Below are 56,195 nucleotides of genomic sequence, written 5' to 3'. Positions count from 1 at the left end.
TCCTATTCATCGAGGTGAGCGGGTGCCTGCCCATGTGTGGGGCTGGAACGATCGGTGTCGTGACGGCCGCGATCGAGGAGGGGCTGGTGAAGCCTCGCACACCGGGGCAAGTTTCCATCGAAACGCCGGCGGGACGGGTCGACGTCTCCTATGAGGAAAAGAATGGATATGTGGACTCGGTGCGCCTCTATAATGTGCCGAGTTATCTGCACGAAGCGGATGTTGCCGTCGACGTGCCTGGGATAGGGCGCCTGGTTGTCGACATTTCCTATGGCGGCAACTACTACGCCGTCGTCGAGCCACAGGAGAACTGGGCAGGACTTGACGGTATGACCACAGCCGAGATCGTCGGATTCAGCCGGGGGCTGAGAGAAACCCTCGCTCACATATGCGACCCGATCCATCCGGAGGATGGGAGAATTCGCGGCGTTCATCATGCGATCTGGTGCGATCGTCCGGTCAATGACCAGTCGGATGGCCGATGCGCGGTATTTTACGGAGACAAGGCGATAGACCGGTCACCTGGCGGAACCGGCACCTCGGCGCGAATGGCGCAGTTGCACGCGAAGGGACGGCTTGCCACCGGCTCTTCTTATCGACATGAGAGTCTCATCGGGACAGTGTTTCAGGGCAAGGTTGAAGGGGATGTTGCCATTGGTATGTATAAGGGCATCCTTCCAAGCATCGGCGGCTGGGCTCGCCTTGTCGGTCACAATACAATCTTCGTCGATGATCGCGATCCGCTTGCACATGGCTTTCAGTTAAGGTGAATGTCGGTCGAACGCCGCCCCGTATCAAGGAGATCGAGATGCAACCAGAAGACCATCGGCAAGGAAACGCCGTCGGCAAATCCGCCGGCCGTCTAAAGGTTGGATTTGTGCTTGCTCGATCCTTTACGCTTTCAGCCTTCGCGCTTTTCGTGGATACGCTGCGGCTTGCCAGCGACGAACATGATCGTTCCGGACGCGTGCTGGCGGACTGGCAAGTGCTTGGAAGCACGCGGCATCTGATTACATCAAGCTGCGGGGTCCAGGTGGCGCCGACCTCCGATTTCGTAGATCCGACGAGGTTCGACTGCATTGTCGTTGTCGGAGGTCTCCTCACAGCGGAAAACCCGGTCGATCAGGACACGATCACATTTCTGAAGCGCGCGGATGCCGCCAGGGTACCCTTGATCGGCCTATGTACCGGCACCTTCATCCTTGCCGATGCTGGCCTGATGAGGAACCACGAGACATGCGTTAGCTGGCTCCACTACAAGGAGTTTAGAGAGCGCTTTCCTAATCTTCCTGTACGATCGGACAGAATTTTCAACCTGGACCGACAACGCGGCTCATGCGCCGGCGGCAGTAGTGCAGCCGACGTCGCAGCCGTCCTTGTCCGGCGTTATATCAGCCGCGAGGCTGAACGACATGCGCTGGAAATTCTACAAATCGAAAAGGCGCGGTCTGCGGGCGACATTCAGCCTCGGCGCCCGCTGCACGACGAGTACGAAGACAATCGCGTCAAGGCCGCGATGATCCTTATGGAGCAACATGTCGAGGGAGGCATGACCATTCTCAAGCTTGCGGCTTCGGTTCGCCTGTCGCGGCGTCAGCTCGAACGATTGTTTTTGGAAAAGGCGGGCATGTCTCCTGCAAAGGCTTACACGCGCGTGCGAATGGAAAGGGCAAAGGCCCTGCTTCTGCAATCAAAGGCGTCCCTGATCGAAGTCGCTCTTGATGTCGGCTACGAGAACGCATCTCACTTCACGCGCACCTTCAAGCGCATATTCGGCCAAACGCCCACTCAACTTCGAGCCTCTGGACTACGGCTTCACTAGACAGCGCAATCGTCGATGCTGTGCGGGAACGACGAGATTTTAGAAGTTGCCGCGCTGCGAAAGGATCTCTCTGGAACATTGTCGCTCATCGAGACCATCCAAGAGAAGTTCCCGACTTTCGTGCAGGACGGGCGCGCCTGCCTTCGGTCTACGTATACGTACCGGAACAGGCGCAAGCTGCCAGTGACCAACGGCTGACAGCGATGACGAGCCTCGTCTCCTGCGATGTCTATCCTCAAGCCACAGCGGGACTGCGACATGCGATTTCCGCAGCATTCTGACTTGACTTAGTCGATCAGGCGCTGGGCGGTGAACTTGTCCGTCACCAGCGTGTCAATCACGCCCACTCGAAGTGCGCCGGCAATAGCGGCGGTCTTTTTCGAGCCGCCTGCCAGGGCAATCACTCTATCGACACGCTCAAGCTCTTCGAGCGGGAGGCCGATGACGCGCTCGTCCAATGGCGTTTTGACGGGTTTACCGTCCTTGTCGAAGAAGCGCAGCGAGATGTCGCCCACAGCACCGGCTTCCGCAAGGTCGGCGAGTTCGCGCGACGAAAAGATGTTTCCCGAGCGCGCGAGTAGCTCGGACGGCTCAACGGCGCCGATACCGACGATCGCCAGCGAAATGCTTCCGAACAAGTCCATTGTCTCGCGAACAAACGGATCGGCCTGCATCAGAAGTTTTGCCTCGCGCGACGAGGTGACGCCCTGGACCGGAAGAAGCTTCGGCTCAGCGCCCGTTAACCGTGCCAGTCGTGTGGTGAGCTGCGTTGCGTGGGTCTGCACCGAGGGATCGCCCATGCCGCCGAGCGTCTGAACGACATACTTCGCCTGCGCACTCTTTTGAGGATGAATGTTTTCCACCATCTTGAAGATGGTCTGGCTCCAGCTCGAAACGCCGATGATCTCACCGGGCGCCATCGTGACTTCGAGTAGATGAGCGGCCGCCTCGCCAATCCTGGCCATGATCGCTCCGTCGCGATCTTCGGTGCATTCGACGACGATGGCTTCCGGTAGGTCGTATGTCTCGCGAAGCGCGCCCTCGAGCTCGCTATAAGTCCCCACGGGAGGGATGACGCTCGTGCGGACGATGTCTTCGGCCTCGGCGCGCTTCAACATCCGGGAGACTGTCGCCTGAGACAGCCTCAGGTGCTCGGCGATTTCCGCCTGGCGTCGGCCCTCGATATGATACATCTGGGCCACTCTTGAGATGAGGCGGAGTTCGTTCAGGCGAGTCATCGTGAATCCCAGAGTGAATTTTTATTCACTTTTAGCCGGTGTTCGGCGCGCTTGTCGAGCGGGCGATAGCGTCCTTCCAGATATCGAGTTGGGCCTGGCGATCAATCGGCTTCGGAGTGATAATCTGGGTGCTTCGGGGCAACCGCTCGATAACCTCGAGGTCGCTCCAGAACCCGAGCGAAAGGCCGGCCAGATAGGCGGCTCCCAACGCCGACGCCTCAGGGGCCTTGCACTGGATGACGGACTGCTCGACAAGGTTCGAGACGCATTGCATCAAGAACAGGTTCTGGCTGGGCCCACCATCGACATAGAGGGCACCGAGTTCACCGCCGCTCTGGCCGCGCATCGCCGTGATCACATCGTGAACCTGGAAGGCTATCGAATCCGTCACGGAACGGGCCATCTGTGCGCGGGTCGTACCGAAGTTGATTTGGGAAAACAGCGCGCGAGCGTCGGAGCTCCAATACGGAGCGCCCAATCCTACGAAGGCGGGCACGAATCCTGGCCCGCCAGGCTCAGCAGTAGCGGCGAGATCGATGAGCGCGGCGACGTCGGGTAGCCCTAGAATTCCGGCCATCCAAGGCAGGCTGGCAGCCGAAACCAAGATGTTGCCTTCGAAGGCGAAAGTCGGCTTGCCGGCGATGCGCCAGGCGAGCGTTGTCGTGATGCCGTTTTGCGGAGCGATGAAATGGGGAAGCGTCGTCATCACGGACGAGCCGGTTCCGAACGTCACCTTTGCGTCGCCAGGCTGAAAAGCGCCATGGCCGAAGAGCGCGGCGTGGCTGTCGCCGATCGCCGCCCTGATGGGGGTGCCATCAGGTACGCCGGGCAGCCCAATCGTTGCTCCGAACCCGCCCGCACTGTCGAGCACCTCTGGAAGCAATGCGATGTCGACACCGAAGACTTCACCAAGTTCCTTGCTCCACGTCTGGTCTCGCAGGTCGAACAACTGGCTTCTTGCCGCATTCGAAGCGTCGCAGACATGGCGTCGCCCACCAGTCAGGCAATGGACGAGCCAACTGTCGATCGTCCCCAGCCGCACACGGCGGCCGGCCGGTGCGCGCTCGAGGAGCCAGCGAAGCTTGGACCCGGGAAACATGGGATCGAGTGGAAGACCGGTAAGCGCCTGCACGTGGTTCTGGTAGCCTTCGGCGATGAGGCGTTCGCAAGCGGGCGCAGTTCGTCTGCACTGCCAGCTTACGACTGGCCCGAGTGGTTCTCCCGTTTCGGCATCCCACATCGTCACCGATTCGCGCTGGTTTGAAATCGCGACGGCTTCGATGGCTGCCGTCGGCGCCACCGCGAGGCACGCCTCGATTGCTTCGCACACTGACGCGTAGATACGGCAAGGCTCCTGCTCGACCCAGCCCGGCTTCGGATAGGTGATGCCGACAGAGGCCGAACCCCTGGCGACGACATGTCCCTCCTCAGAAACGAGGACGGCCTTGGAATTGGTCGTGCCTTGGTCGATCGCCAGAATGGCCCGCATTTTATCCTCCCAAAATTGCGAGTCGGAGCGAGATCCGCGCCCCGGCTCGATCATGTGCTACATCACTTGCGCAAGATGAGTGACTGTGCGGCGTCGGCGATCGCGAGGGGCGCCATGCCGAATTCGTCGAGCAGGAACTCGGCCGATCCGGTTGGCGCGTAGATTCCCGGAACGCCAAGCCGCTTCATTGGCACGGGTGCGTTGTCGACGACTACTTCGGCAACGGCGGAGCCGAGCCCGCCGAAGATCGAATGCTCCTCTGCCGTGACGATCGCGCCGGTCTCCTTGGCGGCGGCGATGATCGCGGCCTCGTCGATCGGGCGGACCGTCGCAAGATTCAGAACCCTGGCGCTGACGCCACGTTCGGCGAGGATTTCAGCGGCCTTCATGATTCGATGCGTCAGGGTGCCGTTTGCGACAAGCGTCACGTCCGTGCCTTCGCGCAGAAGATTGGCCTTGCCAAGCTCGAACTTATGACCTTCCGGAAGAAGATCGGGAACGCCGACGCGCGACAGGCGCAGGAAGCAGGGGCCATTGTAGGTGGCCGCCCATTCGACGGCCGCCGCAGTCTCGATCCGGTCGCATGGGGCAATCACCGGAAGATTGGGCAGGACGCGGGTCCAGGCGAAGTCCTCGATCGAGTGGTGGGTGGGACCCAGCTCTCCATAGGCCATGCCAGACGAGATGCCGACGAGCTTGACGTTCGCGTTCGAGTAGGAGATGTCGGCCTTGATCTGTTCGAGAGACCGTCCCGTGAGGAAGGGAGAAGCGCCGCAGACGTAGGGGAGGCGGCCGCCATTGGCGAGACCGGCGCCGACGCCGACCATGTTCTGCTCGGCAATGCCGACATTCACGAGCCGCTCGGGGAACTTAGACTTGAACCCGCCGAGCTTGGAAGAGCCGACAGAGTCGTTGCAGACCGCCACGATGGTCTCGTTCCCAGCTGCGAGACGCTCGAGGGTCGCTGCGAATGCATCGCGGCAATCGTAGAGCTTGGATGCATTTATTGGCGCGTTCATCACAGTGCCTCCGACAGTTCTGCAATTGCGATTTCGTACTGTTCCTTGCTCGGAACCCTGTGATGCCAGTCGACACGGTCCTGCATGAACGAAATTCCATGCCCCTTGTTGGTGTGGGCCACGATGCAATGCGGCCGTGAGCCGCGATGTTCGAGAGCGGGCACAACCTCGTTCATTGCGTTCCCATTGATCTCGGTCACCTCCCAGTTGAAAGCCTCGAGCTTGGGACGGAGAGGTGCAAGATCGTTGGTGTCGTAAAGAGACGCACCCTGCTGGAACCTGTTGTGGTCGATGATCAGGGTGAGGTTGTCCAACTTGAACTGGGCGGCGGCCATGATAGCTTCCCAGTTGGAACCCTCCTGCATCTCCCCGTCGCCGGTGACGACGTAGGTATGGTACTTCGCTCCTGAGAGCTTGGCGGCTTTCGCCATCCCGACCGACACAGGGAGACCATGTCCGAGCGGGCCGGTGTTCGTTTCGACGCCGGGAACCTTGTTGCAGTTGGGATGCCCGTTCAATCGAGAATGCGGCCGCAGGAAGGTGGAGATTTCCTCCTCCGGTATGAAGCCCCGCTTGGCCAGGGTGACATAGAGCGCGCAAGCTGTGTGTCCCTTGGAAAGGACGAAGCGGTCGCGCTCCGGGTTCTTCGGCTGATCGGGCCAGATCTTGAGTACGCGGAAGTAGAGAGCCGTCAGGATGTCAATGACCGACATCTCGCCGCCGATGTGTCCAGCGCCCGCCTCGAAGACTGCCTGAAGATCACGCAATCGGATCTCGCGAGCCAGGCGCTCAAGTTCCTTGATATCCATGGTTCCTCTCTCATGCATATTTATTCATCTATCAATATTTTTGCACAAGTTCCCCTTTAGTCAAGCCCTCGCGGCGAAGATGGGCGAAATTCGAAGGCGGCAATTCCTATTGACACTAGCATCGCAACTTGTTAATGAATTTTCCAGCAAGCGTGAATAAATATTCTAGCCTGAACGATTATTGGCTGCCAGCCTAGCCTTGGGAGGAATGATGGTGGCGATCGACGTCAATGAACAGAAACTCTCGTCCGGTAATTGGCTCAGCAAGCTCAAGGGCGCCACAGGGCCACTCGTGGGGCTCGTCGCGCTTTGCATCTTCCTGAGCTTCAGCACCGACGCTTTTCTTTCGGTTCGCAACGGTCTCAACATTCTCGATCAGATCACCGTTCTCGGCATCATGGCGGTCGGGATGACCTTCGTCATTCTGATCGGTGGCATCGACCTGTCGGTCGGCTCGGTACTCGCACTTGCCATGATGGTCATGGGCTGGACGGCCAACGTCGCAGGCCTTCCACTCGCAGCAGGCATCGTCTTCGGCCTGATCGCCGCCGCCATTTCCGGATTGATCGTCGGACTTCTCGTGACGCAGTTCAGAGTGCCTGCATTCATTGCGACACTTGCAATGATGTCCGCAGCTCGCGGTGTCGCGAACATGATCACTGACGGGCAGCAGATCGTCGGCTTCCCGGATTGGTTCATGATGCTCGCAATCGACCGCCACTTCGGCGTCCTGACGGCAACCGTTTTCCTTATGCTCGCCGTCGTCCTGGTCGCCTGGCTCTTCCTTCACTTTCGCTCCGAAGGCCGAATGCTTTACGCTGTGGGCGGCAACCCCGAAGTGGCCCGACTTGCTGGCATCAACGTCAATCTGGTGACCATCGGGGTCTACATTGCGAGCGCTGTCCTCGCGGGCCTTGCCGGGATCGTGCTCGCCGCCCGTCTCGACTCCGTCCAGCCTTCCAGTGGCTTCGGCTACGAACTGGACACGATCGCAGCCGTCGTCATTGGCGGCACATCGCTCTCGGGCGGTGCGGGCGGCATCGGCGGCACGCTCATCGGCGTTCTCATCATCGGTGTCCTGCGCAACGGCCTCAATCTGCTCAACGTCTCGCCGTTCCTGCAGCAAGTCATCATCGGCATCGTGATCGTGCTTGCGGTCGGTGCTGAAACCATTCGTCGGCGTCGCGCCTGACGATCAGGCCTGCTGTCTGGCGGGCCCCGCGAAATTCCGCTCCCGAGACTCGGAGCGGAGCAATACCCCGAGGGGGAGGACTTACCCGAGGGCTTCATCTTAACAACGGAGGAATGACTATGAAAATTGCACGCACCATGCTCGCGTCTGCAACCCTGCTTGGTCTCACGCTTGGACCGGTCCATGCCGCGGAACTGAAGAAGGTCGGCCTCGCGGTCGCCAATCTTCAGGCGAACTTCTTCAACCAGATCAAGCAGTCCGTCGAGGCCGAAGCCAAGAAGCGCGGCATCGAGGTCGTCACCGTCGATGCAAAGGGCGACGGCCCAACGCAGGTCAACCAGATCCAGGACCTTCTCACACAGAACATTGATGCCCTGATCTACATTCCGGCCGGCGCAGCCGCCGCGACCGTTCCAGTCAAGCTTGCCAAGAGCGCCGGAATTCCGGTGGTCAACGTCGACCGCAACGCCGATGGCGCTCCCGGCGACACCTTCCTCGCCACGGACTCGGTTACCTCTGCAAAGAACGTCTGCGACTACATCCTCAAGCAGGCAGGCGGCAAGGGCAAGATGGTCATCATCCACGGCCAGAAGGGCACCACTCCGGAAGTCGACCGCTCGAAGGGTTGCGCCGAGTCGCTGAAGGCGAATCCGGACGTGAAGGTGGTAGCCGAGCAGTACTCCAACATCTGGAGCCAGGATGAAGGCTTCCAGATCATGCAGAACATGCTGCAGGCGAACCCGGATGTCTCAATCGTCTTCGCCCAGGCCGACGCGCTTGCGCTCGGCGCCGCCCAGGCAATCAAGGTCGCCAATCCGTCACAGAAAATCGTCGTTGGCGGCTTCGACGGCGACACCGCCGCCCTCGAGGCGCTCAGCAAGGGCGTGTTCAACGTGACGGCAACGCAGCAGACGCAGAAGATGGGCCGTGATGCGGTCGAGAACGCTGCCAAGCTCGTCGCCGGCGAGAAGGTTCCGCCTGTCCAGCTTATGGACGCGACGCTGACGACGAAGGAAAACGTAGCAGGCTTCATCGCCAACCATCCGTAACAACGTCAATGTTTGAGGAGGTGTGCCGTGACTGAACCAGTTCTCTCCCTGAGGGGCATATCGAAGCGGTATGGACCGCTCCAGGTTGTCAAGAATGTCAGCTTGGACGTCTATCCGGGCGAAGTGGTCGCACTTCTCGGTGAAAACGGTGCAGGAAAGTCAACGCTCTCCGGCATCATCGCCGGGTCGCGCACACCCTCCGAAGGCTCGATGACATGGCTGGGGCAGCCTTATGCCCCGGCCACTCCGAGAGAGGCTATAGACAAGGGCGTGGTCCTGATCCATCAGGAACTGCAGCTTCTGCCGCAGCTCTCAATTGCCGAGAACGTCTTCATCGGACGTTGGCCCGTGAAGAACGGCGCCGTGGATCGTGCGCAGATGGTCCAGCGCGCGCAGGAACAACTCGCACGCCTGAACCTGCACATCCCCGCGACCCGGAAGGTCGAGGGTCTTTCGACTGCCAACCAGCAGCTCATCGAGATTGCAAAGGCACTGGCACTGAACGCCAAGCTCCTTATCCTCGACGAACCGACTGCGGCTCTCGGGGGAGCGGAAACCGAGGCTCTGTTCGAACAGGTCCGGAAGCTTCGGTCAGAGGGGGTCGGCATCATCTACATTTCCCACCGCATGGAAGAGATAAAGAAGATCACCGACCGCATCGTCGTCCTTCGTGACGGTGAACGTGTCCAGGAATTCGCGGACAGCTCGACGCCTGTTCGCACCGTTGTTGAAAGCATGGTGGGACGTTCGCTTGAACGTATGTTTCCAACCCTGCCCGTTCCGAGCGACCGCCCCGTGCTGGAGGTTTGCGGACTGACTTCACCAGCCAATTCGTTCCGTGACGTCACGTTCGACGTCAAGGCTGGGGAGATCCTTGGAATAGCCGGACTTGTGGGCGCCGGGCGCACCGAGCTGGTCCGCGCCATTTCCGGTGCAGATCCGATAAGCGTCGGCTCGGTCAAGCTGGACGGACAGGAACTTCAGCTCCGCAACCCGGCCGATGCCATTGCCAAGGGTATCGTTATGGTCCCGGAAGACCGCAAGGATCAGGGGCTGGTCGTCGGCCACCGCATCGGCGAGAACATCATCTACGCGAACCTCGACAAGCTCGGGGGCAAGTGGATCTCGCCGAAAGTGAAGCGCGCCTTCGCGGCGAAGGCAGTGGCGAAGTTCGGCGTCAAAGGCCGTGCAGATCAGCTGGCGTCCGACCTCTCGGGTGGTAACCAGCAGAAGGTTGTCATCGCCAAGTGGCTGATGCGCGATCCAAAGGTTGTCGTGCTCGACGAGCCGACACGAGGCATCGATGTCGGCGCGAGGGCTGGCATCTACGAGATCATCGTCAACCTCGCCAAGCAGGGGGTGGCGGTTATCGTCGTGAGCTCCGATCTCGAAGAGGTCCTCGGAGTGTCAAATCGAATTATGGTTCTGGCTCAAGGAAACCAGGCAGGCATCCTCAGCCGTGACGAGGCGAACGATGTCTCCGTCATGGAGCTGGCGACAATCTAAGCAACAATGAAAAGGAGGAGAGCGATGTCCGACATCACTCTGAACGCACCGAAGCTTTTCGATCTCGGCGGCCAGGTCGCCATCGTCACTGGTGCCGGTAGCGGAATTGGGCAGCGCATCGCGATCGGTCTCGCACAATGCGGCGCGGACGTCGCGCTCCTGGACCGTCGTACCGATGACGGACTTGCCAACACCGAAAAACACATCGAGGCCGCTGGTCGCCGTTCGATCCAGATCGCAGCCGATGTCACCAGCAAGTCTTCGCTTGCCGATGCCGTAGCGCAAACCGAGAGCGAACTCGGCGCTCTGACGCTTGCCGTGAACGCCGCCGGCATCGCCAACGCCAATCCGGCCGAGGAGATGGAAGAGGATCAGTATCAGACGTTGATGGACATCAACCTGAAGGGCGTTTTCCTCTCCTGCCAGGCGGAAGCGCGTGCCATGCTGAAGAACGGCCGCGGCGCCATCGTCAATATCGCCTCCATGTCGGGCGTGATCGTTAACCGAGGCCTCAGGCAGGCGCACTACAACGCCTCCAAGGCTGGCGTGATCCATATGTCGAAGTCGATGGCCATGGAGTGGGTCGACCGCGGCATCCGTGTGAATACTATCTCTCCCGGTTACACCGCGACGCCGATGAACACTCGCCCGGAAATGGTTCATCAGACCAAGCTGTTCGAAGAGCAGACGCCGATGCAGCGCATGGCAAACGTCAATGAGATGGTCGGCCCTGCTGTTTTCCTGCTGTCGGATGCCGCGAGTTTCGTGACTGGTGTCGACTTGCTCGTCGACGGCGGCTTTTGCTGCTGGTGATGTCATGCGCAAGCTGATCGCCGGAAATTGGAAGATGAACGGTCTCGCCTCCTCCCTGGCAGAGACCGAGGCGCTGAAGGGACTAACGGGCACGGCGACGTGCGATATCGTCGTCTGCCCGCCCTTCACGCTGATCGAAAAGGCAGTGGCCGCATCCAAGGATTCGGTCATCTTCGTCGGCGCACAGGATTGCCGTGCGCAGTCCACGGGTGCCTACACCGGAGATGTGCCGGCCGAGATGCTCGCCGAGATCGATGCGCGGTTCGTGATCATCGGACACTCCGAGCGGCGGTCCGCCTATCGTGAAGCGGATACATCCGTTGCCGCAAAGGCCGCGGCCGCGCACAAGGCAGGCCTGACGAGCATCATCTGCGTCGGCGAGACGCGAGAGGAGCACGACGATCGAGAGGCGATCGGCACCGGACCGCTTCCGACAGTCGAACAGATCGAAGAGGTCGACGCCGCGGTTCGCCAAGTGCTCAAGGAGCCGAGGGGCGACGATGGGAGGCGCGTCAGAATCCTTGACGGCGGCTCGCTGAAGGCATCGAACGCTGCGGCGATCTTCGATGTCCCCAACGTTGACGGAGCCCTCGTCGGAGGCGCGTCGCTGAAGGCTTCAGAATTCGCCGGAATCATTTCTGCCGCCGTTTGAAATCCAGTCGGCAGCAATCAGATCCGTCATGTGGATCGGCATTCCAGTCCCGACAGACGTGACAAGGAGGAAACAATGCAACGTTTCGAAAACAAGACCGTCGTGATCACCGGAGCAAGTCGCGGCATTGGAGCGGCTATCGCCAGGCGCTTTGCTCGCGAAGGCGCCAATCTGGTGGTCTGCGCCAACGAGGACAGCGTGCACGCGGTGGCCGAGCAGATCAACGCCGATGGCGGAAAGGCAATTTCCTTCATTGGCGACGTCACCGACAAGGCAAGCGTCAAGGCGCTCTTTGACGCCGCCGAAGAGGCCTTCGACGCCATTGCTGTTTCCATCCAGAATGCGGGCGTCATCACCATCGCCCGCATCGAGGACATGACCGAAGCCGAATGGGACAAGGTCCTGGCGGTCAACACCAAGGGCGTCTTCCTCTGCGCGCAGGAAGCGATCCTGCGCATGCGCAAGCACGGACGCGGCGGACGGATCATCAACACGGCCTCCGGTCAGGCCCGCGACGGCTTCATCTTCACGCCCCACTATGCCGCATCGAAGATGGGCGTGGTCGGCATCACCCAAAGCCTCGCCAAGGAAGTCGCGACAGAGAACATCACCGTCAATGCCTTCTGCCCCGGCATCATCGAGACAGACATGTGGGCCTACAATGACCAGGCGTGGGGAAAGCTTCTTGGAAATTACGGCCCCGGTGAGTTGATGAAGGAATGGGTGGAAGGCATTCCGATGAGGCGAGCCGGGTCGGGGGAAGATGTCGCGGGCCTGGTTACGTTCCTGGCAAGCGATGACGCGGCCTACATCACCGGTCAGACGATCAATGTCGACGGTGGTTTGATCATGTCCTAGCCTTGCTGTGCATCTGTGAAACGGTGCGTTCGCTTGAAGAACAAGATTTGACGCCCTTCGCACTTGCACAGCTGGGCATCCAATGTCTATGTTACGTTTGTTCTCAGGGCGGGGTGCAATTCCCCACCGGCGGTATCGAGGCAACTCGGAGCCCGCGAGCGCCTTCCGAAAGGAAGGGTCAGCAGATCCGGTGCGATGCCGGAGCCGACGGTATAGTCCGGATGGAAGAGAACAATGCTGTGGACGCCACTTAAGCGGCGTTTCCTATGCTTGTTCGCCCAAGGGAAAATTGTGGCTTTAACCGGCCATGCTCGCCGCTCCGGTGGCTAACCCTTGAAAGGCAAGAAAGTGGCAATTTCAAAGATTGAAGAAGCTGCGGCCGCGATTGCTCGCGGCGAGATTGTCGTGGTCGTTGATGACCGTGATCGGGAAAACGAAGGCGATCTGGTCATCGCCTCCGACGCGATTACTCCCGAGGCGATCGCGTTCATGATGAACCACGCCAGAGGCCTGATCTGCGTCGCCATGGAAGGCGACCGGCTCGACGAGCTAGAGATTCCGCTGATGGTTCCGCGCAACACCGAGATGCTCAAGACCGCGTTCACTGTCTCCGTGGACTTTATCCCAGAAACGACCACCGGCATTTCGGCGGCTGACCGGGCGGCAACAGTTCGGGCGCTGGTCAGACAGGATACTCGCCCGAATGACTTCGCACGGCCTGGCCACATCTTTCCGCTGCGGGCACATCCGGGCGGCGTGCTGTCTCGGCCCGGCCATACCGAGGCCGCTGTCGATCTGGCGAAGCTTGCAGGGCTTTCCCCATCCGGCGTGATCTGCGAGGTGGCCAATGACGACGGCACCATGGCGCGACTGCCGGAACTGGAAAAATTTGCAGAGAAACACGGCCTGCATTTGATCACGATCGAGGACCTCATCGCCTACCGGACGCTTGCCCTGTCCGAGAAGGCCGCCTGAAATGCGACGACTTGCGGCATTCGCTGCAAGTCGTCGCGTACGATCAGTCGATGACCGCCGCTCTAGATGTGAGCTTTCGATAGTTGTCCATTCGGGCCGACCGAGGAGACCGGAGTTACCACGCTTCCGATTCGTCGGAGGGACCCGAATGAACATCCATAAGAATGCCCGTCTGACGCCGCTGCGTTGAGGGGAAATGGCGCTCGCGGTCATCGAAGGCCGTGCCCGGCATGCGCGACCGCTCGCCGCGGCCCAGGCACAGTCCCAATGCACCGTCATGCAGCGGTCGACCCGATCGTTGCGTTACGGCGCCAGCGCCTCACGGGCGAGCACATTGCACGTATGGTCGCCGTCCAGCAGGCGACGGGAGCCGGATGCTGGCGGGCCGGACTGTCGCTGCTGAAGGATCTGAACCCGCAGAGCCGGTGCGTCGATATGAGCATGACGCGCCGGGGGGACAAGATCCACATCGATATCAAGAAGCGGCCGTTTCGACCGCATCGGCCATCGCATCGATCGCACCGGCCAAAGTAATGGCCGTACGTCCCGTAAAGGCGGCGCCGGCTGGGAGTTCGTCCACGTCTGCGTTGACAAGGCCTCCCGCGTCGCCTTTGGCCAGATCCTGGCGAACGAGAAAAAGCAAAGCGCCGCCGCCTTCCTGAATGCCGCCGTGCCCCGGAATCCGCACTTTTCCCGCGATCAAACTGCTTCACAGCCAGCGCATGGTCACCTCCCTTGAGGAGGCCTGGCTCGATGCCGACGAGGTCGGAAATCGGAACCAGTTCGAATCCGGTACCGTTACGCCAACCGACTTCGCCAGCATCGTGGAGAAGAACTCGACTTCAAGGCAGCTTGACGCCGAGAGATCTTTGCGAAATGCTAAGATGTCAGACCAATTTAAAGGTCAGCTGCCTAATAATAATCTGGGGAACCATGAAGGCATCAGGCAACGAGAGGCCGATTATCCGGCCGCTTCCGGCGATCGATCGGGCGCGTCAGGTAACAGATGCGCTGGCCGACTATGTTCAAAGCGCGCAACTAAAGGCCGGCGATCGGCTGCCGGCGGAGCGCGAACTGATGGCAGCGCTGATGGTGGGCCGTTCAACGATCCGCGAAGCGATCCGTCACTTCCAGGCACTCGGCGTTATCGAAACCCGCAAGGGTAGCGGCACTTATTTGCTGAAACCGGTTTCGAAGGCGACAATTCATATGCCGCTTTCCCTCGACACAGGTCATCTGCGCGACGTGCTGCTGCAAACGCTGGAGGTGCGCCGCGGAATCGAATGCGAGGCGTGCATGGTTGCCGCAAGAAAGCGGACCGACAAGGATCTCGTTCTCATCGAGCAGAACCTCAACGAGATGGAGCGCGTCCATATCGAGAAAGGCACATCAGGCCCGGAAGACCTCGCCTTCCACCTTGCCATCTACGACGCGACCCATAACCCGCTCTTTCGCCAGCTTCTCGAGCAGATGCGCGAGACCTTCTGGCAATTCTGGGAGCACCCGTTCGAGCGCGAGGATTTCGCTCGCCGCTCTTTTCCCTTTCACCGTACGCTCTTCAACGCGATCGCCGCCAGCAACCCCGACGCCGCGCGGGAAGAGACATTGAAAATCCTCGAGGTTGTCGAGGAAGACATCAAGGAAATGTCCAAATGAATAACGGCGCAGACGCGTTCGATCTTGCATCGCTCATCACCGCACACGACGAAGGAAACTTCGCCGAAGCGGTTGTGCCGCCGATTTTCCAGACTTCGCTTTTCACCTTTTCCGACTACGACGACATGATCTCCTCCTATCGCGGAGAGAAGGTGCGCCCGATCTATACGCGCGGCCTCAACCCGACCGTTCGCATGTTCGAGGAAATGCTGGCAAAGCTCGAGGGAGCCGAAGATGCGCTCGGCTTTGCAAGCGGCATGGCTGCAATCTCCTCGGCGGTGCTGTCTTTCGTCGAGCCGGGCGACCGGATCGTTGCGGTCAAGCACGTCTATCCCGATGCCTTCCGACTGTTCGGCACCATTCTGAAGCGGATGAAGGTCGAGGTGACCTATGTCGATGGTCGCGACGAGGAAGGCGTCGCAAAGGCACTGCCTGGCGCCAAGGTCTTCTACATGGAAAGCCCAACGAGCTGGGTTATGGAAGCCCATGACGTCGGCGCGCTTGCCGCACTCGCCCGCAAGCATGGCATCGTCACCATGATCGACAACAGCTGGGCAAGCCCCTACTTCCAGCAGCCGATCTCGCTCGGTGTCGATATTGTCATCCATTCGGCTTCCAAATATCTCGGCGGTCACAGCGACGTCGTTGCTGGCGTCGTCGCCGGCTCGAAGGAGATGATCGCGCGCATCAAGGCGGAGGCCTATCCCTATCTCGGCGGCAAGCTGTCACCGTTCGATGCATGGCTTTTGATCCGCGGCCTGCGTACCTTGCCGATCCGCATGCGGGCGCATGAGGCAGCCGCGATGACGATCGCCAAGCGTCTGCAGGAGCTCGACATGGTGGAGACTGTCTGCCATCCGGGCCTTGCCAACCGCCTGCCTGCCGGCCTCAACGGCACGTCAGGCCTGTTTTCCTTCATATTCCGCGAAGGCATCGATATTCGCGCCTTCGCCGATCACCTCAAGCTCTTCAAGCTGGGCGTGAGCTGGGGTGGGCATGAAAGCCTGATCGTACCAGGCGAGGTCGTGCTTCAGCAGAAGGCACAGCCGAATTCCGCGCATACCTTCGGGATCCATGCGCGGTCCGTACGCCTTCACGTCGGCCTCGAAGGAACCGAGGCCTTGTGGAAGGACATCGAGGCGGCACTGAAGGTCGCGTCGTAACGTTCGAAACCTGAAAAACCTGAAAAAAGGGGAGCAAGCATGAAAACACTGATCACCGCAACTCTACTCGCCACGATGATGGCCGGTACGGCGCTTGCCGATACCACGCTGAAACTGGTCGAGGTCATCACCAGCCCCGAACGCACCGAGACGCTGAAGTCGATCGTCGGCAAGTTCGAAGCCGCAAATCCCGGCACCAAGGTCGACATCATCTCGCTGCCCTGGAACGAAGCCTTCCAGAAGTTCGCGACAATGGTTTCTGCCGGCGACACGCCAGACGTGATGGAAATGCCCGACACCTGGCTGTCGCTCTATGCCAACAATGGCATGCTTGAAAGCCTCGAGCCCTACCTTGCCAAGTGGGAGCACACCAAGGGCCTGACGCCGCGCGCGCTTGAACTCGGCCGCGACGTTAAGAACACCGCCTACATGCTGCCCTACGGCTTCTACCTGCGCGCGCTGTTCTACAACAAGAAGCTCTTCCAGGAAGCAGGCGTTGCCGAACCGCCGAAGACGCTCGACGATTTTGTCGCCGCCTCGCAAAAGGTCTCCAAGCTCCCAGGCAAATCCGGCTACTGCCTTCGCGGTGGTCCAGGCGGCCTGAACGGCTGGGTGATGTTCGGCGCGACGATGGCCGGTTCCAACAAGTTCTTCAACGAGGACGGCACCTCGACGATGAACAGCGAAGGCTGGGTCAAGGGTCTCGAATGGGTCGTCGACCTCTATAAGAAGGGCCTGACGCCGAAGGACAGCGTCAACTGGGGCTTCAATGAAACCGTCGCAGGCTTCTATTCGGGCACCTGCGCCATGCTCGACCAGGATCCCGACGCTCTGATCGCCATCGCCCAGCGCATGAAGCCGGATGATTTCGGCGTGACGAAGATGCCGACCGGCCCAGCAGGCAAGGCGTTCACGACAATCGGCTTTGCCGGGTGGTCGATGTTTACGACGAGCCAGAACAAGGACCTTTCCTGGAAGCTCATCGAAACGCTTGAGGGTCCGGAAGGCAATATCGAGTGGAACAAGCGGACGGGTGCGCTCCCGGTCCACACATCGGCCGAGAAGGATCCCTTCTATGCCGGCGAGCAGTTCAAGGGCTGGTTCGAGGAACTGGCCGATCCGAACGTCGTTCCGACGGTGATGCCGACCTACCTCGAGGAGTTCGCCTTCTTCAAGGACTCGCTCGCCATCAAGACGACGCAGCAGGCGCTTCTCGGCGACATCACGCCGAAGGAGCTCGCTGACCAGTGGGCAGACTATCTGACCAAGGCACAGCAGAAGTTCCTCGCCAAGAAGTAACGGACCACCGGCGGCGGACCTGTCCGCCGCCTCTTTCATGTCATGCGGCGGCGCAAAGCGCGCCGCGAAACGGATTTTTGCCTGATGACCATGACTGCCGATACGCTGGACAGGCGCCAGGACAGACGCCCTTGGCTGAAGCGCGTCGCCGATGCCTGCGAACCCTATCTTTACAGCGCGCCATCGCTGATCCTGATCATTGCGGTCATGCTGGTGCCGCTGGTGATCGGGGTATCTTACGCGTTTCGCGACATCCAGCTGCTCAATCCGTTTTCGGGCGGCTTTGTCGGGGTTGAGCATTTTCGAGCACTTTCGAAAGACGCAGCCTTCTATGGTGCATTAAAAAATACGCTCTGGTGGACAGGCGCCTCCGTCCTGCTGCAATTCGTCTTCGGCCTCATTCTCGCGCTTTTGCTCGACAAGCCGTTCTGGGGCAGGGGCGTCGTGCAGGCGCTCGTCTTCCTGCCCTGGGCTGTTCCGTCCTTTCTTGCCGGCCTCAACTGGGCGTGGCTCTTCAATCCGGTAATCGGGCCAATCCCGCACTGGCTGTTTGCGCTCGGCCTGATGAGCGAGGCCGGCAACATCCTCTCCGATCCGCAACATGCCATGTGGGGACCAATTATCGCCAATGTCTGGTGGGGCATCCCCTTCTTCGCAATCACGCTGCTTGCCGCACTCCAGGCAATCCCGCGCGATCTTTACGAGGCAGCCTCCATCGACGGCGCTGGCTGGTTCCAGCGTTTCCGTTCGATCACCTTGCCCTTTCTCGCACCAACCATTGCCATCACCGTGCTCTTGCGCACGGTCTGGGTGTCCAACTTCGCCGACCTGATCGTTGTCATGACCGGCGGCGGGCCGGCCGACCGCACACAGATCGTCGCAAGCTACATCTTCACGCAGGCCTTCAAGCGCCTGGACTTCGGTTACGCCTCGGCGATCGCGCTAGTGCTGCTGGTGCTGCTGCTTGCCTATTCGATGCTGATCATCCTGCTGCGGCAGACCCTGCTGAACAAGGACTGACGCCATGAAGCGATCCATTCTCCCCACCATCGCCCATCGCCTGGCCATTTTCTGCTACATCGTTTTTGCGCTGTTTCCGCTGTACTGGCTTCTCAAGGTGTCGGTGACGCCGAACGACCTTCTCTATACCGAGGGGGTCCGGATGTGGCCTTCGCGGACGACCTGGGAACACTATTCCTTCGTCATCCAGCACAGTGCCTTTCCGACCTTCTTCAAGAACAGTCTGGTCGTGTCGGCCTCGACAGCCGTTGTCGTGACGATCTGCGCTTCGCTCTCCGGCTACGCGCTGTCGCGGTTCAATTTCCGGGCCAAGTACTGGATCGTCGCGCTGATGCTGCTGACCCAGATGTTTCCGCTTGTCATGCTGGTTGCGCCAATCTTCAAAATCCTGACGCCACTGCACCTGACGAACAGCCTCACCGGCCTTGTCGTCGTCTACACTGCCTTCAACGTGCCCTTCGCCACCTTCCTGATGCAGTCGTTCTTCGATGGCATCCCGAAGGATCTCGAGGAAGCGGCGATGATCGACGGCGCAACGCAGTTTACCGCCTTCCGGCAGATCATCCTGCCGCTGACGCTGCCTGGTATTGCGGCAACGCTCGGCTTCGTCTTTACCGCCGCGTGGAGCGAACTGCTCTTTGCCCTCATGCTGATCAACGGCAACGACGCAGCAACCTTCCCGGTCGGGCTTTTGACCTTCGTTTCGAAGTTCTCCGTGGACTTCGGGCAGATGATGGCGGCGGGCGTGCTCGCGCTCATCCCGGCCGGTCTCTTCTTCCTGCTCATCCAGCGTTATCTCGTCCAGGGCCTGACGGCCGGCGCGGTCAAGGGTTAATCAAATGGCATCGATCGATATCCAGAACGTCAAGAAGGCCTACGGCCCCGTCAAGGTGCTGCACGACGTCGACCTGAGGATCAAGGACGGCGAGTTCGTCGTGCTCGTCGGTCCATCCGGCTGCGGCAAGTCCACCTTGCTGCGCATGATCGCAGGCCTTGAGGACGTCACCGGCGGCGAGATCCGCATAGCCGGTAATCGCGTCAACGAACTGCATCCGAAGGATCGTGACATCGCCATGGTGTTCCAGTCCTACGCGCTCTATCCGCACATGAATGTCGCCGGCAACATGAGCTATAGCCTGAAGCTGCGAAAAACGGCGAAAGAAAAGATCGCAAGCGCCGTCGGGGCTGCAGCCTCCAAGCTCGGCCTCGACCCGCTGCTCGAACGCCGTCCAAAGGCGCTTTCGGGCGGCCAGCGCCAGCGCGTCGCCATGGGACGCGCCATCGTGCGCCAGCCGAAGGCCTTCCTTTTTGATGAGCCGCTGTCGAACCTCGACGCCCGCCTGCGCGAACAGATGCGCGCGGAGATCAAGAAACTGCATGGCGATCTCAAGGCGACGTCGATCTACGTCACCCACGACCAGATCGAGGCGATGACGCTGGCCGACCGGATCGTCGCCATGCATGGCGGCGTCGTCCAGCAGGTCGGCAGCCCGCTCGAACTTTACGATCGTCCTGCCAACCTTTTCGTTGCCGGCTTCATCGGCTCGCCGGGCATGAATTTCCTCGACGCAACCTATGAAAACGGCGGTGTCCGCCTGAAGGACGGGACGGTCGTGCCGCTGGCTACGCCGCTGTCGCTGCCAAACGGTACCAAGGTCACGTTGGGGATTCGGCCGGAGCATGTGGTCATTACCGATCGGGACGGTTTGAACGCGAACGTCGAACTGGTCGAGCCGACCGGATTTGGCCTCATCCTGCATCTGTCGCTGCACGGCCTGCCGTTCAAGATCTTCACGCTGGATCGGGCCGCGCTGACATCAGGTCCGACGGTCAACGTGTCGTTCCCCGCGCAACACCTGCACGTCTTCGACACGGATGGAAACAGGGCAAAATAGGAAGCAGCCTCAGCCGTGGGCGAGGCTGCCGCGCAACACGGCACTATTCAGGTCTGGTCTCGGCGTCGGAATGGCGACCGGGATCACCGCCTCCGTACTGACGGGCACCACTGCTTCCGTCGGTGCTGGAACGGCCGGTTCCGTTCCCAAGGTCGCCACAGGGCCTGGCATGGGGATCGGCACCGGGACGGTCGTTGGAACAAGCGCCGAAAACTGCGCCGGCATCATGCTCTGGCCAGGCAGATAGTTCATTGCAACCTCATATGAGGGCAGCGGTGCCGGCGTTTGCAGCTCGCCATCCCGGCCGCGCTTCTCGTAGAACGCATTGCCGCCGGCAATCGTCACATAATGCATATTTCGATACGGGAACGTCAGGCCGTCCGTGTGAAAGAACATCGCGTCCTTGACGCCTGGATGTCGTTCGCCACGCAAGATTGCGTCGGCAGCATCGGTCAGTTCGATCTCGGCCATCGGCTCGACTTCGCGCGTCATCACGCCAGGCGCAAACTGCCTCTGTTGAGCAACGACACCACAGATTGAATCGGGATAGGCCCCCGAGGTCAGGCGGTTCATGACCACCGTTCCGACCGCCATGTAGCCGTCGCGATCCGAATGCTCGGATTCAAAGTACATTGCCCGCTTCAGGCAATCGCGATCCTTGGCGGTGTAATTGAAGGTGACTTTGGTCGACTGCGCCGCTTGCGCCGCATTCTTGGACTTGGTGGCTTGGCTCACCACCTTTGGAGCCGGTTGTTGTGCGGTCGTGCAGCCTGCAGCCGCCACGCCCGCAATCAAGATCCCGGCGAGAGATTTTCCCAACGCTAGATGCGCCCTCAATGGCAGGTGCCCCCTATTTGGTGTAGTAAGCCCTTCTCGATTAAGTGGTCGCTTTTCTAACTGCGTTTCTGGTAAATTTCAAACCCAATTAGTATCACAATTTGATTTGGCCGCCTTTTACCCGCCTAGGCAGGCCGATTCGCGCTTCCACCACCACTGAAATCGACGGTATTTCTGACCAGCTGCGGGGATGCCAAGCGCGCATTACGGGCGAATCAGCGAGCCATCGCGAGCTGATTCGGAGCGCAGAAGACGCGAGCGTTGACTTGTCGCACTGCTATCGGAACAATTTCCATCGTGTCGGTCGAAAGGCGATCCTGCTGCGATCGAGGGTCCCGGCCTGCCCCGGCGACAGTTCCAGCTCGATCGGCGGATGCCCTTTGCCGATATCAACCTCGATGTGGCGCGTGCCGGCAACGCGCCGGCTCGTCGTCAGCAAGCCGGCGATGCAGCCGCCACAGCCATCGCGCAATTCGATGTCATGCGGTCGGAAATAGATCTGCGAGTCCCCATCCGCTTCGCCTGCGGCAATCAGCCCGAGCGGCCGGTCCTCGAACCAGATCTCGCCGCCATTGACCCTCACGTCGAGACAATTGGACTGTCCGACAAAGCCGAAGACGAAAGGCGAGTTCGGGCTGTCATAAACGTCATCGGGTGTTCCGACCTGCTCGATCGCGCCCTGGCTCATGACAACGACGCGGTCGGCCAATTCCATTGCCTCGTCCTGGTCATGGGTGACGAAAACTGTCGTATGACCGGTGCGATCATGGATTTCGCGCAGCCATTTGCGCAGGTCCCTGCGCACCTGGGCGTCGAGCGCGCCGAAAGGCTCGTCGAGCAGGAGCACGTTCGGTTCGACTGCCATGGCGCGCGCGAGCGCAACGCGCTGGCGCTGGCCACCGGAAAGCTGGGCCGGATAGCGCTTCTCGAGACCCGAGAGCTGAACAAGGTCGAGAAGTTCCAGTGCTCGCCTGCGGATTTCCGCCTTGGGCGGGCGTCGCGCGCCATGGCGTACGTTGAGGCCAAAGGCGACGTTATCGAGCACGGTCATATGCCGGAAGAGGGCATAGTGCTGGAACACGAAGCCGATGTTGCGCTGCTGCACGGTCTTCTTCGACGCGTCCTCGTCGCCGAAAAAGATCGATCCTTCCGTCGGGCTCTCGAGACCCGCGATAAGGCGTAGCAGAGTCGTCTTGCCGGATCCGGACGGCCCCAGCAGCGCAATCAGCTCACCGGAGCGGATGTCGAGCGAGACGTCGTGAAGCGCCGGAAAGCGGTCGAACTCCTTGCGCAGGTTTTGTACGCGAACTTCCATTCTTATTCCTTCAGTGCCGCCGGCTGGCGGCGATTTCTTCGCTGTATCGCATCTCGAGCAGCGTCTTCAAGACAAGGGTTACGAGCGCAAGCAAGGCAAGCAGGGTGGCAACGGCGAACGCGCCGGTGAAATTGTACTCGTTATAGAGAATTTCCACCTGCAACGGCATGGTGTTCGTCTGTCCCCTGATATGACCGGAGACGACCGACACGGCGCCGAACTCGCCCATGGCGCGGGCGTTGCAGAGCAGTACGCCGTAAAGCAGACCCCACTTGATATTCGGCAAAGTCACATGCCAGAAGGTTTGCCACCCGCTGGCACCGAGCGAAAGTGCTGCCTCTTCGTCACCGGTTCCCTGTTCCTGCATGAGCGGGATCAGTTCGCGTGCCACGAAAGGAAAGGTGACGAACATCGTGGCCAGGATCAGGCCGGGCACGGCGAACAGAATCTTGATGTCGTGGGCGCTGAGCCAATGGCCAAGGTAGGTATTGGCACCCAGCAAGAGGACGAAGACCAGACCCGAAATGACGGGCGAGACCGAAAAGGGCAGGTCGATCAACGTTGTCAGCAGAGCCTTTCCCTTGAATTCGAACTTGGCGATCGCCCAGGCAGCCGCCACGCCGAAGATCAGGTTGAGAGGCACGCTGACGCCAGCAACGATAAGGGTCAATCGTATGGCCGAAAAAGTCTCCGCGTCCTGCAATGCCTCGAGGAACGGTCCCGCACCCTTTCGAAACGCCTCGACGAAGACCGCCGATAACGGCAAAAGCAGGATCAGCGTCAGGAAGATCATGGAAGCAAGGATCAGCGTCCAACGTGCGAACCGGTGTTCGGTAACGGCGGAGCGCACCTTTTTCGACTGAACACTCGTATCAAGCGCCATAACCATACCTCCGTCTGCTCCAGCTCTGGATGACGTTGATGATCAGCAGCATGGCAAACGAGATCACCAGCATCACAGCCGCGATGCCTGTCGCGGCCGCGTAATTATATTCCTCAAGTTTGATGACGATCAGCAACGGCGCGATCTCCGACTTGAACGGAAGATTACCGGCTATGAAGATCACCGACCCATATTCGCCGACGCCGCGGGCAAAGGCGAGCGCGAAGCCGGTCAGGACAGGAGGCGCCAACCCCGGCAGTAGCACACGAAAGATCGTCTGGAGACGAGTGGCGCCGAGCGTTGCTGCGGCCTCCTCGACTTCCTTGTCGATCTCTTCCATAACCGGCTGCACAGTGCGCACCACGAATGGCAAGCCAACAAAGACGAGCGCGATAACGATACCGACTGGCGTGAAAGCGATCTTGATGCCGAGTGGCGTCAGAAACTGGCCGATCCAGCCGTTCGGGGCATAAAGCGTCGCCAGCGCGATACCAGCGACGGCGGTCGGCAGCGCAAACGGCAGATCGACCATGGCATCGATGATGCGCTTGCCTGGGAAGCGATATCGCACGAGTACCCAGGCCAGCACGACGCCGAAGGCCGCATTGACGCATGCCGCCGCAAAGGCGGCGCCAAAGCTGATGCGAAGAGCGCTAAGCGTGCGAGGATCGAAAGCAATGGCCAGGAACTTTGACCAGCCAAGCTCGCTCGACCGCCAGGCCAGGCCAGAAAGCGGTATCAGGATGAGAAGGGTGAGCCAGGTCAAGGTAAGGCCGAGCGCCATTCCAAAGCCTGGAATGACGCTCGGCCGTCTGAACCGCCACCGCGTGGGGCTATGTACTCTCATGCGACCTATTATTGTGCCGGCTTGTAGATTTGGTCAAATACGCCGCCATCGCCGAAGAATTTCGGCTGCGCAACCTTCCAGCCGCCGAAGTCGTCGATCGTCGCCAGTTTCAGGTCCGGGAAGCGCGCAATGTCTGCCTTGTCGGCCACTTCGGGCTTGGTTGGCCGGTAAAAGTGCTTCGCTGCAATCTTCTGACCCTCGTCCGAGTAGAGATAATTCAAATAGGCTTCGGCGAGTTTGCGGGTGCCCTTCTTGTCGACATTGCCGTCGACGACGGCGACCGGCGGGTCAGCGCGGATCGAAAAGGTCGGCGTGATGATCTCGAACTGGTCGGGGCCAAGTTCTTCGAGCGAGAGATAAGCTTCGTTTTCCCACGCAAGAAGAACGTCGCCGAGGCCGCGCTGGACGAACGTCGTCGTTGCGCCGCGCGCGCCGGTATCGAGAACCGGAACATGCTGCAGCAGCTTCGTCACGTATTCCTGTGCCTTGGCGTCATCGCCGCCATTGGCCTGCTTTGCCCAGGCCCAGGCCGCAAGGAAGTTCCAGCGGGCGCCGCCCGACGTCTTTGGGTTGGGGGTGATGACCTGGACGTCGTCCTTGACAAGATCGGCCCAGTCCTTGATGGCCTTTGGATTGCCCTTGCGAACAAGGAAGACGATCGTCGACGTATAGGGCGTCGAATTATTCGGGAACTTCGTTTTCCAATCGGCGGGAATCTTGCCTGTCTTGGAGGCGATCGCGTCGATATCGCCCTCCAGCGCAAGGGTGACGACATCGGCATCAAGCCCGTCGATCACCGACCGCGCTTGCGCCCCGGATCCACCATGCGAAGCCTTGATGGTCACAGCTTCACCAGTGTCCTTCTGCCACTTCGCAGCGAAGGCGGCATTGAAGTCCTTATAGAGTTCTCTGGTCGGATCGTAGGATACGTTGAGAAGCGTCTGATCCGCGAGTGCGGGGGCGACAGCGCCGATTGCGACGCTGCCTGCCAGCGCCACAGCCGCGAGAAGCCTTGTGATCCTTATAGACTGCATGGAAACCTCCTTCGTTGCGGCCGAAACTCTACCAAGTTGGTCGTATAATGAAACGAAGAATGTTTCTGTTCCAGCCTGGAAGCTGGAATGGCATCCCATTTGAAGCCCCCTTTCGAAATCGGCTTGCTCCTTTGACGCAGCTAAACTTTAGAAATGAGCCCGGCAAGCCCACATCTGTTAGGCCTCGCCCCTAAGATTTCTCGGGAGCCGAAGCATTTGGTTTGGCGCCAATTCCGGGGCCGTCGGCGCCCAATACAAATAAAAGATGACTGACAAGCTATCGCAATCAGCGACATGGTTGTCGCGGATCTCAGGACCGCTTGAGCCGGCATATCACGACGAAGAGGAAAGCGATGACCTGGGTCGAAGGTTTCATCCGGTTGCACCGCGACGTCTAGGCAGCTCAACCGCCTCGTTGATCGTCAAAGGCGCGAGTCCGCCAGGAAATCCGAATAGAGCTCTTCTGCCGTTCTTGCCTTACGCATGGCCGCAAGAACGCCCGGCGTCTGCAGCTTTCGTGCGATCGCCGCGAGCACGTTCAGATACTCGCCGCGGTTGGCCTCGCCAAACAACAGCGCGAAGGCAATGTCGGTTGGCACATCGTCAACGGCCTCGAAATCAAGCGGCCGCGCAAAGCGTAGGAGCAGGCCACGGGGATGCGTCATCCCTTCGACCACGGCATGCGGAACGGCGACGCCACTACCGATGCCGGTCGAGCCGAGGCTTTCGCGGCTTTCCAGGGCTTGCAATATCTTCTTTTCTTCGATGCCGAAGGCGGCAGAGGCCTTTTCCGCAATCGTCTGCAGCCCCCTCCATTTCGTCGCAACCGACACGCCGATAAAGGTGTGCTCGGGACGGATGATCAACGAAAGGTCCATGAAGTCTCTCTTGTCGTTTGTGCAGGAACGTGCCGGCGGCGCGCCGTCTTCGAACACGAGCACCGCTACGGTTGCTGCAACGCTACCACCGTACCTTTGCGTTCATATGCCTGGATCAGATAAAAATTCGAGTGTAACACGCCATGACAAATATAAGCGTCGCATAAAGATCATCCAAATTCTGCGGCAAATGCCCGAAACTGCATCTACGCCGTCCATCACCGATGGACGCAGCGATGAAGACTTGCTCGCGGTCAAGCTTGAAGAGAATGAGCAAATCATCAATTCATGAGCAAAAGCCTTGAATTGCAATTGAATTGCGGAGGCTTCGGGTCTTATAGTCCTTCTCCAAGCCCGCGCCGCGCGGGGGCCAAACGGGAAGGAAACAGGCATGGCAAAAGTCCGCGCGCTGGTGCTCGAGCGCCAGCATGAACTTGTTCTCCGTGACATCGACCTACCGATGGACACAGGTCCAGGACAGGTGAAGATCAAGATCCACACGGTCGGCGTTTGTGGGTCCGATGTCCACTATTACACCCACGGCAAGATCGGCCCCTTCCTGGTCAAAGAACCGATGGTACTCGGTCACGAAGCCGCCGGTACGATCGTCAAAATCGGCCCCGGCGTCACCCATCTGAAGGTTGGCGACCGCGTCTGCATGGAGCCTGGCATTCCCGATCCCAATTCCAAGGCAAGCCGGCTTGGCATGTACAATATCGATCCAGCCGTCACCTTCTGGGCAACGCCGCCAATCCACGGCGTGCTGACGCCTGAAGTCGTCCATCCTGCCAACTATACCTACAAGCTTCCTGACAATGTCAGCTTCGCCGAAGGCGCCATGGTCGAGCCCTTCGCCGTCGGCATGCAGGCTGCAGCTAAGGCAAAGATCGTCCCCGGTGATACCGCCGTCGTGCTTGGCGCGGGCCCAATCGGCACGATGGTGGCGATCGCTGCTCTTGCCGGCGGCTGCGCCCGCGCGGTTGTCGCCGACCTTGCCCAGCCGAAACTCGACATCGCCGCCCAATATCAGGGCGTGATTCCGATCAATATCCGCGAAAACAACCTCGTCGAAGAAGTCGCGCGTCTGACGGATGGCTGGGGTGCTGATGTGATCTTCGAATGCTCCGGCTCGCCGAAGGCCTGGGAAAGCATCATGGAACTGCCGAGACCGGGCGGCGTGATCGTTGCTGTCGGCCTGCCGGTCAATCCGATCGGCTTCGACGTTTCGACCGCCTCGACAAAGGAAATCCGCATCGAGACCGTGTTTCGCTACGCGCACCAATACGAGCGCTCGATTGCGCTGCTCGGCTCGGGCCGTGTCGATCTGAAGCCTCTGATTTCAGAGACGTTCAGCTTCGAGGACGCAATCACGGCCTTCGATCGCGCTGTCGAGGCGCGTCCGAGCGATGTGAAGCTGCAGATCGCGATGGGGTAGCCCTCGGTCGGTGGCGTTTTGAAACAACGAAAACACCGTCAGCGGGAAAGAAGATTTCCGTGTCACTGACCGCGTCTGGGATCTTTCAGCCGGCTGGCGCTCCGTTCCAGCTCGCAATGAACTTGCCATGTGTTGCATCCCATCCGCCAGGCACCAGGCAGTGGCCCGCGCAGGTCTTAAAGTCCTTCAGTGTTGCTGCGGGGGGTATCGAGATCGTCTTGCACCCGTCCACGAGATCATCCCGAAGTTGGTCGGTTGGCATCGACACTGAAATCTAATTATGTGGACCGCGCCGCTTCGGCATCAACCCAATCGCACTCGAATGCCAGCACCGGTTTCGTAAACCCCTTGAGGCGCCGGCGCGTGGCATTGGCGAAAAGATCAGCCGCTCCGTGCTCTCTAAAGATGTTTTCCGATACGAGGATCTGATCAGTCCCGGCTGCCGCACAGAGCCGGGCGGCCAGTTGCACGGTCGAGCCGAAGAGATCGTGGCTGTCCTCGATTGGCTCGCCGCAATCGAGCCCGATGCGTACATGAATCGGTTCCGGCGTGCCGCCGTTATAGGTTTTGAACTCGCGCTGGATGCTCATCGCGCAGCTGACGGCGGCGTGAGTAGAAACGAACGACGCCATGATGCCATCACCGGTGTGCTTGACTTCCCTGCCTGCGCATTGCGCCAGACAGCGGCGCACGATTGCATCATGCGCCCGCACGAGCTCGGCGGCCATCCGATCACCGAGCCGCGATGTCATCTCCGTCGAACCGACGATATCGGTAAACAGGATCGCCCGATGCCCGGCGTCCCGTTCGACACCGGTCTGGCCGGCCTTCTGTTCGGGTTCGTGAATGCGTCCAAGGAAGGCCTCGACCGCCGACAGCGCCACCTCGACCACTTCACCCGCGACAAACCCATGTGCTTCGCGATGCACGCACTGGGCGGTTTCGGCGTCCGGTGCATCGATCAGACAGAACGCGGTTCCGCGCCGCTGGTCATACCAGTAGGTGAGGAACTTCACCCCATACCGATCCTCAACGGCCAGATCCCTGCGATGCGCCTCGGCGATGTCTTCAGCGGATGTCCCCGCAAGATCATGCCGGTCCATGAAGATAGCCACGTGCGTGCGTCCTTCGGAGAGCCCCTCAGCATTAGCGGCATCTTACGCTGTTGGCACTGCTCGGTCCACAGCAGGCAATAGTAGGCACGTCAGGCGGACGCTTGTGAGCTTGTCCCGTCACGGATAAATCGACCGCTAAATCGCCTGCAGATCGCCCAGCAGGGTCGGGATCAGCTCAGAGACCGTCGGATGGATCGGCACGGCCCACCTCAGCACCGGGTAGGGGGCTTTGGCGTTCATCGCGTCGATGAAACCGTGGATCGCCTCGTCGCCTTCGATCCCGAGAATCGCGGCGCCCAGGATCTGCTGCGTCTCGACGTCGGCGATCACCTTCATGAAACCCTTGGTCTCGGCGCGCTCGCTGGCGCGGCCAACCCGGCTCATCGGGCGGGTCGAAACCATGATCTTGCGGCCGGTGGCACGCGCTTCCTTCTCGCTCATGCCGACGCGCCCGAGCGGCGGGTCGATGTAGAGCGCGTAGGCGAGGATGCGATCACTGAGCTTGCGGTCTTCGCCGTCAAGGAGGTTGGCGGCAGCGATCTCGAAATCATTGTAGGATGTGTGCGTAAAGGCTCCCCGGCCATTGCAATCGCCGAGCGCAAAGATGCCCTCGACGTTGGTGGCAAGCTTGTCGTCGACGGTGATATAGCCGCGCCGGTCGATGGCGACGCCAGCCTTATCGAGGCCAAGATCATCGGTATTCGGCGTGCGTCCGGTGGCAACAAGCACGTGGCTTGCCTCGATGGCCGGATGACCATTGCCGATGCTGACCTCGATGCCGCCGGACGTCTTCGAGAATCCGATCCCATCGGCATTCGTATGCACTGCAATGTCTTCCGAACGCAGGATATCGGCGATCGCATCCGAGATATCCACGTCCTCGCGCGAAGCAAGCTTCGGGCCGCGCTCGATCACCGTCACGTCTGCCCCGAAACGGCGATACATCTGCGCGAACTCAAGGCCGATATAGCTGCCGCCGATGATCGCCAAATGCCTAGGCAGCCGGTCAAGATGGATGATCGAGGTGCTCGTCAGATACTCGATATCGGCGATGCCGTGCATGTCGGGAATGGTCGGCCGCGCGCCGACATTCAGGAAGATCTTCGGGGCAGTCAGGGTCTCGCCATTGACGGTCACGGTATGAGGGTCTTCGAAGCGGGCGTGGCCATAAATGACGGTCATGCCGTCCATGCCGGCAAACCAGTTGGTGAGGCCGTTGCGGGCGTCCATCGTCACTGTTTCGGCACGCTTGCGCACCGCCGCCATGTCAACGCCGACGGCACCTTGGATCATCACGCCAAAGTCTGCACCGCGTCGAGCTATATGGGCTGCGCGGGCGCTTGCCACCAGCGTCTTCGTCGGCATGCAGCCGGCGTTGACACAGGTGCCGCCAAGGAACTTGCGCTCGATCAACGCCACTTTCATGCCCTTGGCGGCCATTCGGGCGGCGAGGAAGGGACCCGATTGGCCGGCGCCGATGACGATGGCATCGAAACTAGGCATCACACTGCTCCCACGATGATGAGCGCGCCGATGATGGCAATCGCATCCTCGATCAGCGCAGCCGGTGTATCCTTGCCGAAGGCGGCAGCGAGCTTACCACGAGCCGCCGCTCCTCCGAACGTGCCAACCGCGGCGCCGACGACACCGGCAATGAGCCCGCCGACAAGCGAGCCGCCGGCGGCGCCGATCGTGGCACCGGTCAGCGCGCCCATGACCAGGCGTGCGGCAAATTGAAGGGGGACCTTGCGGGATGGCGTGGAGGGCAGTTGGTCGGTAATCAACTCGACGACGGCAAGCAGGCTGAACACCCACGGCGTCCAGCGATATCCCATGAAGGCAAGCGGTGATTGGGAAACGTCAAGCCAGCCGAGAGCAGCCCCCCAGGCAACGGCGGCTGGCGCCGTCATGGCTCTGAGCCCTGCGATAATTCCGATCAGAAATCCAAGAAACAAAAACATGTGCAATCCCCCATGCCACGCAACAATCCAATCGCGGTTACGGTAGGCTGGCACATTGTCGCGCAGGTTTCAATTTGCGCGATAGTTTACGTCAGTCAATTGGCAAAGGCGGCAATGCCGGTGACGGCGCGGCCGAGGATAAGGGCGTGGACGTCATGCGTCCCCTCATAGGTGTTGACCACCTCGAGATTGACGAGGTGGCGGGCTATGCCGAACTCGTCGGAAATACCGTTGCCGCCGAGCATGTCGCGCGCGAGTCTAGCGATATCGAGCGCCTTGCCGCATGAATTGCGCTTGACGATCGAGGTCAACTCCACCGGCGGGTGTCCATCTTCCTTCATGCGACCAAGCCTGATGCAGCCCTGCAGGCCGAGCGAGATCTCCGTTATCATGTCGGCAAGCTTCTTCTGGATCAACTGGTTGGCCGCAAGCGGCCGGCCGAACTGCTTGCGATCGAGAGCATATTGGCGGGCCCTGGCATAGCAGTCCTCGGCAGCGCCAAGCGCCCCCCAGGCGATACCGAAGCGGGCCGAGTTCAGGCAGGTGAAGGGACCCTTAAGACCCGATACGTTGGGCAGCAGGTTCTCTTCTGGCACAAAGACCTCGTCCATCACCACCTCGCCGGTGATGGAGGCGCGCAGACCGACCTTGCCGTGGATCGCCGGCGCCGACAGGCCCTTCCAGCCCTTCTCCAGGATGAAGCCGCGGATAGTGCCGTCCTCGGTTTTGGCCCAGACGACAAAAACGTCGGCGATCGGGGCATTGGAAATCCAGGTCTTGGCGCCGGTCAGGCTATAGCCGCCATCGACCTTGCGCGCCCGAGAGATCATCGAGCCCGGATCCGAGCCGTGGTTTGGTTCGGTGAGGCCGAAGCAGCCGATCCACTCGCCGGAACTAAGCTTCGGCAGGTATTTCTGCTTCTGTGCCTGCGAACCGAAGGCATCGATCGGCACCATGACGAGTGAGGACTGCACGCTCATCATCGAGCGGTAGCCGCTGTCGACGCGTTCGATCTCGCGGGCGATCAGGCCATAGGCGACGTAACCCAAGCCGGCGCCGCCATATTCCGGGGGGATTGTCGCTCCAAGCAGCCCAAGTTCGCCCATCTCGCGGAAGATATCAGGATCCGTCTTTTCGTGGCGGAAGGCGTCGAGCACACGCGGGGCCAGCTTGTCCTGCGCATAGGCGTGCGCCGTTTCCTGCACCATGCGCTCCTCATCCGTCAGCTGCTCAACGAGCCTGAACGGATCGGCCCAGTCGAAGATCTCGCGGGTATGCTGCATGGTCATTCCTCCTCATTCAACTGCCGGTGCAAACGTGCTTCGGGCATAGACCCGCTAATTAGAAGGGTCAACTCGCCAGGAGATTTCGACTTCATTCTATCGTTTCACCCAGGGTGGAATGAACCTGACCTCCTCGCCGGTCACTGCCTCGCTCAGAAAATCGATGACCGCGCGCACCCGTGGCGACTGACGAAGGTCGCGATGACAGGTAATCCAGTAATGCCGCCGGAGATCGACCTCGTCGGGAAGAACCCGTTCGAGTTCGGGGTAACGGCTGGCGAAGAAATAGGGAAGAACACAGAGCCCAAGGCCATTTCGCGTTGCCGTCAGCTGCGCAAAAATGCTTGAGCTTTGAAACTGCGGCTTGATGCGCGGATGGACGTCGCCGAGATAATCGAGCCCGGGCGCAAAGATCATCTCCTCGATATAGCTGATGAAGGGGTGCTCCAGGAGGTCGTTGCGGCAGGTGATCGGCGCGCTTCGTTGCAGGTACTCCTTAGAACCGTAGACCTGGAGATGATAGTCGGTGAGCTTGTCGCAGAAATAAGGTCCACCCTTCGGCTCGTCGAGGACGACGGCGATATCCGCCTCCTTGCGCGACAGCGACATGATCTGCTGGATGGTCACGAGCTCGAGCGACAGAGTGGGATGGCTTGCTACGAACCGCGGCAACACACGCGCAAAAAAGAAGTTGGAGAAGCCCTCCGGTGCGCTGAGGCGCACGACCCCGCGCTGCATCGTTGCGCCGTCGGTGAGGTCAGCACGCAGCCGCTCCGTTTCCTGCTCCATTTTCTCGGCGGTCTCGACGAAGCGCGCGCCCATTGCCGTCATCACATATCCACGCGGATTGCGCTCGAAGAGCTTGACCTTGAGCGCAAACTCCAATCGGTCGATGCGGCGCGAGACAGTCGCATGGCTGGTGCGCAATTGTCGCGCGGCGGTCGACAGCTGGCCGGTGCGAGCAACCGCCAGAAAGAACTGCAGGTCATCCCAGGTAAATTGCGGCGAATTGTTCATTCAAGCCCCGTATCGGCCGAACGCTTAGCCGGCCGCTTGATATTGGTCTTTCGTCTAATGTGGCACAGCCTCCACCTCGCCTGCGTCCGCCCTATCTTCCAAAGAAAGCACCCTAACGATCTGCATTCATTGCACCATGACCGCGGCACAGCAAAAGTTCTGTTCAAAAACGAACAGATACTGTTTGCAATTAGTTGTAAAGCGGCCTTGCCTGATTGGTGCAATTCCATGATCGTAAGGCATTGGGTTGGCGGCCTTGAGGAGGGCGGTTGGCCAAATTTGAACAGATGCGCATTCTTGCCAATCTCTGGGAGGAGAGACATATGCGAAAGAATCTCATTGCGTCGCTGGCCATTCTACTTGCAAGCAGCACCGCCGTACTCGCCGATGGTGCATCCGACGGCAAGGTGAAAATCGGCATCTTGAACGATCAGTCCGGTGTCTACGCCGATTTCGGCGGCAAGTCCTCGGTGGAGGCCGCCAAGATGGCGGTCGAGGATTTCGGCGGAAAGGTGCTCGGCGTCCCGGTCGAGATCGTCGATGCCGACCATCAGAACAAGGCCGACATTGCCTCGAACATTGCCCGTCAGTGGTACGATACCGAACAGGTCGACGCGATCATGGAATTGACCACTTCTTCCGTGGCACTCGCTGTCCAGGCGATCGCGAAGGAGAAGAAGAAGATCGACATCGTCACCGGTGCGGCAACAACCGACCTGACTGGCAAGGCCTGCTCTCCCTACGGCTTCCACTGGGCCTATGACACGCATGCACTGGCCGTCGGCACAGGCGGCGCGCTCGTCAAGCAGGGCGGCGACAGCTGGTTCTTCCTGACGGCCGACTACGCATTCGGTTACTCCCTGGAGCAGCAGACAAGCGATTTCGTCAAGTCCGCCGGGGGCAAGGTCGTCGGCGCCGTTCGCCATCCCCTGTCGAACCAGGATTTCTCGTCCTTCCTGCTGCAGGCTCAATCGTCCGGCGCCAAGGTGATCGGCCTTGCCAATGCCGGTCTCGATACCTCCAACGCCATCAAGCAGGCAGCCGAGTTCGGCATCACCCAGAGTGGCCAGCACCTGGCGGCACTGCTCTTCACGCTGGCCGAGGTACATGGCCTGGGGCTCGAGGCGGCGCAGGGCCTGACTCTGACGGAAGGCTACTACTGGAACCTCGATGACAAGAGCCGCGAATTCGGCAAGAAGTTCTTTGCCCGCACCGGCAAGATGCCGAACATGATCCACGCAGGCACCTATTCGGCCGTCCTTCAGTATCTCAAGGCGATCGACAAGGCCGGTACCGACGACACCGACGCTGTGGCCAAGCAACTGCATGACCTGCCTGTCGACGACTTCTTTGCCCGCGGTGGCACCGTCGGCCCGAACGGCCGGATGATCCACGACATGTACCTGTTGCAGGTCAAGAAGCCGGCTGACAGCAAGGAACCGTGGGACTACTTCAACGTTCTTGCGACCATTCCCGGCAAGGAAGCCTATATCGATCCCGCCAAGAGCGGCTGCGCCCTGGTGAACTAGGTGATGGCGGTTTCCGCAACCCAATCGAACGCTGCGCCGCGGGTGGTCCTTTCGGCCCGCGGCCTGCGCCGTGACTTCGGCGGCTTCACTGCCGTCAAAAATGTTGATCTCGACGTTCATGATGCAAGCGTTCATGCACTGATCGGGCCCAACGGCGCCGGCAAGACGACAGTCTTCAACTTGTTGACGAAGTTCCTTCAGCCGACCGCCGGCACCATCACCTTGATGGGTACCGACATCACCAAAACCGCGCCGGACAAGGTAGCGCGCATGGGATTGGTGCGATCGTTCCAGATCTCCGCGGTCTTCCCCCATCTCAGCGTTCTCGACAATGTGCGCGTGGCGTTGCAGCGGCCCAACAGTCTGTCGACGCAATTCTGGCGTCCGCTTTCAGCACTCGACGCTTTGAACAACCGCGCCGAACAGCTGCTTGCGAAGGTCGGCCTCTCCAAGGAGCGCAACGCGATCGCAGCTGATCTTTCCTACGGCCGCAAGCGCGTTCTGGAAATTGCAACGACGCTTGCGCTCGATCCACGGGTTCTCCTGCTCGACGAACCGATGGCAGGCATGGGCCACGAGGATGTCGGCATCGTCTCGGCGCTGATCCGGGAAGTGGCGCGTGACCGCGCCGTCTTGATGGTCGAGCACAATTTGTCTGTCGTCGCCGATATCTGCCAGCATGTGACCGTGCTCCAGCGCGGAGAAATTCTTGCCGAAGGCGATTATGCCACCGTCAGCGCCGATGCGCGGGTGCGCCAGGCCTACATGGGCTCGGAGGAGGGTTGATGACCACACTTCTGGACGTCCAGGGGCTGAACGCCTGGTATGGCGAAAGCCACATCCTGCACGGCGTCGACATGCGGGTCGGCGAGGGTGAGACAATTACCATTCTTGGCCGTAATGGCGTCGGAAAGACCACGACCCTGCGTACCATCATAGGCATCGTCCGCGCTCGCAAGGGCAAACTTACCTTTGCCGGCGAAGACATGATGCAGGTGCCGCTGCACAAGACGGCGCAGCGCGGCATCGGTTTCGTGCCAGAAGAGCGTGGCATATTCTCGACACTGACGGTGTTTGAAAATCTGATGCTGCCGCCAGTCGTTGCCTCCGGCGGCATGACGGTTGACGAGATCTACGAGCTGTTTCCGAACCTCTACGAGCGCCGCAACAGTCCGGGCACGAAACTGTCGGGCGGCGAGCAGCAGATGCTGGCGATCGCCCGCATTCTGCGCACCGGTGTTCGCATGCTGTTGCTCGATGAACCCACAGAGGGGCTGGCGCCTGTCATCGTCCAGCGCATCGGCGAAGTTCTGAAGCAATTGAAGAAGCGCGGCATGACTATTCTGCTCGTCGAGCAGAATTTCCGTTTCGCTAGCCGGATCGCCGATCGCTTCTATCTTATGGATCACGGGCAGATGGTTTTTGAGTTCCCGGTCAGCGAGTTGCCCCAGCGGATGGATACGCTGCACAAGGTTCTGGGAGTGTGACCTGATGACGATGATCTTCGGCATTCCCCTGCAGGCGTTCATGGGCCAGTTGCTGATCGGCCTGATCAACGGCTCTTTTTATGCCCTTTTGAGCCTCGGGCTCGCCATCATCTTCGGCTTGTTGCGCGTCATCAATTTCGCGCATGGCGCGCAGTATATGCTCGGCGCCTTCGTTGCCTATCTTCTGCTTGCCTATGCCGGCATCGGTTACTGGCCGTCGCTGATCCTGGCGCCCGTCATCGTCGGACTGGCCGGCGCGGTCATCGAGCGACTGTTCCTTCGCCGGCTCTATGATCTCGATCCGCTCTATGGGCTGCTCTTCACCTTCGGCCTTGCCCTGGCGGTCGAAGGCACGTTCCGCTACCTCTACGGCTCATCAGGCCAGCCCTATGCGCAGCCCGCAGCACTCGCCGGCGCCCTCAATCTCGGCTTCATGTTCCTGCCAATCTATCGCGGCTGGGTCGTCGTCGTCTCGCTTGTGGTCTGTCTTGGCACCTGGCTGCTGATCGAGAGGACGAAGCTTGGCGCCTATCTGAGGGCCGCCACCGAAAATGCGACCCTTGTCCAGGTATTCGGCGTCAACGTGCCGATTCTACTGACATTGACTTATGCGCTTGGAGCCGGTCTTGCGGCTTTCGCGGGCGTGCTTGCCGCACCGATCTATCAAGTGTCGCCGCTGATGGGCTCCAGCATGATCATCGTCGTCTTTGCCGTCGTCGTGGTTGGCGGGATGGGCTCGATCATGGGGGCGATCATCACCGGCTATGTCCTCGGTATCGCCGAAGGTCTGACCAAGGTCTTCTATCCGGAGGCATCCAACATCGTGATCTTCGTCATCATGGCAATTGTGCTTCTCATCAGGCCCGCGGGCCTCTTTGGCCGGGATGCGTGACGATGACAGAGATCACCGAAACCATCAGGACAGAAAAAAGCCGAACCGCCATCTCGGTGCAGGCGGCCTTCCTCGTGATCGGCCTGCTGCTTTTGCTGCTGGCGCCGTTCTTCTTCTACCCGATTTTTCTCATGAAGCTCTTATGCTTCGCGCTGTTTGCCTGCGCCTTTAATCTGTTGCTCGGCTATACTGGCCTTCTATCCTTCGGCCATGCGACGTTCTTCGGCGGTGCCGCCTATTTTACCGCCCATGTCGTGAAGGAATGGGGACTTTCCCCTGAGCTTGGCATCCTGGTCGGCGTTGCGGGTGCTGCCATCCTCGGTCTCGTCATGGGTTTCTTCGCGATCCGCCGGCAGGGCATCTATTTCGCGATGATTACGCTCGCTTTGTCTCAGATGTTTTTCTTCTTCTGCCTGCAAGCTGAGTTCACGCATGGAGAGGACGGTATCCAGTCCGTGCCGCGCGGCCAGCTGTTCGGGATCCTCGATCTCAATAACTCGACCAGCATGTATTATTTCGTGCTGGCAGTTTTCGTCATCGGCATCCTGATCATCTGGCGCTTCATCAATTCGCCGTTCGGAATGATCCTGAAATCGATCCGCGAAAACGAGCAGCGGGCGATATCGCTTGGCTACTCCGTTGCCCGCTACAAGCTCGGCGCGTTCGTAATGTCGGCAGCACTCGCCGGGTTGGCAGGGGCGGTGAAAGCGCTCGTCTTCCAGTTCGCGACCTTGACCGACGTTGCCTGGCAGATGTCCGGCGAAGTGATCCTGATGACGCTGCTTGGCGGTATCGGCACGCTGATTGGTCCGCTCTTTGGTGCAGGCCTCGTCGTTACGCTGGAAAACTACCTTGCAACATCGGAATTCCCGGTGACGATCATCACCGGCATCGTATTCATGATTTGCGTGTTGATATTCCGCCGCGGCATCATTGGCGAGTTCTACGCGTCGCGCCTCGGCCGGAAACTCGGCTTCGTCTACCGCCGCTAACTCGCCGGGCATTCGCATGGATCGCTTCGACTACATCATCATTGGTGCCGGCAGCGCCGGCTGCGTGCTCGCCAATCGGTTGTCCGAGGACAGGGACGCGCGCGTTCTCTTGCTGGAAGCCGGCGGAAGCGACAATTATCACTGGATTCATATTCCCGTCGGCTATCTCTACTGCATCAACAACCCGCGCACCGATTGGTGCTTCACGACCGCGCCGCAGGACGGATTGAACGGACGCGCGCTCAACTATCCGCGCGGCAAGGTGCTTGGCGGCTGCTCCTCGATCAACGGCATGATCTACATGCGCGGTCAGGCGCGCGACTTTGATCTCTGGCGGCAAATGGGATGCGCCGGCTGGAGCTGGGAGGACGTGCTGCCATTCTTCCGCAAGTCGGAGGATTTCTATCGCGGCGAGAGTGATGTGCATGGCTCGGGCGGGGAATGGCGCGTGGAGAAAGCCCGTGTTCGCTGGGCGGTGCTCGATGCTTTTCAGGCGGCCGCGAGGGAAGCAGGCATTCCCGAAAGCGCGGATTTCAACACGGGCAATAATGAAGGATCGGGCTATTTCGACGTCAATCAACGATCTGGCATTCGCTGGAACACCGCCAAGGCTTTCCTGCGTCCGGCCATGCGACGTGGCAATCTGACGGTTCTGACGAAAGCACAGGTATCCCGGCTGCTGATCGAGGAAGGTGCGGTCAGTGGCGTCGACTATCATCATGGCGGCAACACCAGACGCGCTTACGCAGCACGGGAAACCATCCTTGCGGCAGGCGCGATCGGTTCACCACATATTCTGGAACTGTCAGGCATCGGCCGCGGTGAGGTGCTCAAAAATGCGGGCATCGAGGTCGCCGCGGAGGTGAAGGCCATTGGCGAGAACTTGCAGGACCACCTGCAGCTTCGGATGGCCTACAAGGTCACCGGCGTTCCGACACTGAACGAGAAGGCGACAAGCCTCATCGGCAAGGCCACGATCGGTCTGGAATATCTCGTCAGGCGCTCAGGACCGATGGCTATGGCCCCGAGCCAACTCGGCATCTTTACCCGCTCCGGTCCAGACAAGGAGACACCTGATCTTCAATATCATGTGCAGCCGGTGTCGCTCGAGAAGTTTGGCGATCCAGTTCATCCATTCCCTGCCATCACGGCGAGCGTCTGCAATCTCAGACCCGAAAGCCGCGGTTCAGTCCATGTAGTGAGCCCCGATTTTGCCGCCCAACCGACAATCAGCCCGAACTATCTCTCGACCGAACGCGATCGCGACATAGCTATCCGTTCGATACGCCTGACACGGAAAATCATCGCGCAACCGTCATTCGCGCGATTTAATCCCGAGGAGTTCAAGCCGGGCCCCAGCTATCATACAGATGCAGAACTGGCGCAGGCGGCCGGCGATATCGGGACGACGATCTTTCATCCCGTCGGAACCTGTCGAATGGGGTCCGATCGCGACAGTGTCGTTGACCCGCGCCTGAAATTCAGGGTGCTGGCGAAGCTTCGCATTGCCGACGCCTCCGTGATGCCGACGATCACCTCGGGCAACACCAATTCACCGACCATCATGATCGCCGAAAAGGCGGCGACCATGATTCTGGAAGACAACAGATAGGAGAATGCCATGGCAAGGATCGCCTTCATCGGGCTCGGCAATATGGGCGGACCTATGGCCGCCAACCTCGTCAAGGCCGGGCACGAGGTCACCGGGTTCGACCTGGCAGCCCCGGTCCTGCAAGCGGCAGAAGCACACGGCGTGACCGCAGCAAGCCATATCAGCCAGGCGGTCTCGGACGCGGAAATCGTCGTGACCATGCTGCCACAGGGCAGGCACGTTCTCAGCGCCTGGACCGATATCCTCCGCTCGATCTGCGCCGGTACGCTTGTGATCGACAGTTCCACGATCGACGTCGACAGCGCCCGCAAGGCGCACGACATGGCGAGCAGCGCCGGTTGCCTTTCCCTTGACGCCCCGGTTTCGGGCGGCACCGGCGGGGCGGCGGCTGGCACGCTGACTTTTATGGCCGGAGGTTCCGACGAGGCCTTTGCGAAGGCCAAGCCGATCCTGGAAGCTATGGGCAAGAAGATCGTTCATTGCGGGGATGCAGGCGCCGGACAAGCGGCCAAGATCTGCAATAACATGATCCTCGGCATATCGATGATCGGCGTCTGCGAGGCCTTCGCGCTCGGTGAGAAACTCGGCCTTTCCCATCAGGCCCTGTTCGACGTTGCCTCGACATCGTCGGGTCAATGCTGGTCAATCAGCACCTATTGCCCTGTCCCGGGGCCAGTTCCGACATCGCCCGCGAACAACGACTACAAGCCGGGGTTTGCGGCCGCGCTGATGCTGAAGGACCTGCGGCTGTCACAGGAGGCGGCTCTATCCACCGGTGCGTCGACGCCGCTTGGAGCCGAAGCCTCGCAGCTTTACGCTCTCTTCGAGAAACAGGGGAATGGCGGGCGCGATTTCTCGGCGATCATCGAAATGCTCCGCGGCAAGTCGCAATAGCTTCCGTAACGACTTGACACTCTGTTCTATATGCGCGACGCCCGCCTGCCGCAACGAGGCGGTGGCTGGCTACAGGAATTTTGACATGCTACCGCAGCCCACCGCGTCTGTGCTCAAGAACGTCGCAGCGATGGGCGTTGCTCTGATGCTGCTCGGGGACTTTCTCTTCGCCCTCAACGACGCGATGGGTAAGTGGCTGGTGACAGACTTTTCTGTCGGGCAGGTGCTTCTCATCCGCTCGCTCGGAAGTTTCGCCATCCTGGGGCCGCTCATCGCGCGGCAGGGTCCTGTCCAACTCGTCAGGCTGGAGCAGAAAGGGCTGCAGTTTCTGCGCGTGCTCTTCGCCACGTTCGATGTCGGCCTGTTCTACGCCGCGGTCGCCTACCTGCCGCTCGCTGACGTCATGACCTTCTACATGGCAGGCCCGATTTACGTTGCCGCGCTCTCGCACTTCTTCCTCAACGAGCGGATCGGCCGGCGCAGATGGCTAGCGGTCTTCGTGGGCTTCTGCGGGGTGGTGATCGCACTGCGTCCATCATCCGCAATGCTGTCGCTGCCCTCGCTCTTCGGCATTGTCGGCAGCCTGTCCTTTGCGATGACGCTGGTTCTCAACCGGCATCTCCGCAACACCAGCGACACGACGCTCGTGACGTGGCAGATGGTCGCGGCGCTGGTCGTCGGGGCAGTGCTCTCGATCGGCACGTGGCAGCCGACCACGACAGTCGAGCTCGCCGGCATGCTTGCGCTTGGCGTCATTGCCTCCTGCGCCCACCTTTTGATCACACGTTCGCTGAAGCTCGCCCCAGCGTCACTGCTGGCACCGCTGCAATACAGCCTGTTGATCTGGGCAATTGCGCTTGGATACGTCTTCTTCGGCGACGTTCCGGATCTCTACGTGATCACGGGCGGCACGATCATCGTCGTCGCCGGCCTGTTTATCTTCCACCGCAAGAACCTGCTCGAAACAGTGCCGCCAGAGGCCGTTGCCCTCGACGGCCATTGATCGCGCACTTAGGTCGACTGCTAGGCGGCGGGCTTGATCACGCCGCGGCGTATCTGATCGGCTTCGATGGATTCGAAAAGTGCCCGGAAGTTGCCCTCGCCGAAACCTTCATCGCCCTTGCGCTGGATGAACTCAAAGAAAATCGGACCGATCACCGTCTTCGAGAAAATCTGCAACAGGATCTTTGTCGTGCCGCCATCGAGTACGCCTTCGCCGTCGATGAGAATGCCGTGCCTGGCCATTCTGTCGAGCGGTTCGTCATGTTCATGGACGCGCTCGCGTGACATATCATAGTAGGTCTGCGGTGGGCCTGGCATGAAGCGTAGGCCGTTTTCAGCAAGCTTATCGGTCGCCTCGTAGATGGCATTGGTTCCGACAGCAATGTGCTGGATGCCTTCGCCTTTGTACTTCTTTAGATACTCTTCGATCTGACTGGTCTCGTCCTTCGATTCATTCAACGGGATACGGATCTTGCCGCAAGGCGAGGTGATAGCACGGCTCATCAGCCCGGTGATGCGGCCGTCGATGTTGAAGAAGTGAATCTGCTTGAAATTGAAGAGCTTGCGGTAAAAGTCCCACCACTTGTCCATGTTGCCGCGATAAACGTTATGGGTCAGGTGATCGAGATAGAAGAACCCGACACCCTCGGGCCTCGGATCACCCTCGCCGAGCCAATCGAATTCGAGATCGTAAGCCGAACCTTTCGCACCGTAGCGCTCGATGAAGTAGAGAAGAGACCCGCCAATGCCGACAATCGCCGGCACATCAAGGGTCTTGTCGTTACCCTCGTAGGGCGTCGCGCCCTTGGCAACGGCGTGATCGAACGCATGCTTGGCATCGACGACGCGCCATGCCATCGAGGGCGCGCAGGGACCGTGATCCTCGACGAAGCGCATGGCATGGCTGCCCGGCTCGGCATTGACGATGTAGTTGATGTCACCTTGACGCCAGACCCTAATGTTCTTGGACTTATGCTCGGCGACGACCCGATAGCCCATACGCTCGAACAATTCCGCCAGCTTCTCGGGCGCGGGGTGGGCGAATTCGACAAACTCGAACCCGTCCGTACCGGCAGGATTGTCCACTGTGATCTGAGACGGCGGTGCATCGTGCGGATACGGGCCCATCTGTTCCTCCTTTGACTGGAATGTCGAATGCAAATTATGGACCTGTTTCCATGCAATGTGCTTGCATTGTAGGCGTCGATGGCAAAATATCTGCACGGAACATGCAAAAGAGCGGGTGATCGTACAATGTCTGAGCAATTGGATGGTTTTGATCTGAAGATCCTGGCCGAACTCCAAGGCGATGGGAGATTGAGCAATATCGAACTGTCCGAGCGCATCAGCCTTTCGGCCTCCCAATGCTCGCGACGGCGAACGCGACTGGAAGCAGAGGGTTTCATTCGCGGCTATCAGGCACAGCTCGATCCCGACAGGCTGGGGCTCAGTCTGCTGGTCGTCATCTCGGTCACGCTGGCAACCCACAATCGCGACAATGCCCGCCGCTTTGCGCAATTGGTCAACGGCCTTCCGGAGGTTCTGGAAGCCTATGCGCTGACCGGCGAGATGGACTATCACCTGAAAGTCGCGACCCGCGGCCTGTCCGGCCTTTCGCGGTTCGTCAACGACGTTTTGTTGCCGCACGAATCCGTGCAGCACGTGAAAACCTCGATCGTGCTCGATACGTTGAAGAACTTCGAAGGCTACCCGCTCAGCGGATCATAGGTTCATTTCAGTTTGCGCCGCAGTCCTGCGGATGCCTCGATCGCCGCAAGCGCCAGGTCGAGATGGCGTATCGCCTCTTCGCCAAGTTTCAGGCGTACCGTCTCCTGGTACTGGTGGGCAAGAACCGTGATTTTGCGATAGTATTCACGTCCGAGCGCGGTGAGTTCGATCTGCTCGAAACGTCGATCGGTGTAGCTTGGAATTCTCTTCAGCCAATGGCGCTGCTCGAGCGCATGGACGGCCCGACTCACCTTTGTCTTATGCATATGTGAATGGGCCGCGATGTCCTTTGCCGTCATCACGCCGACACTGCCGAGTGCGGCAAGCGTGCGCCATTCGGGACGAGTGAGATCGAACTCCTGCTTGTACTGCCGCGCGAATGATTGGCTGATGAGTTCCGATGCCCGATTGAGCCGGTAGGGAATAAAGCCGTCGAGCTCGAATCCACTTTCCATGGCTGCTCCTTGATAGTTACAAAATCGACGGTTACATTTGTAACTATATAAATGGAGGAGACGCAAGCATGGACACCACCGAAGCACTGAGTTCTCGTGCGCGGGCGGGAACCAGGGAGCCGGCCTACATGCCAGGTTTCGGCAATGACTTCGAGACCGAGGCGCTCCCGCAAGCATTGCCGCAGGGCCAGAACAGCCCGCAAAAATGCAACTATGGCCTTTATGCCGAACAGCTGTCCGGATCGCCGTTCACGGCTCCGAGAGGAACAAACGAGCGTTCCTGGCTTTATCGTATCAGGCCAAGCGTCCGCCACACGCGCCGGTTTGCCACTTCGAGCTACCCTTTCTGGAAATCCGCGCCATGTCTCGACGATCACTCGCTGCCGCTCGGTCAATTGCGCTGGGATCCGATTCCGGCTCCCACCGGGAACGCTGACCTTCTTGCCGGAATCCGAACGATGACGGCAGCCGGCGACGTCCTGACCCAGGTCGGAATGGCCGCACATGCCTATGTCTTCAATGCGGATATGGTCGATGACTATTTCTTCAATGCCGACGGCGAACTGCTCATCGTTCCGCAACTCGGCGCCATCAGCGTCTTCACCGAGATGGGCATCATGCAGGTCGAGCCGGCGGAAATCTGCCTGATCCCCCGCGGAATGATGTTCAAGGTTTCACGTCTCGGCGACGGACCCGAATGGCGCGGCTACATCTGCGAAAACTACGGAGCGAAGTTCACCATGCCGGATCGTGGACCGATCGGCGCCAACTGCCTGGCAAACGCCCGCGACTTCAAGACGCCGGTCGCTGCCTTCGAGGACAAGGAAACAGCGTGCCGTGTCCATGTGAAATGGTGCGGCAAGTTCTATGTGACGCAGATCGATCACTCACCGCTCGACGTCGTCGCCTGGCACGGAAACTACACTCCCTTCAAATATGATCTAAGGACGTTCTCCCCGGTCGGGGCCATTCTCTTCGATCACCCCGACCCGTCGATCTTTACGGTCCTGACCGCGCCGAGTGGCGAAGAGGGCACGGCAAATGTCGACTTCGTGATTTTTCCGCCGCGCTGGCTTGTTGCCGAGCACACCTTCCGACCGCCGTGGTATCATCGCAACATCATGAGCGAGTTCATGGGGCTAATCCATGGACAGTACGACGCCAAGGAAAAGGGCTTCGTTCCAGGCGGGATGAGCCTGCACAACATGATGCTGCCGCATGGACCGGACGCGCCAGGATTCGAAAAGGCGTCCAACATGGACCTGAAGCCGGTCAAGCTCGATCATACAATGGCCTTCATGTTCGAGACCCGTTTCCCGCAACAATTGACGAAATACGCCGCTGAGCTGGAAACACTGCAGGACGATTACATCGATTGCTGGGATGGCCTCGAAAGGCGCTTCGATGGAAGCCCAGGCGTGAGATGATCTGTTCGACTGAGGACATAACCCATGAAGCTCGCCACACTCAAAGATGCCACTCGAGATGGCCAACTGATCGTCGTCTCCCGAGACCTGACGCGCTTTGCCCATGCAGGCAAGGTCGCCCGTACCCTGCAGGCAGCACTGGACACATGGGCGCAAACGGCGCCGAAACTTTCTCTTATCGGTGAGCGGCTGGAAGCCGGCTTGGAACCGTCTCAGCCCTTTGAGCCACGGCTTGTGCATTCGCCGCTGCCGCGTGCCTACCAATGGGCAGATGGATCGGCCTACGTCAATCATGTCGAATTGGTGCGCAAGGCGCGCAACGCCGAAATGCCGCGGTCGTTTTGGACCGATCCGCTCATGTACCAGGGCGGTTCCGACAGCTTCCTTGCACCGCGCGATCCGATCCTTGCTGCCGACGATGCGTATGGCATCGACATGGAAGGCGAGATCGCGGTTATTGTCGATGACGTCCCGATGGGCGCCACATCCGAGCAGGCATACGATGCAATCCGGCTGGTAATGCTGGTGAATGACGTGTCGCTTCGAGGCCTCATTCCCGACGAACTCGCCAAGGGATTCGGCTTCTTCCAATCGAAGCCATCATCGGCCTTTTCGCCGGTTGCGGTGACGCCTGACGAGCTGGGCGATAGCTGGAAAGACGGCAAGATCCATCTTCCCTTGCTGGTAAGCCTGAACGGCATTGCGTTTGGCCGCGCCAATGCGGGCAAGGACATGACATTCGACTTCGGACAGCTGATCTCGCATGCAGCAAGGACACGCGCGCTGGCGGCAGGTTCTATCATCGGTTCCGGCACGGTCTCCAACAAGCTCGACAGCGGCCCTGGCAAGCCGATCGCTGAAGGCGGCAACGGATATTCCTGCATCGCCGAGATCCGGATGATCGAGACAATCGAGCAGGGCGGACCAACGACGCCTTACCTGCATTTTGGCGATACCGTTCGTATCGAGATGAACGATGGGCGTGGTGCGTCGATCTTCGGAGCGATCGAACAGACAGTGCAGCGGTTCGTCAGCGAGGAGCGGCAATGACAGAGACCGTGCTCTACGACTACTGGCGCTCCTCGGCGAGTTATCGGGTTCGCATCGCGCTGCAAATGTTAGGGCTTGCCTATAGGACGGTTCCGGTGGACCTGCTGCTTTCCGCACATAAGGACCGAGCTTACCTGGAGCTCAACCCCCAGGGTCTTGTCCCGTGTTTGCGTATCGATGGGCAAACCCTCACGCAATCGCTGGCCATCATCGAATATCTTGCCGAGACAAGGCCGGAAAGTGGGTTCCTGCCTGATACCGTCATGGGGCGCCAACGGGCAAGGGCGCTGTCCTATGCCGTCGCGATGGACATCCATCCGATCTGTAATCTCAACGTCGCTTCCCACGTCGTGCGCCTTGCCGGCGATGAGGGCGCGCGAACAGAATGGATGATCACATTTATCAGCAGTGGATTGCAGGCCCTGGAGCGGCTGCTCGACGGTCCGACAACAGGTCGCTTTTGCCTTGGCGACGCACCGACCATGGCCGATTTCTGCCTCGTGCCGCAGGTCTATAACGCCCACCGCTGGGGCATTGAAATGTCGCCGTTCCCTCGTGTCACGCGTATTGCTGATGCCTGCAATGCGCTGCCGGCCTTCACTGCAGCCCATCCGGATGCAGTGAAGCCGGTGTAAATTCGACCTGCCGCAAAGCTTCGCTCGCGCATAGCCTTCAGAGCCACCCCATACCGGCTTCGCCCGCTTAGTTAGGCTTAATCACACCCTCGCGGCGCTTCCACAAAGATTTCTCCGCACCGGGGCTTCCGCCTTCAAAAGCTCGGACCCTTCCAGTTCTTCGATGATATTGGATAGGCTTTGCGTGCTGAGCGCCGTCAACCTGGCCAGGGCCGCCCGCGACAACGGCCCGTTCGCTCGGGATGCCTCGATCACGACCCGTCGATCGAGCGATTTCGCCCGCTCTAGGTTGGTGCCTGAAATTGCCTTCGTTGACTCCACTTAGCGGGAATTCAATCCCTTACCACATAAGGGGTTCGCCGCGGATATCCAGCGGTTTGCATTGGTCACCGTGAGCGAAACTGATGGAGTGCGGTGCTGAATTGGCGCAGCGACGCTCCCAGAGTTCTTGGCCCCATCCACTGCGTATGTCGGGTTGACAGTATGGCAAGCGCATGTCACTTATGTAACTAACTGGTTATTTATTTGGGAGGAAGACGGAAATGGCGACGATATCGCTCGGCATTATCATGCATGGGATCACCGGCCGCATGGGTTACAACCAGCATCTGGTGCGGTCCATTCTGGCGATCCGGGAGCAAGGGGGGCTTCCGCTTTCCAACGGCGACCGTCTGATGCCCGATCCGATCCTCGTCGGACGCAATGCCGACAAGATCGAAGCGGTCGCCCGCAGGCACGGCCTGACGCGCACGACGACCGATCTCGACGGTGCGCTTGCCGATCCGAGCAACAAGATCTTCTTCGACGCGGGTTCCACGCAAATGCGCGTCTCATTGCTGAAAAAGGCAATCGAAGCGGGCAAGCACGTTTATTGCGAAAAGCCGATCTCCGAGACGCTTGAGGAGGCGCTTTCCGTGGCGACGCTCGCCGAACAGCGCGGTGTGAAGAACGGTGTCGTTCAAGACAAGCTCTACTTGCCGGGACTGCAAAAGATCGCACTTTTGAAGGACAGCGGCTTCTTCGGCAAAATACTCTCGGTGCGCGGCGAATTCGGCTACTGGGTATTCGAAGGCGATTGGGGCGTGAAGGCGCAGCGCCCCTCCTGGAACTATCGGCTAGCCGACGGAGGCGGCATGATCCTCGATATGCTGCCGCACTGGCGCTACGTGCTTGACAACCTCTTCGGTGAGGTCAAGGCCGTCAGTTGCTATGCCTCCACCCATATTCGAAACCGTGTCGACGAGAATGGAAAGACATATCTGGCCGACGCCGACGACGCAGCCTATTCGACGTTCGAGCTTGAGGGCGGGATAGTCGCCCACATCAATTCCTCTTGGGCAGTGCGCGTGCGTCGCGACGACCTCGTGACCTTCCAGGTCGACGGCACACATGGTTCAGCCGTTTGCGGTCTGACGAAGTGCTGGACCCAGCATCGCGTCAATACGCCAAAACCGGTCTGGAATCCGGACCAGCCGCAGACGATCGACTTCTACAAGACCTGGGACGAGGTGCCCGAAACCCAGGTGTTCGACAACGGCTTCAAGGCACAGTGGGAAGACTACCTGCGCTACGTCGTTGAGGACGCACCTTGGAAGTTCACGCTGCGCGAGGGCGCCAAGGGCGTTCAGCTTGCCGAACTGGCACACAAGAGCTGGAAGGAACGCCGCTGGGTGGATGTTCCCTCGCTCGCCGACACGTCCGTTCGCAAGGTTGCCTGACGACCATGGCGGCGACACTTCGTCTTCCCATTCCCGGCGGCACCCTGCAGGACTACACCGTCGCCAACACACCGCTTTGCGCACCGGAACGCCCGGCCGGCGGGCACGCCTTCAGCCGCGTCGCCTTTGCGGCCGCGCACGTGGTGGTCGATCCGTTGGCCGATAACGATCCCTGGCTCGATCGTAACGTCGACTGGGAGCGCACCGTTGCGTTCCGCGAATACCTTTGGGACCTCGGCCTCGGTGTCGCCGAGGCCATGGACACCGCCCAGCGCGGCGTGGGGCTTGACTGGACGGGCGCCAAGGAACTGATTGCCAACGTCCAATCGGCAGCGCGCAAACGCCCTGATGCGCTGATCGCCTACGGCGCCGGCACCGACCATCTGTCTCCCGGCCCTGATATCAGCATCGACGACGTGATCCGCGCCTATGAGGAGCAGGTCGCCTATGTCGAGGGGCAGGGCGGCCGGATCATCCTCATGGCAAGCCGGGCACTTGCGGCGGCCGCCAAGAGCCCCAAGGACTACGTACAGGTCTATGACCGCATCTTGCGGCAGGTTCGCCAGCCCGTGATCATCCATTGGCTTGGTGACATGTTCGATCCCGCGCTCGCGGGCTATTGGGGTTCTGGCAATGACATGCAGGCGATGGAAACGGCAGTCGCGATTATCAACGATCACGCAAGTAAGGTGGATGGCGTAAAGATTTCCCTGCTGTCGGCGAAAAAGGAGGTCGTCATGCGCCGCAGGCTTGATCCGGCGGTCAAGATGTACACCGGCGACGACTTCAACTACGCAGAGCTCATCGCCGGGGACGAACAAGGCTACTCGCATGCCCTGCTCGGCATTTTTGACGCCATTGCCCCTGCTGCGAGCGCTGCCCTGGGCAAGCTCGCAGCAAACGATCTCGCTGGTTTCCACGATATCCTGGCACCGACCGTGCCGCTGTCTCGGCATATCTTCAAGGCGCCAACCCGGTTCTATAAGACCGGCGTCGTCTTCCTGGCCTATCTCAACGGCTTCCAGGATCACTTCCAGATGCTCGGCGGCCAGCAGAGCGCGCGCTCGATCACGCACCTTGCGGAACTGTTCCGTCTTGCCGACCAAGCCCGCGTCTTGCGCGACCCGGATCTCGCCACCGAACGAATGAATATAATCCTCGCCACGGCAGGGATCTGAAACACCACGGCATCCGCCTGGCATCGGCGAGGCGAGAAAGGACAACGCATGGCAGTCGACGGCCTTTCGATCAACCTCGCGACGGTTCGAGAACAGTACAACATGAAGCAGGCCGTGGAAGCGTGCCTCATGCAGGATATCGTGGCGATCGCTCCCTGGCGCGATCAGGTTCAAGCCATTGGCCTTTCGGAAGCCGCCCGTATCGTCGCCGACAACAAGCTGCAGGTGACCGGCCTTTGCCGCGGCGGCATGTTCCCCGCCGCCGATCCTGTGGCACGCGCCGCCGCAATCGACGACAACAGGAGGGCCATTGACGAAGCTGCGGCTCTCAATGCGAACTGCCTTGTCCTTGTCGTCGGTGGCCTGCCCGCAGGATCCCGGGATATTGCGCATGCGCGCGAGATGGTTGCCGATGGCATTGCTGCGATCCTCCCGCACGCGCGCGCCGCTGGCATACCGCTGGCCATCGAACCGTTGCATCCGATGTATGCCGCAGACCGCGCCTGCGTGAATACGCTCGAGCAGGCACTCGATATTTGTGACCTGCTTGGAAACGGCGTCGGCGTCGCCATTGACGTCTACCATGTCTGGTGGGATCCGAAACTTATGCAGCAGATTGCGCGTGCCGGCGCCACTGGCCGTATCCTGGCGCACCACATCTGTGACTGGCTCGTCCCGACAACGGACCTTCTGCTCGACCGCGGAATGATGGGAGACGGTGTCATAGATCTCAAGGGAATTCGGCGCGCGATCGAAACGGCCGGCTATCGAGGTCCGCAGGAAGTGGAGATATTTTCGGCGACAAACTGGTGGAAACGGCCTGGCGAAAGGGTGCTTTCGACCTGCGTTGATCGCTTCCGAAGCGTCTGCTGACCTCTCGGGACGAATTTGGGCGAACGTCAACGAGGACCGGTCGGCACGGTTCGGCCACGTGGCGCCGACGACACATCAGCTCGCGCTGCGGACAAGGATGTGGGTGAAAGCAACAACGAACTGCATCCGACCACCCGACGAGCAGAGATAGGCCGGTTGCCCAGACAAGAACCCGAGCCACCAGATCAGGTCATCGCTCGGCAAGGGTCACAGCCGTGGTAGTCTTCGTTGCGGACGCCACATGCACCTTGCGCAGAAAGCCGGGCGACACATTCCAATGGCGCCCATCCCGGCCAATCACCGTTACAGATCTCTTGTTATATCGCGTCAACGTCCCTTCGACTGTCCGACCGTGCTGGTCTTCGAACGCCACGCAGTCGCCGATCGAGAAATTGAGCATTGTCTTGTGCGCTCGCATCTGGTGCAGAAATCGCAGTCGCTCGACGATGCGATTGTTGAGATCGACCAAATCTTCTTCACTCAGCTTATCGATGTCGATTGCCATGGTGTCCTCACGCCTTCGATCGCATCAGCCTATCGTCAGCCAACCTCGGCGTTCAAGACCCGCGCGGACACTGTCACCAGGGATTTGTTCCGCCGGAATATTTCCCCGACTTTGCCTCTGTGTGCAGTCGCGCGGAATGTTAACCAAGTTACTGTTTATGCATATATATTTCCGCTTACGGCAGCCAATCACATGTTCGCTTCCGCTAGAGCTTATCGTTCTGATCGGAGACAAGGTCCACAAAGTTGCTTCAGAAACGCTTGGTGGGCCAATCCGGCCACTTTAGGGCCGCTTGCAAACTGACCGCGCATGGCAAAAGCCGCCCATAGAATCTCGGACAAGAGGGTGATTTGTCAACCGCATTTCGCGGGCTATCTGCGAAATCAACAAACGGCGAGGGTCCTGGCGAGGCAAGATTTCGGGCGAATTGCGACCGCAGTATATGTTATTCTTCCCGAATGTTCCCCGCGGGGAACTCTATCGAAATCGCAAGAGACAGCAGCCGCCCGGCATCTGACGCGGGGGCAACCAACGGCCCGAGCGCCGCGGCTGTTCCTCGCTCCCGCCTCAGCGAGCCGGTGCGACGCTCCCTGCGCTGACCTTACCGGCCAGCCGAAGCGCATTCTTGCACCATTGGCAGCAGGCGATCCCATGAAAGCGCACGCACTGGATTTCCTCTGGTAACGGCGCCGCGTAATAGATGCCTGCCGCAGCGTTCCCCGCGGGGAACTCTTCCGGTCCCCACAAAGACAACTGCCCGACCCGCCATCCCATGAAAGAGGAGTGCCGCCTCATCCGATATTGGACGCGACCAACTGTAAGAGCACCGCCATACCCATTGCGCCGTTTGGCAAGGTAGGGCCCATTCCCGCAATCACGCTAGAAAACCTGCCTGCGCCCGGTTCGGCTCCCAACGAAGGGAGGCTTTTCTCCATTCACAGTGATCGGGGCCTGATGCCGCGCGTGCAAACGTCACAGCTACCTCTCAGAAACGCGTCCGTCAAAGGTGCCTGGCCTCTCTCGGTGCGGTCGTAACGGGGTTCACGGCGACCGGACACCAGCAGAGGCGCAAATTCGGCCCTGGCTTCACGCTGGCCAATCCATGTGAGATCTTTCAGCATGAAGGGCTCCAATACCGGATAGACCGCAGCAGGTCAGCACGCAGCGCCGCCTCGACAAGCTGAGATCATCGGCAACAGCCTCTGCGACAGGCCTCAAGCCGAAGCCATTGCCAACCATAGAGCCGAGCGCCGCACGGCGAGAGGCTTTTTCTATCTCACGGTCAAAGCCGCAAGGCCAGCGCTTATACTTGCCACAGACAGCCTTTCAATCCGGAGTCCCGTCGGTTGCGCGGACCGGACCGTCAAGCCTTCCCGGACGCATTTTACGGTGGCAGCGGAACAAAATGACGCCCTTAATAGGTCACATCCGCGGCTCATCAAGACGGAACCTTCTAACGGCGGCGGTCGAAATATTTGCCAATCCGCAGGAGCCCCCAACACTCACTGAGACCCACGCCGGTCGTGGCGACCAGCGATTGCCTACAACATCTCGCCCGCCCCTTGCGTGCCGGAGAAAGCCGCTCCTTCGTGGGGGCGAGCAGCACATGCAACGCAGCGGCCAGAATCAAACGAGGCCTGACGTCGCTTGTGAAAACTCGCCGCGATGATCGGCACATCCGCCGTGCAGGGCGCTAAACTGCCGGATAGAAACCGCAGACAAATCCACAGCCATGCGTAGTGCGCGCCTCGACAGCTTCGAGCGCAGGAACTATCTCTAAAATATGACTATTCATAACGATGACACGATAGCCGGCCGTATAAGTCGCGCGCTCGCAGAGCGCATTGTGACCGGTGCCTTGCCGCCTGGCTCGAAGCTGAAGCAGGACCACATAGCGGAAGAATTCGGGTCGTCGCACGTTCCAGTGCGAGAGGCTCTGCGCCGACTGGAAGCGCAGGGTCTCGCCGTCAGCGAGCCGCGCCGCGGCGTTCGTGTTGCCTCCTTCGACTTGAAGGAAGTGCAGGAGGTTGCGAAGATGCGCGCCGTCCTTGAAGGGCTGGCACTGCGCCACGCAGCCGAGCACCTCACGCCGTCGCGTCTTGATCAGGCCGAACAGGCGACGGTCGATGGCGACAATGCGCGCGATGTCCGCACCTGGGAAGAGGCCAATCGCAGGTTCCATACGCTGATCCTCGAACCATGCGGCATGCCGCGCTTGCTCTCCGTCATTGACGATCTCCATGCAGCAAGCGCCCGATTTCTGTTCGCCACCTGGCTGAGCGAATGGGAGCCGCGGATCGACAGCGACCATCGCACCATTCTCGCATTTCTACGTGCCGGCAAGGTCGAGAACGCGGTGACCGCCTTGGAGCGGCATGTGCAATGGATCGGGGGGCCCCCGCGGCGACTGCAGCATGCGTCGCGAGAACGGTTTGCGATCGTCGGCTAGCGTCGACAATCGCAAGCGCGACGTAGTCTACACCTCATCAAAAGGCGTCGCTTGTCTCCCACACACGAACAGGACGAGGGCGCCCGGGCTCCTCCTGCGGCGCCCTTGCAGCACGTCGGGCAGAGCCATGCGTTCCAGGCGTGCGCGTCTGGTTCCCGGTCGGTAGTGGACCCAGACGTCTTCCTCATCACAGGTCCGCACGAGAGCGCTTTGCTTCCCGACCAACTCCGCCACAGGGGCGAGCCAAAAAAGACCCTTGCCTAATATCATCTCAGACAATTATAGATAAAATCAGCTTCTATCTACGGACCAAAGCTTCATGACGAGAGGATCTTAACCTGATGCCGTCCCCCTCAGCCAATTCGACGCAGGAACCCCGAGGTAGCAGCGAAGATGTGGGCCCGACAACGCTGTCAGAGGCCACGATTATCTATAATTCGCCATTCAACGACCTTCTCTATCGTGCCCACGGCGTCCATCGCGCCAATTTCGATCCGAACGCGGTGCAGATGAGCCGCCTCCTTTCGGTCAAGACCGGCGGATGCGCCGAGGACTGTGGTTATTGCAGCCAGTCGGCCCACTACCCGACCGGCCTCAAGGCTTCAAAACTCATGGAGGTCGAGCGCGTTCTTAGCCAAGCACGAAAGGCCAAAGAAGCAGGCGCCACGCGATACTGCATGGGTGCCGCCTGGCGCAGCCCCAAGGACCGTGACATGGACGCCATCATCGCGATGGTAGAGGGGGTCCGGGCGCTCGGCATGGAAACCTGCATGACGCTTGGGATGCTGACGCCACAACAATCGGCAAGGCTCGCCGAGGCAGGCCTCGACTACTACAATCACAACATCGATACCTCGGAGCGCTTCTATAGCGAGATTATCACGACACGGAGCTTTGCAGATCGGCTGGAGACCCTTGCCAATGTGCGTGAAGCGGGCATCAAGGTTTGTGCCGGCGGCATTCTCGGCATGGGTGAGACGGCGCAAGATCGCGTATCGATGCTTGTCACGCTCGCGAATCTGCCGACGCCACCCGAGAGTGTCCCGATCAATATGCTCATTCCGATCCCTGGATCGAGGCTCGCAGATGCCCAACCGATCGATCCGGTCGATTTCGTGCGGACCGTCGCACTGGCACGCATTCTAATGCCGACGTCCTATGTGCGTCTATCCGCAGGTCGAACGGACATGTCGGACGAAACCCAGGCGCTCTGTTTCTTTGCCGGCGCCAACTCGATCTTTGTGGGGGAGACCCTTCTGACTGCGGACAATCCCGGCGAGGATCAGGATGCGGCACTCTTTCGTAGGCTCGGGCTAAAGGCGGAGCAGCTGGAGCGAGCCGAATGACCGCCAACCTTGCGCTCTATGAGCGCAAGCTCGCTGGACTTGATCGCAAGGGAAGGAATCGAAGCCTCGTTGCCATATCCGGCGCAGATTTCACCTCGAACGACTATCTGGGTCTTGCCGATTCCCAGCGGCTCAAGGATGCGCTTTGCGATGCAATCGATCGCGGTGTGCCGGTCGGGGCAGGAGGCTCGCGCCTGCTTCGCGGCAATCATCCGGAGCATGAGGCACTGGAGCAGGAGGCCGCTGCCTATTTCGAAGCAGCGCGCGCGCTATATTTCGGCAGCGGCTACGCAGCCAATGTGGCGTTGTTTTCGACCTTGCCACAGCGCGACGACATCGTCGTCTATGATGCGCTGATCCATGCGAGCGCCCATGAGGGGATCTCCACAAGCCGCGCGCCGTCGGTCGCAACCGCCCATAACGACGTGGACGCAGCCGCCGATGCGATTGCCAGATGGCGCCGTGCGGGGGGCAAGGGTCGACCCTGGATTGCGGTCGAAAGTCTCTATTCAATGGACGGAGATTGCGCTCCTCTTGGTGAGCTCATGGAGCTCGTCAAGCGGCATGATGGCTTCCTCGTCATTGACGAGGCGCACGCGACGGGTGTGTTCGGGAAAGGCGGACGCGGCCTTTCGGAGGTTCTTGGCCATCCGGAAAACTGTATTAGTCTGCACACCTGCGGCAAGGCGCTTGGCGCATCGGGAGCGCTTGTCCTCGGACCGGCTATCATCTGCGATTTCCTCATCAACCGCGCTCGAAATTTCATTTATTCGACAGCACCATCTCCGCTGATGGCTGCGACTGTGCGAGAGGCATTGAAGGTCCTCGCTGACGAGCCGGAGCGCCGCGGCAATCTTGCCGGACTTGTCTCTTTCGCCAGCCGCGAGATGCAAGCGGCGACCGGGATGCCTCCGAGTAAATCGCAAATCCTGCCGATTTTGATCGGCGACAATCGTCGTGCGGTACGCATTGCTGAACGCTTGCGCAGCGAGGGCTTCGATGTCCGGGCCATTCGGCCTCCGACCGTGCCCGAAGGGACGGCGCGGTTGCGCATCTCCATCACTTTGAATGTCGACGAAGCGATCATCAGCCGGCTGTTCGAGAGGCTCGTCGTCATCCTGCGGGAGGAGCAGCAGCAATGACAGAGCGCTTTGTCGTCACGGGCACCGATACAGGTATCGGAAAGACGGTCTTTTCCGCCGCTTTGACATCCGCACTCGGGGCACACTACTGGAAACCGGTTCAAGCCGGGCTCGGCGATGAGACAGACGCCGAAACGGTCGGCCGATTGGGCAGGGTACCACCTGACCGGATTGTCCCTGAGGCCTATCGGCTAAGAACGCCTGCATCCCCGCACCATGCG

54 protein-coding genes, 2 pseudogenes and 1 riboswitch (2 of these 57 running past the window's edge) are annotated in these 56,195 nt (G+C 60.0%); of the genes and pseudogenes, 37 read left to right on the top strand and 19 right to left on the bottom strand.

Annotation, left to right across the window (positions count from 1 at the left end; translation table 11 throughout):
- Together ATY80_RS06450 and ATY80_RS06445 are read left to right on the top strand one after the other, a co-directional pair.
- On the top strand, positions 1 to 770 hold the 3' portion of the coding sequence (locus ATY80_RS06450) for a 4-hydroxyproline epimerase (protein WP_088691649.1). 229 nt of this gene lie to the left of the window's left edge; the window shows 770 of its 999 coding nt (coding positions 230–999); its start codon lies beyond the left edge, outside the window; its stop codon occupies positions 768 to 770.
- A 38-nt stretch (positions 771 to 808) separates the two neighbouring features.
- Entirely contained in the window at positions 809 to 1,822 is a 1,014-nt protein-coding gene (locus ATY80_RS06445; protein WP_088691648.1) for a GlxA family transcriptional regulator, read from the top strand.
- Positions 1,823 to 2,109: 287 nt separating this feature from the next.
- Here the strand turns inward: ATY80_RS06445 and ATY80_RS06435 are convergent, their stop codons facing one another.
- The 4 genes from ATY80_RS06435 to ATY80_RS06420 all read right to left on the bottom strand — a co-directional run bounded on the left by ATY80_RS06435 (position 2,110) and on the right by ATY80_RS06420 (position 6,377).
- A complete protein-coding gene (locus ATY80_RS06435) occupies positions 2,110 to 3,060 on the bottom strand; it encodes a sugar-binding transcriptional regulator (protein WP_088691646.1) in 951 nt (316 codons plus the stop codon).
- Positions 3,061 to 3,091: 31 nt separating this feature from the next.
- Positions 3,092 to 4,549, bottom strand: a complete 1,458-nt coding sequence (locus ATY80_RS06430; protein ID WP_088691645.1) for an FGGY-family carbohydrate kinase — start codon at positions 4,547 to 4,549, stop codon at positions 3,092 to 3,094.
- A 62-nt stretch (positions 4,550 to 4,611) separates the two neighbouring features.
- Positions 4,612 to 5,568 carry a transketolase family protein gene (locus ATY80_RS06425; protein ID WP_088691644.1) on the bottom strand — a complete coding sequence of 319 codons (957 nt, stop codon included), beginning with the start codon at positions 5,566 to 5,568 and terminating at the stop codon, positions 4,612 to 4,614.
- Complete coding sequence (locus ATY80_RS06420; protein WP_088691643.1) at positions 5,568 to 6,377, bottom strand: transketolase; 810 nt, start codon at positions 6,375 to 6,377, stop codon at positions 5,568 to 5,570. Before ATY80_RS06420 ends, ATY80_RS06425 begins: the two co-directional genes overlap by 1 nt.
- Positions 6,378 to 6,588: 211 nt before the next feature.
- Between ATY80_RS06420 and ATY80_RS06415 the strand changes: the two genes are divergently transcribed.
- From ATY80_RS06415 to ugpC, 14 genes and pseudogenes are all read left to right on the top strand, one after another.
- Positions 6,589 to 7,569, top strand: a complete 981-nt coding sequence (locus tag ATY80_RS06415; protein ID WP_088691642.1) for an ABC transporter permease — start codon at positions 6,589 to 6,591, stop codon at positions 7,567 to 7,569.
- Between the two features lie 119 nt (positions 7,570 to 7,688).
- Positions 7,689 to 8,618, top strand: coding sequence for a sugar ABC transporter substrate-binding protein (locus ATY80_RS06410; RefSeq protein WP_088691641.1), 930 nt, complete (start codon positions 7,689 to 7,691; stop codon positions 8,616 to 8,618).
- A gap of 27 nt (positions 8,619 to 8,645) precedes the next feature.
- On the top strand, positions 8,646 to 10,124 hold the full coding sequence (locus ATY80_RS06405; RefSeq protein ID WP_088691640.1) for a sugar ABC transporter ATP-binding protein: 1,479 nt from the start codon (positions 8,646 to 8,648) through the stop codon (positions 10,122 to 10,124).
- 24 nt (positions 10,125 to 10,148) lie between these two features.
- The gene (locus ATY80_RS06400) at positions 10,149 to 10,937 is read left to right on the top strand and encodes an SDR family oxidoreductase (protein ID WP_088691639.1); all 789 of its coding nucleotides are present in this window, start codon (positions 10,149 to 10,151) and stop codon (positions 10,935 to 10,937) included.
- A 4-nt stretch (positions 10,938 to 10,941) separates the two neighbouring features.
- Entirely contained in the window at positions 10,942 to 11,589 is a 648-nt protein-coding gene (locus ATY80_RS06395; protein WP_088691638.1) for a triose-phosphate isomerase, read from the top strand.
- 75 nt (positions 11,590 to 11,664) lie between these two features.
- On the top strand, positions 11,665 to 12,447 hold the full coding sequence (locus tag ATY80_RS06390) for a glucose 1-dehydrogenase (RefSeq protein WP_088691637.1): 783 nt from the start codon (positions 11,665 to 11,667) through the stop codon (positions 12,445 to 12,447).
- A 95-nt stretch (positions 12,448 to 12,542) separates the two neighbouring features.
- A riboswitch (FMN riboswitch) is annotated at positions 12,543 to 12,684 on the top strand.
- 111 nt (positions 12,685 to 12,795) lie between these two features.
- Entirely contained in the window at positions 12,796 to 13,422 is a 627-nt protein-coding gene (gene ribB / locus ATY80_RS06385) for a 3,4-dihydroxy-2-butanone-4-phosphate synthase (protein ID WP_088691636.1), read from the top strand.
- 196 nt (positions 13,423 to 13,618) lie between these two features.
- Positions 13,619 to 14,095 (top strand): annotated as a pseudogene (locus ATY80_RS29480) (IS481 family transposase); the annotation flags it as partial.
- A gap of 260 nt (positions 14,096 to 14,355) precedes the next feature.
- Entirely contained in the window at positions 14,356 to 15,078 is a 723-nt protein-coding gene (locus ATY80_RS06370) for a FadR/GntR family transcriptional regulator (protein WP_088691633.1), read from the top strand.
- Positions 15,075 to 16,241: a PLP-dependent transferase gene (locus ATY80_RS06365; protein ID WP_088691632.1), complete on the top strand. Its 1,167-nt coding sequence runs from the start codon at positions 15,075 to 15,077 to the stop codon at positions 16,239 to 16,241. Before ATY80_RS06370 ends, ATY80_RS06365 begins: the two co-directional genes overlap by 4 nt.
- Before the next feature lie 39 nt (positions 16,242 to 16,280).
- Positions 16,281 to 17,540, top strand: a complete 1,260-nt coding sequence (locus tag ATY80_RS06360; RefSeq protein ID WP_088691631.1) for a sugar ABC transporter substrate-binding protein — start codon at positions 16,281 to 16,283, stop codon at positions 17,538 to 17,540.
- 84 nt (positions 17,541 to 17,624) lie between these two features.
- Entirely contained in the window at positions 17,625 to 18,560 is a 936-nt protein-coding gene (locus ATY80_RS06355; RefSeq protein ID WP_088691704.1) for a sugar ABC transporter permease, read from the top strand.
- 4 nt (positions 18,561 to 18,564) lie between these two features.
- A complete protein-coding gene (locus ATY80_RS06350; protein ID WP_088691630.1) occupies positions 18,565 to 19,395 on the top strand; it encodes a carbohydrate ABC transporter permease in 831 nt (276 codons plus the stop codon).
- A gap of 4 nt (positions 19,396 to 19,399) precedes the next feature.
- On the top strand, positions 19,400 to 20,455 hold the full coding sequence (ugpC, locus tag ATY80_RS06345; RefSeq protein ID WP_088691629.1) for a sn-glycerol-3-phosphate ABC transporter ATP-binding protein UgpC: 1,056 nt from the start codon (positions 19,400 to 19,402) through the stop codon (positions 20,453 to 20,455).
- A gap of 9 nt (positions 20,456 to 20,464) precedes the next feature.
- On the opposite strand, the gene ATY80_RS06340 is transcribed toward ugpC, so the two are convergent.
- The 6 genes from ATY80_RS06340 to ATY80_RS06315 all read right to left on the bottom strand — a co-directional run bounded on the left by ATY80_RS06340 (position 20,465) and on the right by ATY80_RS06315 (position 26,249).
- On the bottom strand, positions 20,465 to 21,292 hold the full coding sequence (locus ATY80_RS06340) for a cell wall hydrolase (protein ID WP_088691628.1): 828 nt from the start codon (positions 21,290 to 21,292) through the stop codon (positions 20,465 to 20,467).
- 277 nt (positions 21,293 to 21,569) lie between these two features.
- Entirely contained in the window at positions 21,570 to 22,607 is a 1,038-nt protein-coding gene (locus ATY80_RS06335; RefSeq protein ID WP_088691627.1) for a sulfate/molybdate ABC transporter ATP-binding protein, read from the bottom strand.
- Between the two features lie 10 nt (positions 22,608 to 22,617).
- A complete protein-coding gene (gene cysW, locus ATY80_RS06330) occupies positions 22,618 to 23,490 on the bottom strand; it encodes a sulfate ABC transporter permease subunit CysW (RefSeq protein WP_088691626.1) in 873 nt (290 codons plus the stop codon).
- Positions 23,480 to 24,337: a sulfate ABC transporter permease subunit CysT gene (gene cysT, locus ATY80_RS06325; protein WP_088691625.1), complete on the bottom strand. Its 858-nt coding sequence runs from the start codon at positions 24,335 to 24,337 to the stop codon at positions 23,480 to 23,482. Before cysT ends, cysW begins: the two co-directional genes overlap by 11 nt.
- Positions 24,338 to 24,345: 8 nt before the next feature.
- Positions 24,346 to 25,371, bottom strand: a complete 1,026-nt coding sequence (locus tag ATY80_RS06320) for a sulfate ABC transporter substrate-binding protein (protein ID WP_088691624.1) — start codon at positions 25,369 to 25,371, stop codon at positions 24,346 to 24,348.
- A gap of 422 nt (positions 25,372 to 25,793) precedes the next feature.
- The gene (locus ATY80_RS06315; RefSeq protein WP_088691623.1) at positions 25,794 to 26,249 is read right to left on the bottom strand and encodes a PTS sugar transporter subunit IIA; all 456 of its coding nucleotides are present in this window, start codon (positions 26,247 to 26,249) and stop codon (positions 25,794 to 25,796) included.
- On the opposite strand from ATY80_RS06315, the gene ATY80_RS06310 reads away from it, so the two are divergent.
- Together ATY80_RS06310 and ATY80_RS06305 are read left to right on the top strand one after the other, a co-directional pair.
- Positions 26,248 to 26,541, top strand: coding sequence for a hypothetical protein (locus ATY80_RS06310; RefSeq protein WP_088691622.1), 294 nt, complete (start codon positions 26,248 to 26,250; stop codon positions 26,539 to 26,541). The two genes, ATY80_RS06315 and ATY80_RS06310, sit on opposite strands and share 2 nt — an antisense overlap.
- A gap of 99 nt (positions 26,542 to 26,640) precedes the next feature.
- A complete protein-coding gene (locus tag ATY80_RS06305; RefSeq protein ID WP_088691621.1) occupies positions 26,641 to 27,684 on the top strand; it encodes an NAD(P)-dependent alcohol dehydrogenase in 1,044 nt (347 codons plus the stop codon).
- A gap of 278 nt (positions 27,685 to 27,962) precedes the next feature.
- Here ATY80_RS06305 and ATY80_RS06300 read toward each other — a convergent pair whose 3' ends face one another.
- The 5 genes from ATY80_RS06300 to ATY80_RS06280 all read right to left on the bottom strand — a co-directional run bounded on the left by ATY80_RS06300 (position 27,963) and on the right by ATY80_RS06280 (position 33,060).
- The gene (locus ATY80_RS06300) at positions 27,963 to 28,799 is read right to left on the bottom strand and encodes a nickel-binding protein (RefSeq protein ID WP_088691620.1); all 837 of its coding nucleotides are present in this window, start codon (positions 28,797 to 28,799) and stop codon (positions 27,963 to 27,965) included.
- Between the two features lie 135 nt (positions 28,800 to 28,934).
- Positions 28,935 to 30,302 carry an FAD-containing oxidoreductase gene (locus ATY80_RS06295; RefSeq protein ID WP_088691619.1) on the bottom strand — a complete coding sequence of 456 codons (1,368 nt, stop codon included), beginning with the start codon at positions 30,300 to 30,302 and terminating at the stop codon, positions 28,935 to 28,937.
- A complete protein-coding gene (locus ATY80_RS06290; protein ID WP_088691618.1) occupies positions 30,302 to 30,760 on the bottom strand; it encodes a DUF4126 domain-containing protein in 459 nt (152 codons plus the stop codon). The genes ATY80_RS06295 and ATY80_RS06290 overlap by 1 nt, the downstream gene beginning before the upstream one ends.
- 95 nt (positions 30,761 to 30,855) lie before the next feature.
- Entirely contained in the window at positions 30,856 to 32,043 is a 1,188-nt protein-coding gene (locus tag ATY80_RS06285; protein WP_088691617.1) for an acyl-CoA dehydrogenase, read from the bottom strand.
- Positions 32,044 to 32,139: 96 nt separating this feature from the next.
- A complete protein-coding gene (locus ATY80_RS06280; protein WP_088691616.1) occupies positions 32,140 to 33,060 on the bottom strand; it encodes a LysR family transcriptional regulator in 921 nt (306 codons plus the stop codon).
- Positions 33,061 to 33,383: 323 nt separating this feature from the next.
- Here ATY80_RS06280 and ATY80_RS06275 point away from each other — a divergent pair, with 323 nt between their 5' ends.
- The 8 genes from ATY80_RS06275 (at position 33,384) to ATY80_RS06240 (ending at position 41,469) form a co-directional block, all read left to right on the top strand.
- On the top strand, positions 33,384 to 34,589 hold the full coding sequence (locus tag ATY80_RS06275; RefSeq protein WP_088691703.1) for an ABC transporter substrate-binding protein: 1,206 nt from the start codon (positions 33,384 to 33,386) through the stop codon (positions 34,587 to 34,589).
- Positions 34,590 to 34,592: 3 nt separating this feature from the next.
- Positions 34,593 to 35,375: an ABC transporter ATP-binding protein gene (locus ATY80_RS06270; RefSeq protein ID WP_088691615.1), complete on the top strand. Its 783-nt coding sequence runs from the start codon at positions 34,593 to 34,595 to the stop codon at positions 35,373 to 35,375.
- Positions 35,375 to 36,076: an ABC transporter ATP-binding protein gene (locus ATY80_RS06265; protein WP_088691614.1), complete on the top strand. Its 702-nt coding sequence runs from the start codon at positions 35,375 to 35,377 to the stop codon at positions 36,074 to 36,076. Before ATY80_RS06270 ends, ATY80_RS06265 begins: the two co-directional genes overlap by 1 nt.
- A 4-nt stretch (positions 36,077 to 36,080) precedes the next feature.
- Positions 36,081 to 36,968 (top strand): branched-chain amino acid ABC transporter permease, encoded by an 888-nt coding sequence (locus ATY80_RS06260; RefSeq protein ID WP_088691613.1) that lies wholly within the window; start codon positions 36,081 to 36,083, stop codon positions 36,966 to 36,968.
- Positions 36,969 to 36,970: 2 nt separating this feature from the next.
- On the top strand, positions 36,971 to 37,960 hold the full coding sequence (locus ATY80_RS06255; RefSeq protein ID WP_088691612.1) for a branched-chain amino acid ABC transporter permease: 990 nt from the start codon (positions 36,971 to 36,973) through the stop codon (positions 37,958 to 37,960).
- A gap of 16 nt (positions 37,961 to 37,976) precedes the next feature.
- A complete protein-coding gene (locus tag ATY80_RS06250) occupies positions 37,977 to 39,572 on the top strand; it encodes a GMC family oxidoreductase N-terminal domain-containing protein (protein WP_088691611.1) in 1,596 nt (531 codons plus the stop codon).
- A gap of 9 nt (positions 39,573 to 39,581) precedes the next feature.
- Positions 39,582 to 40,466, top strand: a complete 885-nt coding sequence (mmsB, locus tag ATY80_RS06245) for a 3-hydroxyisobutyrate dehydrogenase (RefSeq protein ID WP_088691610.1) — start codon at positions 39,582 to 39,584, stop codon at positions 40,464 to 40,466.
- Positions 40,467 to 40,551: 85 nt separating this feature from the next.
- The gene (locus tag ATY80_RS06240; RefSeq protein ID WP_088691609.1) at positions 40,552 to 41,469 is read left to right on the top strand and encodes a DMT family transporter; all 918 of its coding nucleotides are present in this window, start codon (positions 40,552 to 40,554) and stop codon (positions 41,467 to 41,469) included.
- A gap of 20 nt (positions 41,470 to 41,489) precedes the next feature.
- Here the strand turns inward: ATY80_RS06240 and hppD are convergent, their stop codons facing one another.
- The gene (hppD, locus tag ATY80_RS06235) at positions 41,490 to 42,596 is read right to left on the bottom strand and encodes a 4-hydroxyphenylpyruvate dioxygenase (protein WP_088691608.1); all 1,107 of its coding nucleotides are present in this window, start codon (positions 42,594 to 42,596) and stop codon (positions 41,490 to 41,492) included.
- A 126-nt stretch (positions 42,597 to 42,722) separates the two neighbouring features.
- Between hppD and ATY80_RS06230 the strand changes: the two genes are divergently transcribed.
- Positions 42,723 to 43,196 (top strand): Lrp/AsnC family transcriptional regulator, encoded by a 474-nt coding sequence (locus ATY80_RS06230; protein WP_088691607.1) that lies wholly within the window; start codon positions 42,723 to 42,725, stop codon positions 43,194 to 43,196.
- A gap of 2 nt (positions 43,197 to 43,198) precedes the next feature.
- On the opposite strand, the gene ATY80_RS06225 is transcribed toward ATY80_RS06230, so the two are convergent.
- Complete coding sequence (locus ATY80_RS06225) at positions 43,199 to 43,651, bottom strand: MarR family winged helix-turn-helix transcriptional regulator (protein WP_088691606.1); 453 nt, start codon at positions 43,649 to 43,651, stop codon at positions 43,199 to 43,201.
- Between the two features lie 68 nt (positions 43,652 to 43,719).
- Here ATY80_RS06225 and hmgA point away from each other — a divergent pair, with 68 nt between their 5' ends.
- From hmgA to maiA, 3 genes are read left to right on the top strand one after another with little or no spacing between them, the layout of a single operon-like run.
- A complete protein-coding gene (gene hmgA, locus ATY80_RS06220; protein ID WP_088691605.1) occupies positions 43,720 to 45,078 on the top strand; it encodes a homogentisate 1,2-dioxygenase in 1,359 nt (452 codons plus the stop codon).
- Between the two features lie 24 nt (positions 45,079 to 45,102).
- Complete coding sequence (locus tag ATY80_RS06215; protein ID WP_088691604.1) at positions 45,103 to 46,128, top strand: fumarylacetoacetate hydrolase family protein; 1,026 nt, start codon at positions 45,103 to 45,105, stop codon at positions 46,126 to 46,128.
- Positions 46,125 to 46,763 carry a maleylacetoacetate isomerase gene (maiA, locus tag ATY80_RS06210; RefSeq protein WP_088691603.1) on the top strand — a complete coding sequence of 213 codons (639 nt, stop codon included), beginning with the start codon at positions 46,125 to 46,127 and terminating at the stop codon, positions 46,761 to 46,763. Before ATY80_RS06215 ends, maiA begins: the two co-directional genes overlap by 4 nt.
- Before the next feature lie 123 nt (positions 46,764 to 46,886).
- On the opposite strand, the pseudogene ATY80_RS29475 reads toward maiA, so the two are convergent.
- Positions 46,887 to 47,084: pseudogene (locus tag ATY80_RS29475) on the bottom strand (sugar kinase); the annotation flags it as partial.
- 221 nt (positions 47,085 to 47,305) lie between these two features.
- Between ATY80_RS29475 and ATY80_RS06200 the strand changes: the two are divergent.
- From ATY80_RS06200 to ATY80_RS06190, 3 genes are read left to right on the top strand one after another with little or no spacing between them, the layout of a single operon-like run.
- Complete coding sequence (locus ATY80_RS06200; RefSeq protein WP_088691602.1) at positions 47,306 to 48,481, top strand: Gfo/Idh/MocA family oxidoreductase; 1,176 nt, start codon at positions 47,306 to 47,308, stop codon at positions 48,479 to 48,481.
- A gap of 5 nt (positions 48,482 to 48,486) precedes the next feature.
- Positions 48,487 to 49,659, top strand: a complete 1,173-nt coding sequence (locus tag ATY80_RS06195; RefSeq protein WP_088691601.1) for a dihydrodipicolinate synthase family protein — start codon at positions 48,487 to 48,489, stop codon at positions 49,657 to 49,659.
- 48 nt (positions 49,660 to 49,707) lie between these two features.
- On the top strand, positions 49,708 to 50,532 hold the full coding sequence (locus ATY80_RS06190) for a sugar phosphate isomerase/epimerase (protein ID WP_088691600.1): 825 nt from the start codon (positions 49,708 to 49,710) through the stop codon (positions 50,530 to 50,532).
- A 190-nt stretch (positions 50,533 to 50,722) separates the two neighbouring features.
- Here the strand turns inward: ATY80_RS06190 and ATY80_RS06185 are convergent, their stop codons facing one another.
- Entirely contained in the window at positions 50,723 to 51,037 is a 315-nt protein-coding gene (locus ATY80_RS06185; protein WP_088691599.1) for a hypothetical protein, read from the bottom strand.
- Between the two features lie 1,783 nt (positions 51,038 to 52,820).
- Here ATY80_RS06185 and ATY80_RS06180 point away from each other — a divergent pair.
- From ATY80_RS06180 to bioD, 4 genes are all read left to right on the top strand, one after another.
- Entirely contained in the window at positions 52,821 to 53,486 is a 666-nt protein-coding gene (locus ATY80_RS06180) for a GntR family transcriptional regulator (RefSeq protein WP_088691598.1), read from the top strand.
- A 341-nt stretch (positions 53,487 to 53,827) separates the two neighbouring features.
- Complete coding sequence (gene bioB / locus ATY80_RS06175) at positions 53,828 to 54,832, top strand: biotin synthase BioB (protein ID WP_088691597.1); 1,005 nt, start codon at positions 53,828 to 53,830, stop codon at positions 54,830 to 54,832.
- Positions 54,829 to 55,974, top strand: coding sequence for an 8-amino-7-oxononanoate synthase (locus ATY80_RS06170; RefSeq protein ID WP_088691596.1), 1,146 nt, complete (start codon positions 54,829 to 54,831; stop codon positions 55,972 to 55,974). The genes bioB and ATY80_RS06170 overlap by 4 nt, the downstream gene beginning before the upstream one ends.
- A protein-coding gene (bioD, locus tag ATY80_RS06165) for a dethiobiotin synthase (protein ID WP_088691595.1) crosses the window boundary here: on the top strand, positions 55,971 to 56,195 show its 5' portion. 414 nt of this gene lie beyond the right edge of the window; only the first 225 of its 639 coding nucleotides appear in the window; its start codon is at positions 55,971 to 55,973; its stop codon lies beyond the right edge, outside the window. The genes ATY80_RS06170 and bioD overlap by 4 nt, the downstream gene beginning before the upstream one ends.

Origin of the sequence: Rhizobium sp. R711 (assembly GCF_002211365.1) — a bacterium.
GTDB lineage: Bacteria > Pseudomonadota > Alphaproteobacteria > Rhizobiales > Rhizobiaceae > Rhizobium.
Note: the sequence above shows the minus strand (reverse complement) of the source record. Positions and strands in the feature narration are given on the sequence as shown.

What these genes read in the sequence shown, in the direction of transcription:
- ATY80_RS06445 (WP_088691648.1), top strand. Translation starts at nt 809, where the DNA reads ATGCAACCAGAAGACCATCGGCAAGGAAACGCCGTCGGCAAATCCGCC.
- ATY80_RS06435 (WP_088691646.1), bottom strand. Translation starts at nt 3,060, where the DNA reads ATGACTCGCCTGAACGAACTCCGCCTCATCTCAAGAGTGGCCCAGATG.
- ATY80_RS06430 (WP_088691645.1), bottom strand. Translation starts at nt 4,549, where the DNA reads ATGCGGGCCATTCTGGCGATCGACCAAGGCACGACCAATTCCAAGGCC.
- ATY80_RS06425 (WP_088691644.1), bottom strand. Translation starts at nt 5,568, where the DNA reads ATGAACGCGCCAATAAATGCATCCAAGCTCTACGATTGCCGCGATGCA.
- ATY80_RS06420 (WP_088691643.1), bottom strand. Translation starts at nt 6,377, where the DNA reads ATGGATATCAAGGAACTTGAGCGCCTGGCTCGCGAGATCCGATTGCGT.
- ATY80_RS06415 (WP_088691642.1), top strand. Translation starts at nt 6,589, where the DNA reads ATGGTGGCGATCGACGTCAATGAACAGAAACTCTCGTCCGGTAATTGG.
- ATY80_RS06410 (WP_088691641.1), top strand. Translation starts at nt 7,689, where the DNA reads ATGAAAATTGCACGCACCATGCTCGCGTCTGCAACCCTGCTTGGTCTC.
- ATY80_RS06400 (WP_088691639.1), top strand. Translation starts at nt 10,149, where the DNA reads ATGTCCGACATCACTCTGAACGCACCGAAGCTTTTCGATCTCGGCGGC.
- ATY80_RS06395 (WP_088691638.1), top strand. Translation starts at nt 10,942, where the DNA reads ATGCGCAAGCTGATCGCCGGAAATTGGAAGATGAACGGTCTCGCCTCC.
- ATY80_RS06390 (WP_088691637.1), top strand. Translation starts at nt 11,665, where the DNA reads ATGCAACGTTTCGAAAACAAGACCGTCGTGATCACCGGAGCAAGTCGC.
- ATY80_RS06370 (WP_088691633.1), top strand. Translation starts at nt 14,356, where the DNA reads ATGAAGGCATCAGGCAACGAGAGGCCGATTATCCGGCCGCTTCCGGCG.
- ATY80_RS06365 (WP_088691632.1), top strand. Translation starts at nt 15,075, where the DNA reads ATGAATAACGGCGCAGACGCGTTCGATCTTGCATCGCTCATCACCGCA.
- ATY80_RS06360 (WP_088691631.1), top strand. Translation starts at nt 16,281, where the DNA reads ATGAAAACACTGATCACCGCAACTCTACTCGCCACGATGATGGCCGGT.
- ATY80_RS06355 (WP_088691704.1), top strand. Translation starts at nt 17,625, where the DNA reads ATGACCATGACTGCCGATACGCTGGACAGGCGCCAGGACAGACGCCCT.
- ATY80_RS06350 (WP_088691630.1), top strand. Translation starts at nt 18,565, where the DNA reads ATGAAGCGATCCATTCTCCCCACCATCGCCCATCGCCTGGCCATTTTC.
- ugpC (WP_088691629.1), top strand. Translation starts at nt 19,400, where the DNA reads ATGGCATCGATCGATATCCAGAACGTCAAGAAGGCCTACGGCCCCGTC.
- ATY80_RS06335 (WP_088691627.1), bottom strand. Translation starts at nt 22,607, where the DNA reads ATGGAAGTTCGCGTACAAAACCTGCGCAAGGAGTTCGACCGCTTTCCG.
- cysW (WP_088691626.1), bottom strand. Translation starts at nt 23,490, where the DNA reads ATGGCGCTTGATACGAGTGTTCAGTCGAAAAAGGTGCGCTCCGCCGTT.
- cysT (WP_088691625.1), bottom strand. Translation starts at nt 24,337, where the DNA reads ATGAGAGTACATAGCCCCACGCGGTGGCGGTTCAGACGGCCGAGCGTC.
- ATY80_RS06320 (WP_088691624.1), bottom strand. Translation starts at nt 25,371, where the DNA reads ATGCAGTCTATAAGGATCACAAGGCTTCTCGCGGCTGTGGCGCTGGCA.
- ATY80_RS06310 (WP_088691622.1), top strand. Translation starts at nt 26,248, where the DNA reads ATGAAGTCTCTCTTGTCGTTTGTGCAGGAACGTGCCGGCGGCGCGCCG.
- ATY80_RS06315 (WP_088691623.1), bottom strand. Translation starts at nt 26,249, where the DNA reads ATGGACCTTTCGTTGATCATCCGTCCCGAGCACACCTTTATCGGCGTG.
- ATY80_RS06305 (WP_088691621.1), top strand. Translation starts at nt 26,641, where the DNA reads ATGGCAAAAGTCCGCGCGCTGGTGCTCGAGCGCCAGCATGAACTTGTT.
- ATY80_RS06295 (WP_088691619.1), bottom strand. Translation starts at nt 30,302, where the DNA reads ATGCCTAGTTTCGATGCCATCGTCATCGGCGCCGGCCAATCGGGTCCC.
- ATY80_RS06290 (WP_088691618.1), bottom strand. Translation starts at nt 30,760, where the DNA reads ATGTTTTTGTTTCTTGGATTTCTGATCGGAATTATCGCAGGGCTCAGA.
- ATY80_RS06285 (WP_088691617.1), bottom strand. Translation starts at nt 32,043, where the DNA reads ATGCAGCATACCCGCGAGATCTTCGACTGGGCCGATCCGTTCAGGCTC.
- ATY80_RS06280 (WP_088691616.1), bottom strand. Translation starts at nt 33,060, where the DNA reads ATGAACAATTCGCCGCAATTTACCTGGGATGACCTGCAGTTCTTTCTG.
- ATY80_RS06275 (WP_088691703.1), top strand. Translation starts at nt 33,384, where the DNA reads ATGCGAAAGAATCTCATTGCGTCGCTGGCCATTCTACTTGCAAGCAGC.
- ATY80_RS06270 (WP_088691615.1), top strand. Translation starts at nt 34,593, where the DNA reads ATGGCGGTTTCCGCAACCCAATCGAACGCTGCGCCGCGGGTGGTCCTT.
- ATY80_RS06265 (WP_088691614.1), top strand. Translation starts at nt 35,375, where the DNA reads ATGACCACACTTCTGGACGTCCAGGGGCTGAACGCCTGGTATGGCGAA.
- ATY80_RS06260 (WP_088691613.1), top strand. Translation starts at nt 36,081, where the DNA reads ATGACGATGATCTTCGGCATTCCCCTGCAGGCGTTCATGGGCCAGTTG.
- ATY80_RS06255 (WP_088691612.1), top strand. Translation starts at nt 36,971, where the DNA reads ATGACAGAGATCACCGAAACCATCAGGACAGAAAAAAGCCGAACCGCC.
- ATY80_RS06250 (WP_088691611.1), top strand. Translation starts at nt 37,977, where the DNA reads ATGGATCGCTTCGACTACATCATCATTGGTGCCGGCAGCGCCGGCTGC.
- mmsB (WP_088691610.1), top strand. Translation starts at nt 39,582, where the DNA reads ATGGCAAGGATCGCCTTCATCGGGCTCGGCAATATGGGCGGACCTATG.
- ATY80_RS06240 (WP_088691609.1), top strand. Translation starts at nt 40,552, where the DNA reads ATGCTACCGCAGCCCACCGCGTCTGTGCTCAAGAACGTCGCAGCGATG.
- hppD (WP_088691608.1), bottom strand. Translation starts at nt 42,596, where the DNA reads ATGGGCCCGTATCCGCACGATGCACCGCCGTCTCAGATCACAGTGGAC.
- ATY80_RS06230 (WP_088691607.1), top strand. Translation starts at nt 42,723, where the DNA reads ATGTCTGAGCAATTGGATGGTTTTGATCTGAAGATCCTGGCCGAACTC.
- ATY80_RS06225 (WP_088691606.1), bottom strand. Translation starts at nt 43,651, where the DNA reads ATGGAAAGTGGATTCGAGCTCGACGGCTTTATTCCCTACCGGCTCAAT.
- hmgA (WP_088691605.1), top strand. Translation starts at nt 43,720, where the DNA reads ATGGACACCACCGAAGCACTGAGTTCTCGTGCGCGGGCGGGAACCAGG.
- ATY80_RS06215 (WP_088691604.1), top strand. Translation starts at nt 45,103, where the DNA reads ATGAAGCTCGCCACACTCAAAGATGCCACTCGAGATGGCCAACTGATC.
- maiA (WP_088691603.1), top strand. Translation starts at nt 46,125, where the DNA reads ATGACAGAGACCGTGCTCTACGACTACTGGCGCTCCTCGGCGAGTTAT.
- ATY80_RS06200 (WP_088691602.1), top strand. Translation starts at nt 47,306, where the DNA reads ATGGCGACGATATCGCTCGGCATTATCATGCATGGGATCACCGGCCGC.
- ATY80_RS06195 (WP_088691601.1), top strand. Translation starts at nt 48,487, where the DNA reads ATGGCGGCGACACTTCGTCTTCCCATTCCCGGCGGCACCCTGCAGGAC.
- ATY80_RS06190 (WP_088691600.1), top strand. Translation starts at nt 49,708, where the DNA reads ATGGCAGTCGACGGCCTTTCGATCAACCTCGCGACGGTTCGAGAACAG.
- ATY80_RS06185 (WP_088691599.1), bottom strand. Translation starts at nt 51,037, where the DNA reads ATGGCAATCGACATCGATAAGCTGAGTGAAGAAGATTTGGTCGATCTC.
- ATY80_RS06180 (WP_088691598.1), top strand. Translation starts at nt 52,821, where the DNA reads ATGACTATTCATAACGATGACACGATAGCCGGCCGTATAAGTCGCGCG.
- bioB (WP_088691597.1), top strand. Translation starts at nt 53,828, where the DNA reads ATGCCGTCCCCCTCAGCCAATTCGACGCAGGAACCCCGAGGTAGCAGC.
- ATY80_RS06170 (WP_088691596.1), top strand. Translation starts at nt 54,829, where the DNA reads ATGACCGCCAACCTTGCGCTCTATGAGCGCAAGCTCGCTGGACTTGAT.